The organism is Amycolatopsis kentuckyensis, assembly GCF_041679295.1.
Classification (GTDB): Bacteria; Actinomycetota; Actinomycetes; order Mycobacteriales; family Pseudonocardiaceae; genus Amycolatopsis; species Amycolatopsis kentuckyensis_A.
Genome location: NZ_JBGDMD010000016.1, coordinates 111,907 through 156,583 on the forward strand (window position 1 = coordinate 111,907; position 44,677 = coordinate 156,583).

Consider the following 44,677-nt stretch of genomic DNA (forward strand, 5'->3'; position numbering starts at 1 on the left):
GGACGACGGCGTCCTGCTGCTCGAACGGCTCGACGCCGGCCGCACGCTCGACGACCTCCCGCTGCGCTCGGCGATCCCGCTCATCGGCGGCTTGGCGCGGCGCTTGGCCGTCCCCGCGCCGGCGTCGATGCGACGGCACCTGCGTACCGAAGCCGCGGGGCTGGTCGAGGAGCTCCCCCGCCGCTGGGCCGAACTCGGCGAGCCGTTCGAGAAGCGGCTGGTCGACGCCGCCGTCGCGGTCTGCCGCGAGCTGGGGCCGTCGGCGGGCGAGCTGCTGGTGAACGAGGACCTGCACTTCCAGAACGTCCTGGCGGGCACGCGCGAGCCGTGGCTGGTCATCGACCCGAAGCCCCTCTCCGGTGACCTCGAGTGGGGCGTGATCCCGTTGTTCTGGAACCGCTTCACCGAGTCCACACTGGACGAACGGTTCGCGCTGATCGTCGCTTCGCACGGGCTCGACGCTTCGAAGGCCCGCGCGTGGACGCTCGTGCGAGCCGTGCAGAACTGGATCTGGATGATCGAGGAGCAGCTCGAATCCGGCGAGGAGAGCGACGACCCGGCGTTCGTCACAGTGGCGGAAATCGCTCCCTGGGCGGCCAGCCGATAGTGTCAGCGGCATGGCCGCGGTCAACAGGGTTTTCGCAGCTCAGCTGTCCGGGTTGCCCGTGTTCGGGCCGGACGGCGAGTCCATCGGCCGGGTCCGCGACCTGGTCGCCGGCCTGCGCCTCGACGCCCAGCCGCCGCGCATCCTCGGTCTCGTCGTCGAGCTGGCCACCCGGCGGCGGGTCTTCGTGCCGATGCTGCGCGTCACCGCGATCGAGCCGGGCGCCGTGACGCTCGCGACCGGCTCGGTCAACATGCGCCAGTTCAACCAGCGCCCCAACGAGGTCCTGGTGCTCGGCCAGCTGCTCGACGCGCACGCGACGCTCGCCGGGTCGGACACGCGGATCACCGTCGTCGACGCCGGGATGGAACCGACCCGCACCCGCGACTGGGTGCTCGCCAAGCTCGCCATCCGCGAGCGGCGCGTCGGGCTGGGCCGCCGGCGCGCGGCGATGCAGGTACTGCCCTGGTCGGAGGTGGCCGGGCTGGGCCTGGCCGACCTCGGCGCGCAGCCGCAGGGGGCGGGCCAGCTGCTCATGCTGTTCGACACGATGCGCCCGGCCGACATCGCCGCGACCGTGCGCGACCTGCCGCTCAAGCGCCGCCACGAGGTCGCCGACGCGATGGACGACGAGCGCCTCGCCGACGTCATCGAGGAGCTGCCGGACGACGACCAGAAGGAGCTGCTGGCCTACCTGGCCGAAGAGCGCGCGGCCGACGTCCTCGAGGCGATGAACCCCGACGACGCCGCCGACCTGCTGGCCGAGCTGGCCCCGGCCGAGCAGAGCCGGCTGCTGGAGCTGATGGAGCCGGAGGAGTCCGCACCGGTCAAGCGGCTGCTGGAGTACTCGTCGGACACCGCGGGCGGCCTGATGACGCCGGAGCCGGTGGTGCTGACCCCGGACACGACGATCGCCGAAGCGCTGGCCCACATCCGCAACGCCGAGCTGCCGCCCGCGCTGGCCAGCATGGTGTTCGTCTGCCGCCCGCCGACGGCGACACCGACCGGGCGGTACGTCGGCGTCGTCCACTTCCAGCGGCTGCTGCGGGAGCCGCCGGCCGAGCTGGTCGCCAGCGCCGTCGACACCGGGCTGCCGCCGCTGAAACCGGGGGCGTCGCTGGCCGAGGTCACGCGGTACTTCGCGGCCTACAACCTGACCTGCGGACCGGTCGTCGACACCGAGGACCACCTGATCGGCGCGGTGACCGTCGACGACGTCCTCGACCACCTGCTGCCGGAGGACTGGCGCGAGACCGGGCTGCACGACACCTTGGAGGAAGACCGTGCCTGAACCGACTTCGGGACGGCGGCTCGACCAGCCCCGCAGCCAAGCGCGGTTCCGGCTGAACATCGACCCGGACACCTTCGGCCGGTTCACCGAGCGGATCGCCCGGTTCCTGGGCACCGGCAAGTACCTGTTCTGGCAGACGCTGATCGTCATCGTCTGGATCGTGCTGAACCTCACAGCGCTGTCGCTGCAGTGGGACCCGTACCCGTTCATCCTGCTCAACCTGGCGTTTTCGACGCAGGCGGCGTACGCGGCGCCGCTGATCCTGCTGGCGCAGAACCGGCAGGACGACCGCGACCGCGTCTCCCTGGAGGAGGACCGGAACCGGGCTGCGCAGACGAAAGCGGACACGGAGTACCTGGCCCGCGAGCTGGCGGCGCTGCGGCTGGCGGTCGGCGAAGTCGCGACGCGCGACTACCTGCGCAGCGAGCTGGACCGGCTGCGGGAGGACCTGGACGTAAAGCCCAAGAAGTCCCGTACGCCTACCGGTACGTAACATGGATGGGGTGACCAGCACCCAGCAGCTCCCCAGCGTCGACGACGTCCGCAGCGCGCTGAAGAGCGTGCAAGACCCCGAGATCCGGAAATCCATCACGGACCTGGGGATGGTCAAGGACGTTTCGGTGGCTTCCGATGGTGTCGTCACCGTCGGGATCTACCTGACGGTGGCCGGCTGCCCGCTGAAGGCGACGCTGACGAACGACACTCGCGACGCGGTCTCGAAGCTGCCGGGCGTGGTGGACGTGCGCGTCGAGCTGGACGTGATGAGCGACGAGCAGCGCTCCGAGTTGCGGAAGTCCCTGCGCGGCGACGCGGCCGAGCCGGTGATCCCGTTCGCGCAGCCGGGCTCGATGACGCGGGTGTACTGCGTGGCGTCGGGCAAGGGCGGCGTGGGCAAGTCGTCGGTGACGGTGAACCTGGCGGCGGCGATGGCCGCGCGCGGGCTGTCGGTGGGCGTCGTGGACGCGGACATCTACGGCCACTCGATCCCCCGCATGCTGGGCGCGCGCGAGAAGCCGACCAAGGTCGACACGATGATCATGCCGCCGCAGTCCCACGGCGTGAAGGTGATCTCGATCGGCATGTTCACCCCGGGCAACACGCCGGTGGTGTGGCGCGGGCCGATGCTGCACCGGGCGTTGCAGCAGTTCCTGGCGGACGTCTTCTGGGGCGACCTGGACATCCTGCTGCTGGACCTCCCCCCGGGCACCGGCGACATCGCGATCTCGGTGGCCCAGCTGATCCCGAACGCGGAGATCCTGGTGGTCACGACCCCCCAGCAGGCGGCGGCCGAGGTGGCCGAGCGCGCGGGGGCGATCGCGTTGCAGACGCGTCAGCGGGTGGCCGGGGTCATCGAGAACATGTCGTGGCTGGAGACGCCTTCCGGGGAGCGCATGGAGCTCTTCGGCGCGGGCGGCGGCCAGACGGTGGCCGACTCGCTGACGAAGTCGATCGGGTCGGAGGTGCCGTTGCTGGGGCAGGTCCCGATGGACCCGCGCATGGTGGCCCAGGGCGACGCGGGCGAGCCGCTGGTGCTGACCGAGCCGGAGGCGCCGGCTTCGGTGGTGCTGAAGGAAGCGGCGAAGAAGCTGACGGTCAAGGCGCGCGGGTTGGCCGGGATGATGCTGAACGTGACCCCCGCGGGCCGCTGAGCCCGAACGACGAAGGCCACCTCCGCGCGGAGGTGGCCTTCGGTGTTCCTACGTGGCGTCCGGGTCGATCGGCGGGCGCTCCCCCGGCTTCAGCGGCTCGGGCTGCTTCGCTTGGCTCGCCGCATAGCCGTTCGAGCCGTTGGTTCCGTTCGTCCCATTGGAACCGTTGGTACCGCCCAGATTCGGGCTGCCGTTCGTGATGCCCTTGATGCCGAGCGGGTCCGCGTCGCCGTCGAACAGGTGCTGCGTCACCACTCGCTTCGGGTCGAAGTTGCGCAGCCCGCGCAGGTCTTCGAGGGGCTTGCGGAGCTGGTCGAACTCGGGGCCCATCTCCTCGCGAAGCTGTTCCCGCGCGCCGGTTGCGAAGTCGCGGACCTTCTTCACGCTCTTCGCCATCCAGGACGCCGCTTCGGGAAGCCGTTCCGGGCCGAGGATGAACAGACCGGCGATGATGAGGACGAGGATTTCCCCCCATCCGACACTGTCGAACACCCGTCTACCTCCGCTCGGAACCTACCCGCCCAGGGTACCCGCCCCGGCCCGCGCTCCGGCAGGCCGAACGCGGGAACTCAGTCGGAAGCCAGGGTTACGTCGACGACGAAGCTCGCGCCGTCCCGGACCAGCTGCACCGGCACGACCTGGCCGACGTCGTGGGCGCGCACCGCGACCGTCATCTCGGCCGAGTCGCGCACCAGGCGGCCGCCGATCTTCGTGATGACGTCGCCCTCCTTGATGCCGGCGTTCGCGGCCGGGCCTCCAGGCGCCACGTTCTTCACCTGGGCGCCCATGGTCGAGGAGCCGGCGACCGTCGACGACGCGTTGATGCCGATGTCGGCGTGCTGGACCTTGCCGTCCTTGATCAGCGCCTTCGCGATCTTGACCGCGTAGTCGCTCGGGATGGCGAAGCCGATGCCGATGCTGCCGCCGTCGGCGCCGGAGGAGCGGATCGAGGAGTTGATCCCGACGAGCGCACCGGTGGCGTCGACGAGCGCGCCGCCCGAGTTGCCGTGGTTGATGGCGGCGTCGGTCTGGATGGCTTCGTAGGTGACCGGCGGGGCGCCGTTGTCGCCGCCCGCGGTGATCGGGCGGTTGAGCGCGCTGACGATGCCGGCGGTCACGGAGTTCTGCAGCGCCAGCGGCGAGCCGATGGCCATCACGGTGTCGCCGACCTGCAGGTCCGCGGACTTGCCGATCTGCAGGACGGTCGGGTTGGTGACGTTGACCTTGACGACGGCGAGGTCGGTCTTCTGGTCGGAGCCGACGAGCTTGGCCTCGGTGCGGGTGCCGTCGATGAAGACGGCGGTGACCTTGACGCCCGGGTCGGCGCTCGCGGACGAGATGACGTGCTCGTTGGTGAGGATGTAGCCCTGCGGGTCGATCATGACGCCGGAGCCCTGCTCCCCGGAGTCGGCGCCGGGCTTGTAGACCTCGAGCGAGACGACGGCGGGCGCGACGCGCTTGGCGATTTCGGCGACGGAGCCGGCGGGGCGTTCCTTGGCGGCCTCGGCTTCGGAGATGGTGGCGGAGCCGGTGAGCTCGTTCCCGGTGTCGGCGACCCACCACCCGACGAGCCCCCCGACGGCCCCGACGAGCAGCGCGACGACACCGAGCAGCGCGAGCGCCTTCGGCTGCACGCGGCGGCCGAAGAGCACCTCGGGCAGGCTGAGCAGCGCGCCGGGTGGGCGTTTCGCGGGCTTTTCTTCGTCTTCGGCGGGCATCGCGGGCCCGGCGAGGACGGCTCCGGCGCCGGGATCGCGCCAGGGGTCGCTGGTGGTGTTCCAGAGGGGCGGATCGTGCGGTTTCGGTTCCGCCGTGGCTTCCCGCGGCCGTTCGAGCAGCACGCCTTCGGCCCCGGGCGGCCGCCGGAAGGCCTCGGCCAGCGACTCGGGTGCGGGCGGCGCGAGAGAGACGCCGTTGGGCTTCTGCGGGGTGTAGAGCTTGTCGAACGCACCGTCGACGCCGGTGGGCCTGCCGAAGACGGCGGCCTGAGCGGGATCGACGGCCGGGCGCGCGAGCGGCCGCGGCCCCAGCCGCTCGCCATCGCGCGCGCCGGGCTGCTCGGGATTCACGTTCGGCTCGGTCATCATTCCCCGGTGCAGAAGATCAGGTGGCTGGGCGTGACGATACCCAAGCCCAGTGCTCCGAGTCTGCCGGTCCGGCGGTGAAATGGCTGTTGCCCGAGTCTTGTCCGGCCGGCCGGCGCCACCGCGACCTCATGAAAGAGTCGTTCACCGCGCCTGACGACCTGAACGACCCTTTCATGACATTCGGGCCGCCGATCTCCGGGCATCGACTCCCACGCACCGAGAGGCGGCCCGCCGAACGTGTCGCGAAAGAGTCGTTCATGTCGTCGGACGCGGTGAACGAGTCGTTCACGACGCCTCGGCAGCCGCGCCGCGCTCCTCGAGCTGTGCCCGGCCCGGTCGCAAGCCGGAAGGCACTCCTGGGGACGGTCGGCTGACCCGCCGAGACCGGCCGCTGCCTGCGACGCACCCGCCCGGACATGCCGAAGGCCGCCACGAGGAATCCTCATGACGGCCTTCGTGGGAACAAGTCTCAGCGAATACCCGCCGGCACCGCGGCGGGCGTCGGGCTCACCGGGGTCGACGTCGGCACCACCGGCTGCGGCACCGCCATCTGGGCCGGCAGCAGGTTCGCCTGTTGCGGCGCCCCTCCCCCGGTCTCGGGCGCGCCGTCACCGCTGTCCGCCGTCGTCCCGACGAGGGCCAGCGCGCTCAGCACCAGGCCGGACACCACGACGCCGGCCCCCTGCGCGGCACGGCGCTTGAACCCGCCCACCACGTTCGGGGACTGGCCCAGCGGCGCCGATGATCCCAACGGCGCGACACCACCCAGCACGCCCGTGTCGCGCAGTCCCGCCACGCGGTCGGGGCGCTGGACCGCGACCAGCTGGCCGTCGGCCGTGATCGCCAGGTTGTCCGGCGTGCTCGGGAGCTCCGTGTGCTGCGGGATCGACTGCAGGCTCGCCAGGAACCCGGCCGACATAGACGGCGCCGACGCGCGCCGGATCGCCTCGACCGTCTGGCGCTGGGCGCGCACCTCGGCGGCGCACGCCGCGCAGCGCGTGATGTGCGACGCCGCGCGGTCGCGGGCGCCGTGCGAAAGCTCTCCGTCCACGAACGCCACCACGGCGTCCGGCATCAGGTGCGACTCGGGGAGTCCCCAGCCTCGCGGTGCTGTCATACCGTCACCTTCGCAGACTCCGGTGCGTAAGCGCGCCGGCGCTCGAGCGACGCCCGCAGCGCCTGGCGCCCGCGGTGGATCCGGCTGCGGACGGTGCCCAGCTTGACACCGAGCGTCGCGCCGATCTCCTCGTACGACAGCCCTTCGACGTCGCACAGCACGACGGCGGCGCGGAACTCCGGGGGCAGCTCGTCGAGCGCCGCCTGCAGGTCCGGGTCCAGGTGCGTGTCGGAGAAGACCTGCTCGGGGCTCGGGTCGTCGCCCACGATGCGGTCGGTGTCCTCGGGCAGGCCTTCCATCCGCACGCGAGAGCGGCGGCGGGCCATGTCGAGGAAGAGGTTCGTGGTGATCCGGTGCAGCCAGCCCTCGAACGTGCCGGGCTTGTAGGACGCCAACGACCGGAAGACCCGGATGAAGGTCTCCTGGGTGAGGTCCTCGGCGTCGTGCGTGTTGCCGGTAAGGCGGTAGGCGAGCCGGTAGACCCGGTCGCTGTGCTCGCGGACGACCTCGTCCCAGGACGGTGGCGTCCAAACCGCCTCGTCCAGGGACACGGGCTGAGCCGCGTCGGCGTCGTTTTCGGCAACGGCGTTCTGCATCGCGGGAGCAGGCACCTCCATCTGCGTAACTCCTGTCTGCTCCACCCAACGCGGGTCGTCGGCACGGTGTTCCCGTGTTCCTCACTGAGTCTGTCGGGACTCCTTATGGTTCTAGTGAGACTGGACTGAGAGCAGGCTGAGAACTTCTCCCCGGGTGCTTACCAGGGAGCCTGCGCGGATTTATCGACAACCAACGCTAACCTCCGTGCGTGAACACGCCCACCCCTGCGGCCGCACCGGCCGATTCCGGGTTCGTCGACGGGTACCTGCCCGACGACGAGGTGCTGTCCACGGCCCGGGCGCGGGCCGAGGACCTGGGCTGCACCCCGCTCAGCGCGGGTGCGGGCGCGACCTTGCGCTTCCTGGCCGCGACGCTGTGCGCGAAGGCGGTGGTCGAGGTCGGCACGGGGGCCGGGGTGAGCGGCCTGAGCCTGCTGCGCGGCATGGCCCCCGACGGCATCCTGACCTCGATCGACGTGGAACCGGAGTACCAGCGTGCGGCGCGCGCGACGTTCCGCGAGGCGGGCTACGCACCGGGCCGGACGCGGCTGATCATCGGGCGCGCGCTGGACGTGCTGCAGCGGCTGACGCCGGGTGGGTACGACCTGGTGTTCGTCGATTCCGCGCACATCGAGTACCCGGGGTGCTACGAGCTGGGTGTGTCGTTGCTGCGGCGGGGCGGGATCATCGCGTTCCACAACGTGTTGGCCGGTGGGAGGGTGATCGACCCGTCGCACCGGGATCCGGAGACGCTGGCTTTGCGCGAGGTCGCGCGGGCTTTCCGGGAGGACGAACGGCTGGTGCCGGCGCTGCTGCCGGTGGGTGGCGGGTTGCTGGTCGCGGCGGCTGTCTGAGCAGTTGCCCACAAGTCGCTCCGGCTGTGGACAACTGGGCTTCGGCGGGGTCTGTTGTCGGTGGGGACCGATAGACTGGAGCGGGGACGCCCCCCTGGGAGTGGCGGGGGCTCCGGCAAAGTCGGGTGGGGCGATGCTCCACCCGGCACCACCGCCCGCGGAACGCCGAGCCGAAGAGGCACTTCGGCGGGACGCCGAGCTTCGGCGGTCATCAACGACTCGTTCATCGCATCCGGCGAGGTAAACGACTCGTTCATGACGTTGCCGGCCACCGGACCGGCCGCACCGATCCGACTATGCCGGGACCCCGGCGTCGGACGCGACGAACGACCCGTTCATGCCACCGCCGCCTGAACGACTGCCCACCGCCTCGCCACGCCACGCCACAAAGGCCGACACCAAAGGCGAGAGGCCCTCGAGAACAGGCACCGACGAGGACCCAGGCTCCCCCGCACCCCGATCCGAAGCCAGAACACGGCCGGCGGCGCCGGGTCAAGGCATCTTTCCCGCCTTGACGCGGTGTTGCCGGGCGTAGTCACCATGACAGCTTCGGGGTGCCGGAAGGGCTTTGACAGGACAGCTGCCCCGCCCCCACCTCACGCGACCCGAATGCACGTTCCCCGAGCCCCGCCCCGCCCCAACGCCATGACCCATTCAAGTCACCTGACGCTAGGGCTCCAGCAAAGTCGGGCGGGGCGATGCTCCGCCCGGCACCACCGCCCGCGGAACGCCAGGCCGAAGAGGCGCTTCGGCGGGACGCCGAGCTTCGATAGTCATCAACGACTCGTTCATCGCATCCGGCGAGGTAAACGACCCGTTCATGACGTCACCGGCCCCCGGACCCGCCGCACCGATCCGACTTTGCCGGGACCCTGCCTGGGAGTGGCGGGGGCTGTCTGGTGGGGCTGGGGGCTTTGCGCAGTGGTCCCGGCCGCTTCGGCGGTGGACGTGTCGTCGCTGGGCCGTCCGCTGGCGGGACCCGGCAAACTCCGAGCCCGGCGGATTGCCGTGGGCGCAGGTCGGCGACCTCTTCAGCAGCTGTCTTGAATGAGTCATTCAGGGCGTGCGAGGTCCTGAATGACTCATTCAAGACGTTTGGCCAGGGCGCTACCCCGTCGTCCGGCGCCGGGAGAGTTGAGCCGGGCGACTTGGCGGGGACCCTGTCCGGTCGAGCTGAGGCGACTCAGGCAGCGTTCACCAGCTCGCGCCGCCCTTCGTGGACTCGCGTGCCAACGCCGACCGCGGCCGCCGCCAGCAGCAGCCACACCGCCACCAGCGCGATCAGCCACAGCCAGCCCACGTGCCCGTAAACCCACGCTCCCGCCGCCCCTCCGACGCTGCTCCCCAGGTAGTACGTCGCCGTGTACATGCCGCCCACCTGCCCGCGCGCGTTCTCCGGGGCGTCCGCCGCCGCCCAGCCGTTCGCCACCGCGTGCGCTGCGAAGAACGCGCACGTCAGGACCAAGAAACCCGCGATCACCAGCGGCAACGAGTCCGGCAACGTCAGCGCCGCACCCAAGGCCGTCAGCAGCAGCGCGCCGATCAACGCGCGACGGCGGCCGACGCGTGCCACCAGTCGCCCGGCCGCCGCAGACGACACCGAGCCCGTCGCGTACGCCAGGAACACCAGGGACGCGATCGCCGGCGACAGGTCCAGCGGGTCGCCCGTCAGCCGGAAACCGGCCGCGTTGTAGAGCGCGACGAACGAGCCCATCGCCAGCAGCGCGACCGCGTACTGCGCCAGCAGGACCGGCTTGCTCAACGCCGTGAGCAGGCCTTTCGCGACGGCGCGGAGCTGCGCGTCGCCGCGGGGGCGGGTGCCCGGCGGCAGCGTCACGACGGTAATCGCCGAGCAGATCGCACCCACGCCCGCGACGACGTACAGCGCGCCGCGCCAGCCCAGCGGGCCGGCGGTGAACCCGCTGGCCAGCCGGCCGAGCATGCCGCCGATGGTGTTGCCCGCGATCATCGCCCCGACGGCCGCCGCGACGCCCGCGCGGCCGAGCCGTTCGGCCAGGTACGCCGCCGCGACGCCGGGGAATCCCGCGATGGCGACGCCCTGAACAGCGCGAAGGACGAGCAGCGCCGGGTACGTCGGCATCAGCGGCAGCAGCAGGCCGAAGACGACGGACGCGATCACCGACGTCAGGATCACCGGCCGCCGGCCGACGACCTCGGACAGCGCCGCGATCGGCAGGACGGCGATGGCGAGCGCGCCGGTCGCAACGCTGACCGCCAGCGCCGCGCCGCCGGGGTCGAGGTGGTACTGCGCGGCGAGCTGGGGCAGCACCGGCTGCGGCGCGTAGAGCAGGGCGAAGGAGGAGATCCCGGCCGCAGCTACGGCGGTCTTGACTCGGCGCGTGGAAGTCACCACCTGAAAGTAAGCAGGCCTAACCAATACGTCTAATGCACTTGACTGGCAGAATCGATGCGGTGACGTATGACTCGCTGTCGGCGCAGGTGGCGCCGCACCTGCCGCTGCTGGCCGCCCTGCGGGAGACGAGGAACATCACACGCGCGGCCGAGCTGCTGGGCGTGCCGCAGCCGACGGTGAGCCGCCGGCTCGCGGCACTGGCCGACGCACTGGGGGCGCCGCTGACGGTCCCGGACGGCCGCGGCATCCGCCTCACGCGCGCGGCGGAACTGCTGGCGGAAGCGGCTGAACGCGGTCTGGCGGCGGTGGAGAGCGGGGTCCGGCTGGCGCGCGAGGAGGTGGCGCCGGAGTCGGGACACGTGGTGCTGGGGTTCCTGCACCTGCTCGGGCGGTCGCTGGTGCCTTCGCTGCTGCGCGGGTACCGGGCGCGGTTCCCGGGGGTGCGGTTCACGCTGGTCCAGGGTTCGCGGCAGGACATGGTCGACCGGCTGGCGGACGGCGAGCTGGACCTGGCGCTGGTGGCGCCGCTGCCATCGGTGCCGTCACTGGCGTCGGCGGGACTGGTGGACGAGGAGATCCTGCTATCGGTCCCGGCAGGCCACCACCTGGCGGGGCGGCGCTCGGTGCGGGTAGCGGAGCTGGAGCCGGAGGAGTTCGTGCTGCTGGAGCAGGGGTACGGGGTCCGGACGCTGACGGACGAACTGTGCGCGGCGGCGGGGTTCACACCGCGGATCGCTTTCGAGGGCCAGGAGTCGGACACGGTGCGGGGCCTGGTGGCGGCGGGGTTGGGAGTGGCGCTGCTGCCACGGTTCGGGCCGGGGACGCCGGCAGGGGTGGCAGAGGTGCCGCTGGAGCCGCGGCCGTACCGGACGATTGGGCTGGTGTGGCGGGCGGAGGAGCCGATGACCCCGGCGGTGGCGGGCTTTCGCGACCACGTGCTGACGACGGCTGCCGGAGGTTGAAGCCAGCAGGGCCGCCGCCGGACAGGCCCCCGCCCAACCCTGGCAGGGTCCCGGCAAAGTCGGATCGGTGCGGCCGGTCCGGTGGCCGGTGACGTCATGAACGGGTCGTTTACCTCGCCGGATGCGATGAACGAGTCGTTGATAACCACCGAAGCTCGGCATTCTGCCGAAGCGTCTCTTCGGTCCAGCGTTCCGCGGGCGGTGGTGCTCGCCCCGCCCGGCTGGTGGAGCCCTGGCGTCAGGTGACTGGAATGGGTCATGGCGTGTGGGGCGGGGCGGGGCGGGGCTTGGGGACGTGCATTCGGGTCGCGTGAGGTGGGGTGGGGGCAGCTGTCCTGCCAAAGCGCCTTCCGGCACCCCGAAGCTGTCATGGTGACTACGGCCGGCAACACCGCGTCAAGGCGGGAAAGATGCCTTGACCCGGCGCTGCCGGCCGTGTTGTGGCTTCGGATCGGGGTGCGGGGGAGTCTGGGTTCTCGTCGGTGCCTGTTCTCGGGGGGCCTCTTGCCTTTGGTGTCGGCTTTTGGGGCGAGGCGAGGCGCTGGGCAGTCGTTCAGGCGGCGGCTGGCATGCACGAGTCGTTCACCTCGCCGGATGCGATGAACGAGTCGTTCATGACCGCCGAAGCTCGGCATCCTGCCGAAGCGCCTCTCCGGCCCGGCGCCCCGCGGGCGGTGGTGCCGGGCGGAGCACCGCCCCACCCGACTTCGCCGGAGCCCCGCCCGTCCCTGGGGGGCGATCCCGAGTCCAGTCTATCGGCCCCCACCGACAACACCGGCCCCGAACAGCGGGTTGTCCACAGCCCAACCGACCTGTGGACGACCCCTCAGCCCAGCGAAGCCGCCAGCTCCACCAACGTCCGCGCCGCGAAGCCCGTCGCGCCCGGGACCACCTCGTCGTAGTTCTTCTCGGACCGCGCCGGCCCCGCGATGTCCATGTGCGCCCACGGCAGGCCCTCCGTGAACTCCCGCAAGAACAACGCCGCCGTGATGCTTCCCGGGCCCGCCGGGGTCTGGCGCACGTCGCCGAACTCGCCGCGGACGTTCTCCGCGTAGTCCTCCACCAGCGGCATTCGCCACCACGCCTCGCCGACCCGCGCGCCCGCCGCCACTACCGAGGCGGCCAGCGCTGTGTCCGAGGTGAAGAACCCGCCCGTTCGCAGACCCAACGACACCTTCATCGCGCCCGTCAGCGTGGCCGCGTCGATCACCGTGTCCGGGCTGAAGCGGCGGATTCCGTACGCCAGCGCGTCGGCCAGGACCATGCGGCCCTCCGCGTCCGTGTTGCCGACCTCGGTCGTCTTGCCGCCGTAGTGCCGCACGATGTCGCCCGGCCGGTACGACGACCCCGACACGTGGTTCTCCGCGCACGGGACCAGCGCCGTCACCCGGACCGGGAGCCCCAGCTCCGCGATCGCGCGCGTGGCCGCGATCACCGCCGCGCCGCCCGCCATGTCCGTGCGCATCAAGTGCATCCCGTCGGCCGGCTTGATCGACAGGCCGCCCGTGTCGAACGTGATGCCCTTGCCCACCAGCAGCAAGTGCCGGGACGCCCCCGACGGCTTGTACGCCATCTCGATCAGCCGCGGCGGCCGCGACGACCCGCCGCCGACCGCCAGGACGCCGCCGAAACCCTGGGTCGCCAGCCACTTCTCGTCGCGGACCGACACCTCGACGCGGGGGCCGGCCACGCGGGCCGCCGTGTCCGCCAGCCACGCCGGCGTCTTCACGTTGGACGGTGTGTTCGCCAGGTCCCGGGTCAGCGCCGTCGCCGCGGCGAGCACCGACGCCCGGGAAACCAGCTCGCCGACACCCGGATCGGACGTCACCAGCCGGACCGTCCGCACGGACGGCGCGGGATCGGAACCGGTCACCTTGAACTTGTAGCCGCCGAGCAGCAGGCCCAGCGCCAGCTCGGTGACGTGCTCACCGGACGCCTCCTCCGGCAGCTCCAGCTGCACCGCGCGGAACGCCTTGCCGCCGTGGTCGACGTCGTCGGCCAAAGCCGCGTTGACCGCGCGGACCAGCGCCGCGCCCGCCTTCCGGTACTGCTTCGGCTCGCCGTCGCCCAGGCCCGCCACCCACCGGGGACCGTCGGCCGGGACCGTCTGCACGTCGCCCGCCTTGCCGGTGATCCGGACGCCGCCGATCTCCAGCGGCTCGGACTCGACGTCGTCGGCCGGCGCCGTCACCAGCCGGGCCGTCGGGGCGCCGCGACGCAGGTCGCCCGCGACCTCGATCTCGAGCAGGTTGGTCGGAACGGGGGGTAGCGGATTACGCACAGTGAGCAACCTTCGGGCGCAGAGGAACCGCGACCCCGGCCTCCGAAGGGAGACCGGGGTGCGACGGAAGGACGGTTCGGGGGGATCGGCTAGCCGGTGACCTCCGCCAAAGCGGCGCCGAGGTCCTTCGCTTCTTCCGCGGAGAGTTCGACGACGAGTCGCCCACCACCCTCGAGCGGTACGCGCATCACGAGGCCCCGCCCCTCCTTAGTCACTTCGAGGGGACCATCTCCGGTCCGGGGCTTCATGGCCGCCATAGCGTGCTCCCTCCGTCTCAACCGGCGCGCCCGGGTCGCGCTCGCGTGAAAGCCAGCCGGGTCTGGTGTCCATTGTCCCTCATCAGCGGCCGGGCGCATCAGCGGACCGATCTTTTGCCGCTGTATCGGTGCTGGTATGCGGCTCGCACCGGATGAAAGACTGTCGGACGACCGACGTTTCCGCGCAAGGAGAAGACGTGACCACATCCGACGTCCTGTTGACCGCCGACGCCGACGGGGTACGCACCCTGACCCTCAACCGGCCGCAGGCGTACAACTCGCTGACCGTCGAGCTGAAGGAAGCACTGCTCGCGGCGCTGCGCGAGGCGTCCGGCGACGAAACCGTCCGCGCGGTCGTGCTGACCGGTTCCGGCAAGGCGTTCTGCGCCGGCCAGGATCTGAAGGAGCACGTGGGCCTGCTCCAGGCGGGTGACCCCGCTCCGCTACACACGGTGAAGGAGCACTACAACCCGATCGTCAAGGCGATCGTGTCGATGGAGAAGCCGGTGATCGCGGCGATCAACGGCACGGCCGCCGGTGCCGGGGCCGCCTTCGCCTACGCCAGCGACCTTCGGATCGCCGCCGAGTCGTCGTCGTTCCTGATGGCCTTCGCCAACGTCGGCCTCGGCCCGGACTCGGGCGCGTCGTGGACGCTGCAGCGGCTGGTCGGCTACGGCCGCGCCGCCGAGCTGATGCTGCTCGCCCGGACCGTCGACGCGGCGGAGGCACTGCGCCTAGGCCTGGTCGGCGAGGTCGTGCCGGACGAAGAACTGCCGGCCCGCGCCCAGAAGGTCGCGGCGAAGCTGGCGAACGGGCCGACGGTCGCCTACGCGAAGATCAAGAGCGTGCTCAACCTGGCCGCGCAGTCGACGTTCGAGGAAGCCCTCGACGCCGAGGACGCCGCCCAGACCGCGCTCGGCGCGACCGCCGACCACACCGAGGCCGTCGAGGCCTTCGTCGGCAAGCGCAAGCCGAACTTCCAGGGCAAGTAGCCGCCGGCTGCTTCCGGGTCAGGCGGCCCGGAAGCAGCCGGAGACGTGGTCGTCGACCATGCCGGTGGCCTGCATCAGCGCGTAGCACGTGGTCGGGCCGAGGAAGACGAACCCGCGCTTCTTCAGCTCCTTCGCCATCGCCTTGGACTCGTCGGTGATGGCCGGGACGTCGGCCATCGTCGCGGGACGCTGGTGCGAGGAAGGCGCGAACGACCACAGCAGGTCGTCCAGCGGCGTGTCCAGCGAAGCGATCGCCTGCGCGTTCTTGATCGCCGCCAGGATCTTCGCCCGGTTCCGCACGATCGACGCGTCCTGCATCAGCCGCTCGACGTCGGCGTCGCCGAACTTCGCCACCTTCGCCGGCTTGAAGTGCTTGAACGCCTTCCGGAAGCCCTCCCGCTTGCGCAGGATCGTGATCCACGACAGCCCCGACTGGAACGACTCGAGGCACAGCCGCTCGTACAGCTCGTCCTGGCCGTGGAGCGGGACGCCCCACTCCTCGTCGTGGTAGGCGACGTAGTCCGGCGTCGAATTGCCCCAGCTGCACCGCGCGACGCCGTCGGCGCCGACAAGCTCACTCATCCCCACCCACCGAATAGTCCTCCGCGAACCGCGCGAACCGCCGCAGCGACAGGCGCACCCCCAGCGCGAACGCCGGCCGCACGACCGGCCAGCCCAGCCGGCCCAGCGGCCCGAACGGCAGCCGCAGGTGCTCGGCCCAGACGAACGTCGAACGCGTCGCGCCCTTCGGCACCACCTGGAACACGCCCGTGCCCTGCACGACGCTGCCGAGGTGCCGGACGCCGCACCGCACCGGCGGCTCCCAGCTGGTGATCTCCATCGTGTCCGTGAACCCGAGGCCGGCCAGCCCGGTGAACGCCGCGATCCGCGAGCCGACGCTGCGCCCGTTGCCCTCGACGACCTCGACCTCGGTGCCGAGCATCCACTCGCCCTGGCGCGTCCAGTCCGTCAGCGCGAGCCAGGTCGTCCCGGCCGGCGCGCGGACGTCGACCGACAGGATCAGATCCGTCACTGGGCGCCTTCGGGCGAGCTCTCCCGCTCGCGTTCACGCTGCTCCAGCTCGGCGACGCGGGTGCGCAGCTCGTCGAGCTCGACGCCGAGGCGGCGCATCACCCAGTCCACTTCGGACATCTTGTAGCCGCGCAGCACCAGCTGGAACCGGACCTCGGTCAGGTCCTCGCCGGTGATGTCCTCGGCGGGCAGCCGCGTCGGCGAACTGCCCGGGGGCAGCGGGGCGAGCTCCTCACCCCGGCCGAACACGACCGCGGCGAGCAGGAACACCACGGCGGCCACCAGCAGCATGACTACGAGGTAGATCAGCGCGGTCGTCACGCGACGATCGTGGCATACCCGCCCCACGATCGTCTCGCGAGCACGACGAGCCGCAGCGAAAGCAGCACCCAGGCGACCATCAACAGGACGCACGGGACGCTCAAGAACAGCCTCGAGACGTCGACCAGGCCGGTCGAGCCGATGACCAGCCCGACCGAGGCGAGGTTGATGCCGACGGCCAGCGCGATCAGGACGCCGCAGAACCGGGCGAGCCGGACGGCGTCGAGGCGGCGGCTGAGCCAGCGGGTGCCCAGCAGGGCGATCAGGCCGATCACCGGCACCACGAAGACGGCGCCGTGGGTGGTGTGGGCGACCACCTTGTACCACTCCGGCGTGGGCGTCGACAGCTTCGTCCACTCGCCGAAGGTGAGGATCCGGGCGTAGTCCCAGGACGCCTGCATCAGCGGGACGCCGATGACGAGCTTCCACAGCGTCCGGACACCGCTGAGCATGCCGAGCTCGGCCTGGTAGTCGCGGGCGACGACCGCCGCCGGGCCGAAGTCGGCGACCGCGCGGCGCTCGGCGTCCTCGTCGCTCCAGCCGCCCGCGCGGTAGGCGTCCGCGGCGTCGTGCAGCCCGTCGCGGGCTTCGTCCAGCAGGTCGGCCTTGAACCGGCCGCAGCCGTGCAGCCTGCGGTCCAAGTCGCCCAGGTATTCGTCGATCATGTCCCCAGCACTCCCCCGATGACCGTGGTGAACTCCCGCCACTCGGCGCGTTCGGCGGCCAGGGCCTGGTGCCCCGAGCGGGTGAGGCGGTAGGTCCGGCGCTTGCGGCCGGACACGACGTCCCACTCGCTGGCCAGCCAGCCGGCCCGCTCGAGCCGGCGCAGCGCCGGGTAGACGGTGCCGGTGGGCAGGTCGAGCGCGCCGTCGCTGCGCAGCTGGAGCGCCTCGATGATCGCGTAGCCGTGCAGCTTGCGGCCGTCGAGCACGGCCAGCAGCAGCGCGTCGAGGTGACCGCGCAAGGTGTCCGCCTTCATAGGTACGTAGTCTACGCATGCCCACCCCGGCACGCTATTACCGGGACACTCCGGACACACCGGGGTATTTCCCGGAGATGACCCGGATCTCATGGATTTGGCAGCTACATGTAGCCAGGCTACGTATATAGTCGCTCGGCATGGACGCACTCCCGGTCGCGAGACTCCAGTTCGCGACGACGACCTCGTTCCACTTCCTGTTCGTGCTGCTCACACTGGGGTTGGTCACGCTGGTGGCCGTGATGCAGACGCGCTGGACGCTCGGCAGCAAGCCGGAGCTGCTGCGGATGACCCGCTTCTGGGGCCGTCTGTACGTGATCAATTACGCGCTGGGGATCGTCACCGGAATCGTGATGGAATTCCAGTTCGGGCTGACCTGGACCGGGCTTTCCGCATTCGCCGGCGACGTCTTCGGCGCGCCACTGGCCATCGAAACGCTGGTCGCCTTCTTCCTGGAGTCGACGTTCCTGGGCCTGTGGATCTTCGGCTTCGGGCGCCTGAACAAGTGGCTGCACCTGACGCTGATCTGGCTGGTGACGCTGACCGCGTACGCGTCGGCGCTGTTCATCATGCTGGCCAACTCGTTCCTGCAGAACCCGGTCGGCAGCCGGCTCGAAGGCGGCACGCTGCACCTCGACGACTTCGGCGCGCTGTTCTCGAACCCGGCGCTGGCCGCGTCGCTGCCGCACGTGCTCAGCGCGGCGCTGGTGACCGGCGGGTTCTTCGTGGTCGGCGTCAGCGCGTGGCACTTCCTCAAGCGCACGGCCGAGGTCGAGTTCTTCCGCCGCTCGATGCGGATCGGCGTGGTCGCCGCGCTCGTCGGCTCGATCTTCGTCGTCAACCAGGGCTTCGCGCAGTTCGGCCAGCTCAAGATGTACCAGCCGGACAAGCTGGGCGAGGCCGCGGTGGGCGCGCCGCTCGGGGCGATGATCATGCTCGGGTTCCTGATGTTCCTCTGCGCGCTCCTCGGCACGCTGCTGCTGGTCAGGAACTGGATCACCAAGGCCCGGTTCCTGCACTACCTGATGGTCGCGGCGATCCCGTTGCCGTTCGTCGCCGCGATCATGGGCTGGCTGGTGCGCGAGCTCGGCCGCCAGCCGTGGCTGGTCTGGGGGAAGCTGCGCACCGCGGACGCGATCGCGGGCGTCCCCGCCGGCCAGATCCTGTTCTCCTTCATCGCCTTTTCCGTGCTGTTCGCCGCGCTCGCGGTGGCCGACTGGGTGCTCATGGCGCGCGTCGCCAAGCGCGGCCCGGACCCGGTCGACGAGCCCGCCGAACTGCCCGTCCTGAGCGGAGTCTGATCGATGGCGACTTTCTGGTGGTGCGTGCTCGGCCTGCTGACCTGCGGGTACTTCGCGCTGGCGGGCTACGACTACGGCGTCGGCATGCTGCTGCCCGCGTTCGAGGCCGACGAACGGAAGCGGCGGCGGACGCTCGGCGCGCTCGGGCCGTTCTTCCTGGCCAACGAGGTGTGGCTGGTGGCGGCGGTCGGCCTGCTCTTCGGCGCGTTCCCGCACCTGGAGGGCAAGGTGTTTTCCGGGGCGTACGTCCTGGTCGTGACGCTGCTGCTCGGCCTGGTCACGTTCACGGCGTCGATGCAGCTGCGCAGCCGCCGCCCGGACGCGCGGCGCGGCGCCTGGACGGCCGGCATCGTCGGCGGCGCGCTGGTGACGGCGCTGTCGTGGGGCCTGTTCCTCGGCAACCTGGTGCTCGGGCTGCCGCCGATCGCCGACGTGCTCGCGTTCTTCAACCCGTTCGCGGCACTGTGGGCGCTCGGGTTCGTCGCGTTGTTCTGCTTGCAGGGCGCGACGTTCCTCGCGGTCCGCGCACCGGCGGAGCTGACCGGCCGCGCGGTGCGGCTGGCGCGCTCGTTCGTGCCGCCGGTGTTCGCGTTCCTGGTGATCGCGACGGGCTGGGGGTTCTTCACGCTGGACGGCGTGACGGCGCTCGGCGCGGCCGTGGCCGTGCTGGCTTTCGCGGCTCTCGCCGTGGCCTGGCTCGGTTTGCGGACCCGGCGGTACCGCGTGGCGCTCGTCGGGTCGATGGTGCTGGCGGCGTGCCCGGCGCTGCTGGCCGGGACGCTGCGGTTCCCGACCGTGCTGCTGTCTTCCGGATCCGCGCTGACCGTCGGCGACGCGGCGACGACGTCCGGGACGTTCACGATCCTGGGCTGGTTCGCCGCGCCGGCACTGGTCGTGCTGCTGGTGGTGCAGTGGCTGACCTGGCGCGCGCACCGCCACCCCGTCGACCAGCGCTCGCTGCTGCACTTCTAGGAGTTCCCGTGCCTGCTCTGCCTGGACTCCGGCGGTACCTGTCCGCGCTGGCCCTGTTCGCGGTGCTCTCCGCGGCGGCGGTGCTGCTCCAAGCCGAGGGGCTGGCCACGCTGCTCACGGGCGGCGGGGTCTCCCTGTTCCTGGTCGCCGCTGTTGCCGGCCGGATCGCGCTCACGTGGGGCCAGGGTGTCCTCAGTGGACGGTTTGCGGCGAAGGTGCGCGGTGGGCTCCGGCGGCGGCTGCTCGGCTCGTCGCCGGAGCACGCCGGCGTCGTCGCGACGCAGGTCACGCGGGGTGTCGACGCGACGGACAGCTATCTGACGGGCTACCTGCCGTCGCTGGTCGTCTCGGTGGTGGTGCCGATCGCGGTGGTCGTGCGGCTGTTCACCACGGACGTCGTGTCGGCGCTGGTCGTGACGGCGACGCTGCCGCTGATCCCGGTGTTCGCGATCCTCGTCGGCAAGCACACGGCCGCGCGGACTTCGCGGCAGTGGGCGTTGCTCCTGAAGCTGGGCGGGCACTTCCTCGACGTCGTGCGCGGGCTCGGGACGCTTCGCGTTTTCGGAAGGGCGTCCGCACAGGCGGCGACGGTCCGGTCGATGGCGGCCGCCCACGCCGACGCGACGCTGAAGACGCTGCGGGTGGCGTTCCTGTCGTCGCTGGTGCTGGAGCTGGTCGCGACGCTGTCGGTCGCCTTGGTCGCCGTGCCGATCGGGTTCCGGCTGCTGGCGGGCGAACTCGACGCCCGGACGGCGTTGCTGATCCTGGTGCTGGCACCGGAGGCGTACCTGCCGCTGCGGGCGGCGGGCGCGAAGTTCCACGCGGCGGCGGAGGGGTTGACGGCGTTGCGGGAGGCGCTCGCGGTGCCGGTGGTTTCGCCGCGCTCGGCCGCTCTCACTCGACGTCGAGGTGCGCCTTCGATCGTCTTCGAGCGGGTGTCGGTTTCCTACGACGGCGTTCCGGCTTTGTCCGAAGTGGACCTTTCGCTGCCCGCCGGTTCGCGGGTGGCTCTCGTCGGGCCCAGTGGGTCGGGGAAGAGCACGGTGCTGGCCGTCCTGCTGGGATTCGTGACGCCTGCTTCGGGACGGGTGCTCGTGGACGGCGTCGACCTGCGTTCCTTGTCCCCTTCGGATTGGCTGGCCGACGTGGCCTGGGTTCCGCAACGGCCGACGCTGTTCCGGGGTTCCCTGGCGTCGAACATCTCCCTCGGCTCGACGGCGGACGTTCCCGCGGCGGCCCGGGCGGCCGCGCTGGACTCGGTGGCCGCGGGGTTGCCCGCCGGGTTCGACACGCCGATCGGCGAGCTGGGTGAGGTCCTGTCGGCGGGACAGCGTCAGCGCGTCGGACTGGCACGCGCGTTGGCACGGACTTCGGCGGGGCTGGTGCTGCTCGACGAGCCGACGGCCCGGCTGGATTCCCGCACGGAGTCCGCGGTCCTGTCCGCGACCCGGCGGCTGCTGCCCGGCCGCACGGCGGTGCTGGTCGCGCACCGGCCGGCGATGGTCTCGCTGGCGGACCGGGTGATCGAACTGCGCGACGGCCGGGTGCGCGCGGAGGTGGCGGCATGAACATCCGGGCCCTGTCCACAAAGGACGTCTTCAGGCTTCTTCGCGCCGCTCTCCTCGGGGCCGGAGCCGAACTCGCCGCCCTCGCGCTCATGGCCACCGCCGCGTGGCTGCTCCTCCGCGCCGCCGAACAGCCGCCGCTCGGCGCCCTGACCGTGGCCATCGTCGGCGTCCGGACCCTCGCCCTGCTCCGCGGCGGTCTCCGGTACGCCGAACGGCTCGCCGGGCACGAAGTCGTCCTGCGCTGGCTCGGCGCCCTGCGGACCCGCGTCTACCAGGCGCTCGTGCCCGGGTCGCGGTTCTCCGGCGGCGACCTCGTCACGCGGCTCGTGTCCGATGTGGACGCTCTGCAGGACGCCGTCCTGCGGTGGCTGCTGCCCGCGGGTGTCGCCGCGCTCGTCGGGACGACCGCCGTTGCGGTCACGCTTACCGCGTCCGGGTCCGCGGCCGCCGTGCTCGGCGCCGGACTGCTCGTCGCCGGAGTCCTGCTGCCGTGGCTGGTCATCCGGATCACCCGGCGAGCCGCTCGGGAAGACGCTCCGAAACGGGCCGAACTCGCCGAGCGCGCGGTCGAACTCGTCACCGGGCACCGGGAACTCATCGCCGCCGGCGCACTCGACGACCACCGGGACCGGGCGACCGCGGTCGTCGACCACCTCGCCCGCAACGAACGGGCCGTTTCGGCCAGAACCGCCGCGGCGACCGCCGCCGGGACGCTCGTCCAGCTGGTCACCACCGTCGCCGTCGCGCTGCTCTGCCATGCCTCGGCCCCGTGGACCGCGGCCCTCACCCTCGCCGCCTTGACGAGCTTCGAGGTCGTCCTCCCGCTGATCGGCGCCGCCCGGCGCGTGCCGGAGATCCGGGCGTCGGCCGCCCGTGTGAAAGCCGTCCTCACCGCGCCCGCCACTCCGGAAGGCACCCGGAAAGTCCAAAAAGGACGCTTCACGCTCCGGGACGCCGGCGTCCGGTACCCGGGTCGCGCGCCCGCGTTGCAGCACGTCGACCTGGATCTGCCGCCCGGCAAGCGGGTCGGGATCCTCGGCCCCAGCGGCGCCGGGAAGACGACCCTCCTGCGGCTGCTCCTCGGCAGCGAAACCCCGACCGACGGTCAGGTGCTCCTCGACGGCCACCCGCTCGCCGAGTACGCCGACCTGCCGCGGATCATCTCGGGCGCCGAAGCCGACGCGCACGTCTTCCACACGACCGTCCGCGAAAACCTGCTGCTCGCCAAGCCGGACGCGACCGACGACGAGCTGGCGGCGGCCTGCGCGACCGCCGGGTTCGACCTCGGCCTGGACCGCGACACCGGCCCGGACGGCGACGCGCTCTCCGGTGGCCAGCGCCAGCGGCTGATCCTCGCCCGGGCCGTCCTGGCGGACCCGCAGGTCCTGGTCCTCGACGAGCCGGTCGAAGGCCTCGACCCCGCCCACGGCGACGCCGTCCTCGCGAAGGTCCTGGCGAAGGCGAGCGGCAGCGTCGTGCTCGTCACCCACCGGCCCGAGCACCTGGCCGGGTTCGACGAGGTCGTCACCCTCGAGGACGGGCGAGCACTTCCCGCATCGGCGGCCGGTCGGCGACCCGGACGTCCTTGACGTCGGGCAGCCACTCCTCGTCGACCTGCACGAACTGCGTGAACGGCGCGTCCGCGGCCGGGACGCCGCAGCGGTCCAGGGCCGTACCCAGGATCTGCCGGGACATCGCGCCCAGCTGCAGCAGCGACCGGTTGCGGTGCTTGCGGACACCGAGGTTGACCTGCGCGAGCCCGTCGAGGCCGTAGCGCGCCTCGGCGTCGAGCAGCAGCCCGATCTCGACGCCGTAGCCGGCCGCGAACGGCACCGATTCGAGGAACTCGCGCGTGCCCGCGTACTCGCCGCCGAGGGGCTGGACCAGCCCGCCGAGCGCCGGGCGCAGCGCCGAGAGCACCGGCCGGGCCAGCAGCTCCGTGACGCGGCCGCCGCCGGTGCTCTCCAGCCGCAGCGGTCGGCGGTAGAAGCCCTTGACCAGGTGGACGCCGCTTTCGGTGAGCAGCGGGCCGAGCAGCGACGGCACGAACGCCGGGTCCGGGTCGACCAGGTCGGAGTCGAGGAAGACGACGATGTCGCCGCTGGTCGCGGCCAGCGACCGCCACAGCACCTCGCCCTTGCCGGGCACCGGCGGCAGGTCCGGCAGGACGTCCTCGCGGCGCACCACCCGCGCGCCGGCGGCTTCGGCCGTTTCGACGGTGGCGTCCGTGGAACCCGAGTCCATGACGATCAGTTCGTCGACGACACTCCCCAGGTGGGGGCGCACCGACGCGACGACGTCACCCACGGTCCGCTCTTCGTCCAGTGCCGGTAGCACGACCGAAACCGTCCGGTCACCCTTCGCGGTCACGATGTCCCCGGGCGCCCAACCGGGCTCCTGCCACGTACGCCGCTCGAACCAACTCACGGGTAACGATCGTGCCATGCTGGTGGCACCGCACCCGAGGAGGAGGACCACTTGATCGCGCTGCTTGTCCGGTTCGTGCTGGGCCCGCTGGCCAGGGCGGTGTACCGGCCCGAGGTGCACGGCGTGGAGAACGTGCCCGCCGACGGCCCGGTGTTGCTGGCGGCCAACCACCGCGCCGCGCTCGACACCGGCGTGATCACGTTCGCGACCCCGCGGCAGGTCAAGTTCCTCGGCAAGGCGGAGTACTTCACCGGCAAGGGCCTGAAGGGCAAGCTGATGGCCGGGTTCGTGGGCGGGCTCGGCTACATCCCGGTCGAGCGCGGCAACGCCCAGGCCGGCCTGGCCGCCCTGGAGGCGGCGCGCAAGGTGCTCGACGCGGGCGGCGTGTTCGCGATCTACCCGGAGGGCACGCGCTCGCTGGACGGCCGGCTGCACCGCGGCCACACGGGCGTCGCCGCGTTGGCCTTGGCGACGGGCGCGAAGGTGGTGCCGGTGGCGTTGACGGGCACGGAGGGCCTCCAGCCGGGCGGAGCCCGCATCCCGCGGCGCGCCAAGATCGGCATCACGTTCGGCAAGCCGCTCGACTTTTCGCGGTACGAGGGACAGGACTACTCGCCGGCGATCCGCCGGTCCGTGACCGACGAGGTCATGTACGCGATCTTGGAGCTCTCGGGCCAGGAGTACGTGGACACCTACCACAAGCGGCCGAGCGAAGGAGTCGCTTAGTTGGGGATCCAGATCAGCGAGCTGGTGATCTTCGCGAAGTCGTACTTCGGTGCCAGCGGACCGCGCCAGTCGCGGCCGATGACCAGCTTGCGACCCGCCTGGTAGTAGTTGTAGCCGATGTTCTCGTACAGGGTCCAGAGGTTGTTCGTGCGGTTGTACGCGTACTGGAACTTGTCGTTGAACACGTAGCCGTTGATCGCCTTGGTCAGGTCGGACGAACCGTCCTGGAAGCGGGCCCAGTGCCCGGTGGCGTCGGCGTTCTCCCAGGCGCAGAACCACCCCGCCGGGCAGTCTTGCCAGGAGCTGGTGGTCGCATAACCGCTGGTCGCGGCCGCAGCGGGTGCCGCGGCCAGTGCCAGGGCGGCCAGCGGTGCCAGCACGACGGCCGCCACTCGGCGAAGTGCGCGCTTCGGCTGGGCCATGTGGGTTCCTCCCCCATCGGCGGACGGTTGTCGCCGTCACCACGCGCGGACCGCGGCGGCGGTTTAGGGCGTCACCAGGGCACCGGGCCCTCGTCGTCGACGAAGGTGCCGGTCGGGCCGTCCGCTCCGATCGTCGCCATGCGGACCGCCGAGACCGCGCCCTGCGCCGGTGTCCGGAACCCCGAGTGGCCGTTCAGGTCCGTGGCGCAGTAGCCCGGGCAGACGGCGTTGACCAGGATGCCGTCGCCGCGCAGCTCCCTCGCGTACTGCAGGGTCAACGACGTCAGCGCGGTCTTCGACGGGGTGTAGCCCGCCGAAATCGGCAGCTGCGTGGCGGGATCGGCGTTCCGGGCCAGGGAGGCGCCGCTGCTGGAGACGTTGACGATCCGCGGCGCGGCCGACCGGCGCAGCAGCGGCAGCAGCGCGTTCGTCACGGTGATGACGCCGAAGTAGTTCGTCTCGAAGATCGTGCGCAGGGTGCCCAGGTCGGCCGTGCTCGGGCTCTGCTGCGCCAGGTCGGTGCCCGGCGGGCGGGCGATGGCGGCGTTGTTGACCAGCACGTCGAGACGGCCGTAGCGCTCTTCGAGAGCGGAAGCGGCCGCGGCGACCGAAGCGGGGTCGGTGACGTCGAGGACCACCGAATCCGCGCCCAGCTCCGCGGCCGCCTTCTCGCCCGCTTCCGCGCTGCGGGCGCCGATGACGACCGTGTGCCCGAGGGCGGCGAGCTGCGCGGCGATCTCGCGGCCGATGCCCTTGTTCGCGCCGGTGACCAGAGTGATTTCGTCCATGGCTCCAGCACACCAGCGAGCCGCCCGCGCGAGCCAACACCGATGCCGCATCGGCCGATACTCTGGCGGTATGGAGACGCGGGAGCTCGCGTATTTCGTGGCCGTCGCCGAGGAACTGCACTTCGGCCGCGCCGCGCAGCGCCTCGGGATGGCGCAGCCGCCGCTGTCGCGCGCCATCCAGCAGCTCGAACGCCGCATGGGCGTGCCGCTGCTGAACCGCACGAGCCGCGGCGCGAGCCTGACCCCGGCGGGCGAGGTTTTCCTTGCGGAGAGCCGGAAAGCGCTCGACGCGGTGGAGGCCGCGGTGCGCCGGGCGCAGCGCGCGGGCCAGGAGGAGCCGAAGCTGCTCGTGGCGATGAAGCCCGACGGCGACGCCGGCCTGCTCGCCCGGATCCTCCCCGGCTACCGGGCCGACCCGGACGCGATCGAGGTCGAGGTCGTCGTGTGCGGGATCGGCGAGCAGTCCCGCATGCTGCGCGACGGCCGCGTCGACCTGGCGTTCCTGCACGGCCCGCACGACGACTCCGTCGGGTTCGACACCGAGCTGCTCCTGGAGCAGGACCAGGTGGCGATGCTCGCGCGCGGGCACCGCCTGGCCGACCGGGCGGCGCTGGTCATGGCCGACCTCGAGGGCGAGCCGTTCCCCCGCTGGCCCGGCAGCGACGTGCGCGGGCCGGAGGTGCGGGACGCGGGACAGCTGCTCCAGCTCGTGGCCCTGGGTCAGGTGGTCGCGGTGGTCCCGGAGTCGGCCCGCCGCCACGTGCGCGCGGACGTCGTGTGCCTGCCGGTGCTCGACGCGCCCCGGACGTCGGTGCTGCTGGCGTGGCCCGACCGGACGCGCTCGCGGGCGGTGGCCGCGTTCGTCCGGGCGAGCACCGACGTCAGATCCCCGGCGGTTCCTTAGCCCACTTCGGCGGCGCCGGCGGAACGTAGGTCTCGAACGCGTCCAGCAGCGCTGCCGGGTCGGCGTCCGCCATCAGCAGCTTGCGGTAGCCCTCCTTGACGAACCCCTCGGTCACCATGTGGTCGGCGAACGCCAGCAGCGGCCCGTAGTAGCCGTCGACGTCGACCAGGCCGATCGGCTTGCCGTGCAGGCCGAGCTGGGCCCACGTCCAGACCTCGAACAGCTCCTCCAGGGTGCCCGCGCCGCCCGGCAGGGCCAGGAAGCCGTCGGACAGGGCCGCCATCTTGGCCTTGCGCTCGTGCATGTCCGCCACCACGTGCAGCTCCGACAGGCCGGCGTGGGCGATCTCGACCGACGACAGCGCCTCCGGGATCACGCCGATCACCTCGCCGCCCGCCGCCAGGGCCGCGTCCGCGACCACGCCCATCGTGCCGACGCTCGCGCCGCCGTACACCAGGCCGATGCCGCGCTGGGCCAGGAGTTTGCCCAGCGCCGCCGCCTGCTCGGCGTAGCGCGGGGAGAACCCCATCGACGAACCGCAGAACACGCAGATCCGGCTCATCAGTGGGTGTCCTCCCAGGCCTGGTAGGACTCCTGCACCACGCGGACGGCGTCGTCGATGTCGTCGGTGACGTGCAGCAGGTCCAGGTCGTGCGGGCTGATCTTGCCCTCGGCCAGTACCGAGTTCTTGATCCACTCGTACAGCCCGCCCCAGTAGGCGCTGCCGAACAGCACGACCGGGAACTTCGTGACCTTCTTGGTCTGCACCAGCGTCAGCGCCTCGAACAGCTCGTCGAGCGTGCCGAAGCCGCCGGGCAGGCAGATGAAGGCCTGCGAATACTTGATGAACATCGTCTTGCGGGCGAAGAAGTACCGGAAGTTGACGCCGAGGTCGACCCACGGGTTCAGGCCCTGCTCGAACGGCAGCTCGATGCCGAGCCCGACGGAGAAGCCGCCGGCCTCGGCCGCGCCGCGGTTGACCGCCTCCATCGCGCCCGGGCCGCCGCCGGTCATCACGGCGAAGCCGGCGTTGGCCAGCGCGCCGCCGATCTTGCGGCCGAGCTCGTACTCCGGGTTGTCGCGCTTGGTGCGCGCCGAGCCGAACACCGTGACCGCGCGCGGGACCTCGGCGAGCGCGCCGAAGCCCTCGACGAACTCGGCCTGGATCCGCAGGACGCGCCACGGGTCGGTGTGCACCCAGTCGCTCGGGCCGCGCGAGTCCAGCAGCCGCTGGTCGGTGGTGCTGCCCTGGTCGCGGCGGTCGCGGCGCAGCACGACCGGGCCCTTGTGCCGCTCCACCGGGCGTTCGGGGTACTGGCCGTCCGGCCATTCAGACTGTTCGCTCACTACGCCATGCTACGGCCTCGCCGCCAGCGAAAATGCGAGCAGCGCCGTGGAGGTGAAGTCGATGGCCGGCTCGTTGCTGGGCCATGAACTGAGGTCGTCGGCGTAGCGGCTTCCCTGGCCGTCGAAGGATTCATACGGACGGGTGCATTCCCTCGCGCCCGCCGGGAACGGCAGATCGGCGAAGCTGTCCGCGCCGTTGGGGCCGTTGACGACCGCGCCGTACAGCACTTTGGAAGGTCCGGCGAGGTTCGCGGCCTGGTGGTGCGGGCACTGCGGCGACGTCGTGCCGACGCCGACCACGAGCGACACGCCCCAGGCGTTCGCGCCGAGGGTGAAGTTCCGCTGTTGCGCGCCGAAGGCCGCGTACCGGGTGTCGCCGGTGACGCGCTGGTACAGCCGGGCGGTGGCGGCGAAGCCGAAGCTCTTGCTGGCGGCGTCGAAGTCGGTGACGTCGACCGCGGTCCGGAATGGACTCTTCTTCGCCTGTTCGACGCCCGCGTCCAGCTGACGGCGGAGGTCCGCGGCCAGCTCGCGAACGCCGAGCGCGGCACCGGGGACGCCGGTGCGCAGCAGCCCGGCGAGGTCGGCGTGGGCGAGCGCGCTGGTGTCGTAGAGGTTCAACGTGCTCGTGTCGTCGCTGGTGAGGTACGCCTTCGCCCACTTGGCCGCGTCGCGGGCCCAGCCGGTCGCGCGGGGGTCGTTCAGCTTGCGTCCCGCGAGCGCGAGCTGCGTCGCGCCGAGTTCCAGGTCGTCCTCCCAGGACGACTCCGGGTAGTAGGCGTGCGGGAACGCGCTGACGAGCTCGCCGACGCCGGTCGTCTTGGCCTGCGCGAACACCGCGGCGGCTTCGGCGAGGTAGTGCCGGGCCAGCTTCGGGTCGCGGTGGGCCTGCACCTGCGCGCCGAGCGCGAAGGCGGCGGCGACGCGGCCGGCGAGGTTGGGCGACAGCGGCGCGCCCGCCGGGGCGGCCGGGAACACCGGGCGGTACTTGACGAAGTACGCGGTGTCACCGGGCTTGACGTCGAGGGCGTCGTCGTCCTGGGGGTTGCGCCAGACGTCGTGGTCGCCGAGGAAGCCGAACTCCTCGCTGCCGGTGCCGATGCCGACCTGGGCGTAGAGCGTCCTGGTCCGGCCGTCCCACATCTTGTCGAGCCAGTCGAGCCCGAACCGGACTTCCTTCGCCAGCACCGGATCGGGGTCCTCCCGCAGCACGAAACCGAGTTCGGCCAGCGAGTACGCGGTGTTGGAGGTGAACTTGACGAAGTCCCCGGCGTCGACCCAGCCGCCTTCGACGTCGACCGGACCGCCCTGCGGCTTCAGCGGTTCGACGATTTCGTCGCCCCCCTCGCCGGCGAACTTCGGCTCGGCGTAGACGGTGGCCTTCGTGTCCGCGAGGTGCGACGGCTTGCGGTCGAGGCGGCCGGGGATGACGTCGTGGCCGTCGCGCTGCGCCTGGAAGAACTCGGTCGTGGCGCGCACGAGCGGGCGGAACAGGCGGCTCGCGGTGTCGATCCGGAACGGCGGCGACGTCGCTCCCGCGGCCTTGACGCGGTAGGTGCCCGGACGGTCCAGAGTGGACAGATCGAGGTCGAAGACGTTCGGGTAGCGCGGGTTCCAGGCGCCGAGGCTCGCGCCGGTGCGGCCCTCCCGGACGGTGCGGCCGCGCTCGTCGACGACGGTGAACTTCCCCGACGCGCCGCCGAGCAGGTATGCGTGCTTCGCCTCGCCCAGCGCGTAGCCGACTTGGTCGACGCGCACCACGGCCGCGGTCGCGGCTTCGGCCGGGGTGGCAGCGAGGGGCACGGCGAGCGCGGCCGCCGTCGCGAGGGGAAGCAGGCGCATGATCGGCCTCCGCTTTGTTAGGAAAGTTTCCTATTTAACGCTAGCCTGCGCGCGGGCGGGGCGTCAATATGTCCGTTTCCTCGACTTCACCGGCGATGACCTACCGTGGGGAGATGACCGAACCGCTCGGCGCGCGGATCCGGCGGTTGCGCACCGACCGGGGGTGGACCCAGCGCGAGCTGGCCGAGCCGGGTTACGACCGGGGTTTCCTCGCGAAGGTCGAGACGGGCAGCCGTCCGCCGTCGGAGGAGATGCTGGCCTACCTGGCGCGCCGGCTCGGGCTGACCGTCGACGAGCTGCGGTTCGGCCGCCCGCGTGGCATCGCCGAGGAGCTGCGCGCGGCCCTCGACGAGGGGTACCGCGACCTCGAGCAGGGCCGGGTCGCCGTGGCGGAAGAGCGGTTCGCGACGGTGGCGCAGCAGGCCGCGGGCTACCGCCTCGACGACGTCGAGTGCTACGCGCGGTTCTGCCGGGCCGAGGTGAAGTGGCAGCTGTTCGACGTCGCGGGAGCGCAGAAGGAGCTGGAGCACGCGGCGGAACTGGAAGAGGCGGCGGCGCCGTGGCTGCGGGCGATGATCGTGCACCGCTGGTCGGGCTGCCGGTACCTGAGCGGCGACGCGGGCACGGCGATCGCGCGCGTCGAAGAGGCGTTGGCTTCCCCCGGCCTCGATCCCGACGCCGAGCTGTGCCTGCTCAGCGCGTTGATCCACCCGTTGATGGAGATGGGCGGGCTGCACCGGGCCGAGCGCGCGGCACACGACGGCGTCCGGCTGACGCGGGTGGCTTCGCGGCCGGACTTCGTTGCGCGGTTCCACCGGCAGGCGTCGCAGGTGTGGCAGGCGATCGGGCAGCCGGAGCGGGCCGAGCAGGATTTGATCGAGGCGTGCCGGTTGCTCGCTTCGGTGGGGTTCGACCGCGATGCGGCCCGTTGCCGCTGGGCGCGCGGGTATCTGCTGCGACGGCTGGGGCGTTTGGAGGAGGCGCGCGCGGAGCTGACGGCGGCGCGCGACCAGCTGGCGGAGATCGGCTCGGAGGAGGGCGTCGCGGGGGCGACGGTCGAGTTGGCCGAGGTCCGGCTCCGCCAAGGGGCGCCCGCGGAGGCGGCTTCGCTGGTTTCGGAGGTGTGGCCGCTGTTGGCGCACGATGTGGAGGGACTGGGGGAAGCGACGGGGTTGCGCGGGCAGATCGCGCAGGCCGAGGGGGATTTGGAGACGGCTACGCGGCTGTTGCGCGAGGCGGCGGAGATCCAGACGGGGGCATCGCTGCACGGGGCGGCGGTTTCGACGGCGTTGAGACTGGGTGACGTGCTCCGACAACGTGGTCATGTCGAGGAGGCCATCGAGGCGTACCGGCGGGGACTCGACTCGGCGGCGGGCACCGAGGGATAGCGGCGGCAGGCGACCCGGCAGCGGCTCCGACCTGCGACTGAGTTCCGGTCGCGGGCGCGACTCCCGGTCCGACTCCGTCTCCGGCCGCAGCCGCGGCCTCCACCCCGCCGCGGCGGACCACTGGGCTCACTGGTCCGAACCAAACCAACTCCCTACCAAAGTCGGTGAATTGGTTCAGACCAGTCGCCAACCCCGCCATTTCCTGCGGTTTCGCCCACCAGGCCGTGATCTTCCCAGGAACCCGCTAGGCCATTCGGCCCATTGACCGGCGCACGACCGGAACCTTTACTCGGACGCGTCCGGCGGAATAACAGCAGTTATTTCGCCGGTCACACTCCCCGCGTTCCCCGGAAAGGTGCCCCATGAGATCCCCACGAGGGCTGGCGGCGATCGCCGGCCTGGCCCTGACCTTCGCTGCGGTGCCGGCGATCCCGGCCGCCGCCGTCCCAGCCGGACCACAAGCCGCTCCTCCCGAAGCGCTCGCCGCCCGGGCTGCCGACCAGGCCGCGCTCAACGGTGTCGACCGGCTTGCCAAGGGCCCCGGCGAAACCTTCGTCCGCACCGGCGTCACCCCCGGTGGCGGTGGCCTCTACTACGCCTCCTACCAGCGCACCTACCACGGCCTGCCGGTCGTCGGCGGGGATGCCGTCGTCGTCGCCGACGGGGCCGGCCGGGTCCGTGGTACCGAAGCCGCCCGCACCGCGCCCATCACCGTCAAGACCCAAGCCGCGCTCAGCGCCGATCAAGCGGCCAGGATCGCCGGATCCAAGGTGTCCACAGTGGACAGCGCCACCGCACCGAAGCTCGTCGTGCTCGCCGGGGACACCCCCAAGCTCGCCTACGAGGTCGTCGTCTCCGGGCACACCGATGCCCACCCGACCAGGCTGCACGTCTTCGTCGACAGCGCGACCGGCCAGGTCCTCGACACCCGCGACGACGTCCGCGAAGCCGGCACCGGCAACTCCTACTACGGCGGCACCGTCTCGATCGACACGTCCGGCTCCGGCAGCTCCTACTCGATGACCGACCCCGGCCGCCGCGGCATCGCCTGCGGTCGCGAAGGCGGCTCGATCTTCACCAAGAGCAGCAACACCTGGGGCAACGGCTCCGGCACCGACCTGGAAACCGCCTGCGTCGACGCGCTCTACAGCGTCCAGACCGAGTGGAAGATGCTCGGCGACTGGCTGGGCCGCAACGGCATCGACGGTGCCGGCGGCGGCTTCCGCGCCAGCGTCGGCCTCAACGACGTCAACGCCTACTGGGACGGCTCCTCGACCCACTTCGGGCACTCGCAGGACAACCGCCGCCAGGCGACGCCGATGGACGTCGTCGGGCACGAGTTCGGGCACGCCATCTTCCAGACCACCCCCGGCGGAGCCGGCTCCGGCAACGAGAACGGCGGGCTCAACGAGTCCACCGGCGACATCTTCGGCGCGCTGACCGAGTTCTACGCGAACAACCCGAAGGACACCCCGGACTTCACGGTCGGCGAGGGCGTCAACCTCGTCGGCCAGGGCCCGATCCGCTACATGGACAACCCGTCGAAGGTCGGCGACCCGAACTGCTACTCGTCGTCGATCCCGAGCACCGAGGTGCACGCCGCCGCCGGCCCGCAGAACCACTGGTTCTACCTGCTCTCCCAGGGCAGCGGCGCCAGCCCGACGTGCAACAACTCGACCGTCACCGGCATCGGCATCCAGAAGGCCGGCAAGATCTTCTACAACGGACTGCTGAAGAAGACGTCGTCGTGGAACCACCGCGCGGCCCGCAAGGCCACGCTCGAGGCCGCGATCGCGCTCTTCCCGGGCAGCTGCACCGAGTTCACCGCCACGAAGGCCGCGTGGGACGCCGTGAGCGTCGCGGCCGTCAGCGGTGAGCCGACCTGCAGCGGCCAGCCGCCCGCGGGCAACGACTACTCGCTGACGCTCTCGCCGACGTCCGCGTCCATCCAACCCGGACAGACCGCGACGACGACCATCACCACGCGGGTCACCTCGGGCAACGCCCAGACCGTCCAGCTGCTCGCCACCGGCCTGCCCGAGGGCGCGAAGGCGACGATCAGCCCGGCGAGCGTCCAGTCCGGCGGCAGCGCGACGCTGACCATCACCACCTCGGCGACCACGCCGCAGGGCACCAGCCAGGTGACGGTCACCGGTGACGGCACCGACGCCGACCACACCGCGCAGTTCTCGCTCACCGTCGGCACCGGCACCCCGCCGACCGGCTGCGACGGCCTCGCCGAGTGGGACTCCGCGAAGGCGTACGTCCCCAACGACGTCGTCGGCCACAACGGTCACAAGTGGACGTCCACCTGGTACTCGACCGGTGCCGAGCCCGGCGCGCCCGGCTCGTGGGCCGTGTGGAGCGACGCCGGCGCCTGCTGATCCTCCCCGTGCGGCGGCGGGCGACTCCCCCGCCGCCGCGCGGCCTACCCTGAACCGGTGGAAGGGCGACCCGAGTGAGCGAGAGCGTCGGCGAACGCCTGCGTGAGCTGCGCACCGAGCGCGGGCTCACCCAGCGCGAACTGGCCGGACCGCAGTACTCGGCGGCGTACGTGTCGTCGGTCGAGACCGGCGCGCGGACGCCGTCGGGCGACGCGCTGCGGTTCTTCGCCCAGCAGCTGGGCATCGAGCCGGACGAGCTGCTCGGCGGCAGCTCGCCGCGCGAACTGCTCGAGCTCGACCTCGAGCTGATCGAGACGGCGGAACGGTTCCTGGCCGGCGACGCCCGCCGCGCGGTCCCGCGGATGCAGCGGATCCGGCGTCAGGCCGAACGCCTGGACCGGCCGCGGCAGGCGGGGATCGCGCTGCTGTGGCTGGCCGGGTACTCGACCGGCGACGTCCGCACGAAGTACGTCGCGGAGGCCGAAACGGCGTTGTCGGGCGAGCCGCCGCCGGTGCGCGCGATGGTCGTGCCGCTGCGGGCGGCGGTGCTGTCCGGCTGGGGCGAGGCGCAGTATTCCTTGCACCTGCTGGAAACCTGCCACGCAGAGCTGTTGCGTGACGGGTACCCGCAGCCGTCGATGCTGCTGACCCTGCGGGCCTGCCTGGCCGAGCGGCACCTGCGTCAGGGCGACCTGGAACGGGCCGCGGAGTACGCCGAGTCGGCGCTGCGGCTCGCCCGGGGCGGCCCGGCGGTGCTGGCCGAGCTGACCCGCAGCCACCTCGAGGTGTGCCGCAGCCACCTGGCGGCGGACCGGTTCGCCGACGCGGCCGCGTCCGTCTCCGCGGCCTACGACCTGATGCAGGAGCGGGCGCTGCACCCGGCGATGGCGCACTGCCTGCTGGCCAGGGCCCGGGTCCGCGGCCGCGCGGGCGACGTCGAGGGCGCGCTGGCCGACCTCGGCGCGGCGCGGGAGACGGCGTGGCCGGACGACGTCCCGGCGATCACCGTCGAGCTGGCGGCCGAGTACCTGGCGGCGGGCCGGCTGCAGACGGCGTCGGCGCTGCTCGACCAGGTCCGCCCGGCCGTCGTCGCGGGCACGCCGCTGGCGGCGGAACTGCGGCTGCAGCTGGGGTCGCTGGCCCGGGCGCGCGGCGACGCGCGCGGCGCGGCGGAGTACCTGCGGGCGGCGGTCGAGCTCGCCACCGGGCTCGGGGCGCGCGGGGTGCTGGTGCGCGCTTTGCGGCCGTTGAGCGAGCTGCTGGGCGAAACCGGAAAGCAGGAGGAGGCCGCGAACGTGCTGCGGAACGGGCTGATCGCGTTGGGCGCCGAAGCCGACTGAATCGTTTTCCTAAGCTGTGCTGAGGATTCCCGATGATCGAGATCGTCCGGCGTTCGGATGGTGTCCGGGACAGTCCCTACGAAAGTCGTTCCGGTGCGGAATGCCGGGCGAATCCCCTGCACCGGCGGGGTTTGTACGAATTGACCGGTGAATCCGTAACGCGGTGTTGGTCCGTTCGGCGCATTGACGCCCGGAACCGCTGATCCTTTACTCGGATGCGTCCGGACGCATACCTCCTGTTACTCCCCGGGACACGTCCCCTTTTCCTTAGCGCACCCCATCCTTCGTGGAAGGAAGACCTCGATGACCCATCGTGGGTTCAGAACGGGCTTGGCGGCCGCCGCCGGGCTCGCCATGTCGCTCGCGCTGCCGGTGACCCCGGCGAGCGCGACCCCGGCGGCCCAGCCCGCCGCCCCGGACGTCGCCGCCGCCCGCGCCGCCGACCAAGCGGCCGCCAGCGGCCTCGACGCGCTCAAGCGCGGCCCCGCCGAAGCCTTCCAGCGCGTCGGCCTGACGGCCGGCGGTGGCGGGCTGTTCTACGGCGCCTACCAGCGCACCTACCAGGGCCTGCGGGTCGTGGGCGGGGACGCCGTCGTCGTCGCCGACGGGGCCGGGCGCGTGCGCGGCACGAGTGCCGCCGAGACCGCCCCGATCAGCGTCGGGACGCAGGCGCTCGTCGACGCCGCGAAGGCCGCGGCCACCGCGCGCGCTCAACTGCCCACTGTGGACAGTGTGAGCACGCCGGAGAAGGTCGTGCTCGCCGGGTCGAGCCCGAAGCTGGCCTACGAGGTCGTCGTCGCCGGGCGCACCGCGACCGCGCCGAGCAACCTGCACGTGTTCGTCGACGCGGCGACCGGCGCGGTGCTCGACAAGCGGGACGACGTCCGGGTGTTCGCCTCCGGGGCGAAGGGCCAGGCCCAGCCGGCCACGGTCAACGTCGTGGGCACCGGCAACAGCTACTACGTCGGCACCGTCTCCATCGACACCACGCAGTCCGGCAGCACATACACGCTGCGCGACCCCGCCCGCACCGGCCTCAGCTGCGGCCGCGAAGGCGGATCCGTCTACAGTGGACCGGACAACAACTGGGGCAACGGCTCCGGCACCGACCTGGAAACCGCCTGCGTCGACACGCTGTTCGGCTCCCAGACCGAGTGGAAGATGCTCGGCGACTGGCTGGGCCGCAACGGCATCAACGGCAACGGCGGCGGCTACCCGGCCTCGGTGGGCCTGTCCGACGTCAACGCCTACTGGAACGGTTCGTCGACGCACTTCGGCCACTCGCAGGACAACCAGCGCCAGGCCACCTCGATCGACGTCGTCGCCCACGAGTACGGGCACGCCATCTTCCAGACCACCCCGGGTGGCGCGGGGTCCGGCAACGAGAACGGCGGCCTCAACGAGTCCACCGGCGACATCTTCGGCGCGCTGACCGAAGCGTACGCGAACAACGCCAAGGACACCCCGGACTACGAGGTCGGCGAGGGTGTCAACCTGGTCGGCCAGGGCCCGATCCGCTACATGTACCAGCCGTCCAAGGTCGGCGACCCGAACTGCTACTCGTCGTCGATCCCGAGCACCGAGGTGCACGCGGCGGCCGGCCCGCAGAACCACTGGTTCTACCTGCTGGCCGAGGGCTCGAACCCGGGTGGTGGCAAGCCGGCCAGCCCGACCTGCAACAACTCGACCGTCACCGGCATCGGCATCCAGAAGGCCGGCAAGATCTTCTACAACGGCCTGCTGAAGAAGACCTCGTCGTGGAACCACAAGGCCGCCCGCAAGGCGACCCTCGAAGCCGCGATCGCGCTCTTCCCCGGCAGCTGCACCGAGTACAACGCCACCAAGGCCGCGTGGGACGCCATCTCCGTCACCGCGGCGACCGGTGAGCCGACGTCGTGCAGCGGCGGCGGGCCGGACTTCTCCGTCGCGCTGAACCCGGCTTCGGGTTCGGTGCAGCCGGGCGCCTCGGCGACCACCACGATCAGCACCGCGATCACCTCCGGCGCGGCGCAGTCGATCACGCTGTCGGCGTCCGGTCTCCCGGCCGGCGCGACCGCGACGTTCAACCCGGCGACGATCCAGTCCGGCGGCTCCTCGACGCTGACCATCGCGACGACGTCGTCGACCCCGACCGGCAGCTTCCCCATCACCATCACGGCCGACGGCGCGAGCACCGACCACACCGCTCAGTACACCCTGAGCGTAGGGACCACGGGCTCGTGCGCCCCGGTGACCAACTCGACCCGCCTGAACATCCCGGACTACCCGGCGAGCGCGGTCAGCAGCACCAGCACCGTCAGCGGCTGCGCGCGCAACGCGTCCGGCACCACGAAGGTCGAGGTGCACATCACCCACACCTACCGCGGCGACCTGGTCCTCGACCTGGTCGCGCCGGACGGCACCGCCTACCGGCTGAAGAACTCCAGCAGCGACTCCACTCCCAACATCGACACCACCTACACCGTGAACGCTTCTTCGGAAGCCGCGAACGGCGCGTGGCAGCTCCGCATCCGAGACGTCGGCCCCGCCGACACCGGTTACCTGTCCTCCTGGACGTTGACCGTGTAGCAGTCCCCACCCCGTGAAGGCCGCACCAGCCCGGTGCGGCCTTCACGGCCGTTCTCCCCAACCCCCACCGAAGGAACTCACCGCCATGAAGTGGAAGACCAGATTCGGAGCCGGGGTCACCGCCCTGGCCGCCGTTTTGGGCGTCGTGTCCGTGCCCGCGGCAACCGCCGCGCCCGTCACCGCGCTCGCCGCGCCGGACATCTCGCTGGCCAACATCAAGACCCACCTCAACCAGCTGCAGACCATCGCCAACAACAACGGCGGCACGCGTTCGCCGCGCGGCGGCGGCTACGCGGCCTCGGTGTCCTATGTGGAAAACCTGCTCAAGAACGCCGGGTACACGACGACCCGCCAGACGTGCACCAGCTGCATCGGGCAGTCGCAGAACCTGATCGCCGAGTGGCCGCAGGGTGACGCGAGCCAGGTCATCATGCTCGGCGCGCACCTCGACTCCGTCAGCGCCGGCCCGGGCATCAACGACAACGGCTCCGGCAGCGCCTCGATCCTCGAGGTCGCGCTGACGCTGGCCCGCACAAACCCGGCGATGGCCAAGCGCGTCCGGTTCGGCTGGTGGGCCGACGAGGAGTCCGGGCTGGTCGGCTCCAAGTACTACGTCAACAACCTGCCGAGCTCCGAGCGCACGAAGATCAAGACCTACCTCAACTTCGACATGATCGGCTCGAAGAACTGGGGCTACTTCGTCTACGACGACGTCGCTTCGGTCAAGGCGATCTTCGACGAGTACTTCTCCTCCATCGGCATCCAGACCGAGGGCGACAGCGAAGGCGACGGCCGCTCCGACCACGCGTCCTTCAAGAGCGCGGGCATCCCGGTCGGCGGTCTCGCGACCGGCGCCGGCGACATCAAGAGCTCGGCGCAGGCGCAGAAGTGGGGCGGCACCGCGGGTTCGCCGTTCGACAACTGCTACCACCGCGCGTGCGACACGACGGCCAACATCCCGGACCCGCCGCTGGAGAAGAACTCCGACGCCATCGGGTACGCGCTCTGGAAGCTCGCCGTCGCGACGACGACGGGCAACGACTACTCCGTCGCGCTCAACCCCACCGCCGGGACCGTCCAACCGGGACAGTCGCTGCAGGTCGCGGTGAACACCACGACGACGTCCGGCAGCGCGCAGTCGATCTCGCTGTCGGCGTCCGGCCTGCCCGCGGGCGCGACGGCGTCGTTCAGCCCGGCGACGATCTCCTCCGGCGGTTCCTCGACCTTGACCATCTCGACGTCGTCGTCGACGCCGACCGGCACGTTCCCGGTCACCGTGACGGCCGACGGCGCGAACGTCGACCACACGGCGTCGTTCTCGCTCGGCGTCGGGACGTCGTCGTGCGCGCCGGTGACCAACTCGACGCGCCTCGACATCCCGGACTACCCGGCCGCCGCGGTGAACAGCACCGCGACCGTGGCCGGCTGCGCGCGCAACGCGTCCGGCACCACCAAGGCCGAGGTGCACATCACCCACACCTACCGCGGTGACCTGGTCATCGACCTCGTCGCCCCGGACGGCACGGCGTACCGGCTGAAGAACTCGAGCAGCGACTCGACGCCGAACCTCGACACCACCTACACCGTCAACGCCTCCTCGGAGGCCGCGAACGGGGCGTGGCAGCTGCGGATCCGGGACGTCGGCCCGGCCGACACCGGGTACCTGTCCTCCTGGACGCTGACCGTCTGACCCGTCGCCGGGGTGCCTTCGCCGCGAAGGCACCCCGGCCCGAAATTTGTCTAGACCACCACCCGATCGTAGGTAGTCAACGCTTCCCGCCGCCCCATATCGTGATCGGACACGCCGCGTTCGCCCTCAACGACGATGGGAATCGGTATGTCCGGTCGCAGAAACCGCCTGTTCGGAACCCTTCTGGCAGCGGCCTTGGCCGTCCCGCTGCTCGTGTCGGCCCCCGCGCAGGGGGCGGTGCAGGCCGACACGTGCGCGGTGAAACCGCGGCCCGCCGGCAAGGTCCTCCAGGGCTACTGGGAGAACTGGGACGGCGCCGCCAACGGCGTCCACCCCGGCATGGGGTGGGTGCCGATCACCGACAGCCGCATGGCCCAGCACGGCTACAACGTCATCAACGCCGCCTTCCCGGTAATCCGGTCCGACGGGACCGTGTTGTGGGAGAACGGGATGGACGCCGGAGTCAAGGTGTCCACGCCCGCCGAGATGTGCGCGGCGAAGGCCGCGGGCGCGACGATCCTGCTGTCGATCGGCGGCGCGGCCGCCGGGATAGACCTGTCGTCGTCGACGGTGGCGGACCGGTTCGTCGCCACGGTGGTCCCGATCCTGAAGCAGTACAACTTCGACGGGATCGACATCGACATCGAGACCGGCCTGACCGGCAGCGGCAACATCAAGACGCTCTCGGCGTCGCAGTCGAACCTGATCCGGATCATCGACGGCGTGCTCGCGCAGATGCCGGCGGGCTTCGGGCTGACGATGGCGCCGGAGACCGCGTACGTGACCGGCGGCAGCATCACGTACGGCTCGATCTGGGGCGCGTACCTGCCGATCGTCAAGAAGTACGCGGACAACGGCCGGCTGTGGTGGCTGAACATGCAGTACTACAACGGATCCATGTACGGCTGCTCCGGCGATTCGTACCAGGCCGGGACCGTACAGGGCTTCACCGTCCAGACGCAGTGCCTGAACAACGGACTGGTCGTCCAGGGCACGACGATCCGGGTGCCCTACGACAAGCAGGTCCCGGGCCTGCCGGCGCAGCCCGGCGCGGGCGGCGGGTACATGTCGCCGAGCCTGGTTTCCCAGGCGTGGCGGTCGGTTCCGGGCCTGAAGGGCCTGATGGACTGGTCCATCAACTGGGACGGCTCGAAGGGCTGGACGTTCGGCGACAACGTGAAGTCCTTGCAGGGCCGCTAGGAGTCGCCGGCCGGGATCGGGTCGTCGTACTCGCCGGACGGGCCGGCGTAGGACTTGCCGTCCGGGAACGGCCACGGGTTCGGGACGCAGCCGTGCAGCCCGAGCGTCTGCTGCTCCATCACCGGCGCCGGCAGGCCCGCGCCCGGGCACAGCTCGTGGCCGTGGCCGAGCCGGTGCCCGGTCTCGTGGGTGACCATGTACTGGCGGTAGACGTCGAGCGGCGCGCCGTAGTTCGGCACGGCGTTGGCCCAGCGGGCGACGTTCAGCACGACGTTGCTGCCGTTGCGGCAGGAGGTGTAGCCATCCGCCGTGCCCCCGCACAGCTTGTCGCGGCTGGCGGGGGTGGCCAGGTAGATGGTGAAGTCGGCGTCGTCGTCCGGGCCGACCTGCTGCAGCCGCCACTCGCCGCCGCCGGTCCAGCCGCGCGGGTCGCCGAGGATGCCGCGGATCTGCTTCGCGAAGGCGGCGGGGCCGACGCCGTCGATGTCGGTTTCCAGGGCGATCCGGTACCGCATGAGCTTGCCGCGCGTGCCCGCGACCTCGTCGCTGCCCGGGGTGAACATCCACTGGCCCGAGCCGGTGCGCGGGAAGCTGATGGCGACCTCGACGGGAGCCGCTTGGGTGACGGGCGCGGCTTCGGCGGGCGGCGGCGGAACGGAGGTGGCCTCCCCGATGGCCATGACAACGGGCCCGGCCGCGGGCGCGGCAACGGGCTGCTGTTCACAGGCGGTGAGCACCCCGGCCAACGCGAGCACGGCGACGGCCGCGGCCCGTCTCGCGGTTTTGGGCATGACTCCTCCAGGAAGCGGCTTCACCGGGGGATACGGCCGGGGACCCGGAAAAGTTGCGGTGACGCCTGGTGGCGGAGCGTCACCGCAGCTCAGGACCCGTCAGTGTGACGACCGCCACTCAGGACAGGAACTTGCGCAGGACCTCGGCGACCTGCCGGATCTCCGCCGTCCGGACGTTCTCCTGCTTCGTGTGCGCCAGTGTCGGGTTGCCCGGGCCGAAGTTGACCGCCGGCATGCCCAGCGCCGCGAAGCGCGCCACGTCCGTCCAGCCCAGCTTGGCCGCCGCGCGGCCGCCCGCCGCCGTCACCAGCTCGGCCGCCGCCGGGGCCGACAAGCCCGGCAGTGCGCCCGGGGACATGTCCACAACGGACAGTTCGTACCCGTCGAACACCTCGCGTACGTGGCGTTCCGCCGCTTCCGGTGTGCGGTCGGGTGCGAAGCGGAAGTTGACCGTCAGCACCGCCGAATCCGGGACGACGTTGCCGGCGACCCCACCCCCGATCGCAGTCGCCTGCAGGCCTTCGCGGTAGGTCAGCCCGTCGATGTCGACGATCCGCGGCGTGTACTCCGCCAGCCGCCGCAGGGGCTCGGCCAGCGCGTGGATCGCGTTCTCCCCCATCCACGCCCGCGCGGTGTGCGCGCGCTTGCCGGCGAGACTCAGCTCGACCCGCATGGTGCCCTGGCAGCCGGCCTCGATCACGCCGTTCGACGGCTCGCCCACGATCGCCAGGTCACCCGCCAGCCACTCCGGCAGCTCGCGCTCGATCCGGCCGAGGCCGTTCTTGACCGCTTCGACCTCTTCGTTGTCGTAGAAGATGAACGTGACGTCGTGCTTGGGCTCGGGCAGCGTCGCCGCGAGGTGCAGGAAGACCGCGTCGCCGCCCTTCATGTCGACCGTGCCCAGGCCGTGCAGGACCTCGTCGTCGCCGGTGCCTTCGCGCCGCGAAGGCAGGTTGCCGTTCTCCGGCACGGTGTCCAGGTGCCCGGCGAGCACGATCCGCGACGCGCGGCCGAGGTTCGTGCGCGCGAGGACGGCGTCGCCGTTGCGGACCACTTCGAGGTGGGCTGCCTGCTCCTGGAGCGCTTTCTGCACCGCCGCCGCGATCTCGGCCTCCGCGCCCGACACGCTGAAGGTGTCCACGAGCGCGGCGGTCAGGTCGACGGGGTCGGCGTGCAGGTCGAGGCTCATGCCCGGCACGCTACCGTGAGGGTGTGCGTAGGTTCGGAGTCGCCGTGGGCGGCGCGTTGCTGGTCCTGGTCCTGTCCGGCTGCGGCAACGAAGCGGGCCCGACGCCCAAGCAGGGCGGCGAGCCGGGCCCGGACGCGCTCCCGACGAAGCTGGACGCGCTGACCGTCGACCAGTGCTACGCGAGCCCGCGCACCCAGCTGCCGAAGGGCTGTGAGAAGTACGTCACGGAGGTCGGCAACGTCCCCGGCTCGGCCCGCAAGCGCGGGGACGACCGCGACCCGCAGCTGGTCGCCGAAGCGGACAAGCTCGACACCGCCGTGAAGGCCTTCCGGAGCGCGGGCTGCACGACCGTGCCCGATCCGGGCGGCCCCTGCACCCAGGCGCTCGTCGACATCGCCGGCGCGCTCGGGGACCTGAAGAAGCAGGTAGCGGCCCGGCCCACGAGTGGTTGATCCGCGTCACTCGACTACCGTGTCGGGCGTGAGCGAGCAGAGCCCGAACCCCGAAACGACCGGCGCCAGCGGCGTCGGGCTGGCCACCGTCGCGACCGACGGGACGGTCCTCGACACCTGGTACCCGCACCCGAAGCTGATCGAGAACGACACTGCCGGCACCAAAGGCACCGAGCGCCTGAGCGCGGAGGAGGCCACCGAGCTGCTCGGCGAAGCCGCCGCGGCGCTGCTCGGCCCGGACACCGACCGCGGGGTCGAGGTCGTCGCCGTCCGCACCACGATCGGCAAGCTGGCCGACGCTCCCGCGGACACCCACGACATGTACCTGCGGCTGCACCTGCTCTCGCACCGGCTGGTCCGCCCGCACGGCCAGAACCTCGACGGCATGTTCGGCCTGCTGGCCAACGTCGTGTGGACCAACCACGGCCCGTGCCCGGTCGAGGGCTTCGAGACGACCCGGCTGCGGCTGCGCTCGCGCGGCGCCGTGACCGTCTACAGCGTCGACAAGTTCCCACGGATGGTCGACTACGTGCTGCCGTCCGGCGTCCGGATCGGCGACGCGGACCGCGTCCGGCTCGGTGCGCACCTGGCGTCCGGCACGACCGTGATGCACGAGGGCTTCGTGAACTTCAACGCCGGCACGCTCGGCGCGTCGATGGTCGAGGGCCGGATCTCGGCCGGCGTGGTCGTCGGCGACGGCTCGGACGTCGGCGGCGGCGCGTCGATCATGGGCACGCTTTCCGGCGGCGGCAAGGAGACGATCTCGCTGGGCGAGCGCTGCCTGATCGGCGCGAACGGCGGCGTCGGGATCTCGCTGGGCGACGACGCGGTCGTCGAGGCCGGCCTGTACGTCACGGCGGGGACGAAGGTCGTCGTCGAGGGCAAGGTCGTCAAGGCCCGCGAGCTCAACGGCATCTCGGGCGCGGTCTTCCGCCGCAACTCGGCGACCGGCGCGGTCGAGGTCGTGCCGCGGACGGGCTCCGGCGTCGAGCTGAACTCGATGCTGCACGCGAACGACTGAGGCTGGTTGTTCACTTAGTATTCATGAGGTGACCACCGAATCGTTGCCTCGTACGCCGGCGGAGCTGGGTCTGCCGGAGCTCCCGGTCGAGGTGGGCCCGGCGGATCCGGCGGTCCACCACGTGCGCGCCAAGCTCGACCGGGAGATCCGCGCCCTGCTCGCGCACGAAGCCGGGACGCGCTCCGGCGCCGACCCCGAAGACCTGCACCAGATGCGCGTCGCCCTGCGGCGGATGCGCAGCGTGCTGAAGCTGTCGGGCCGGCTGGTCGGCGACGGCGCCGAGCCGGTGCGCGCGGAGCTGGGCTGGCTCGGGCAGTCGCTCGGCGAGGTGCGCGACCACGACGTCCTGATCGGGCACCTGCGCGAGGTCATCGCCGACTTCGAGGTCCGCGACCAGCCGGCCGGCCGCCGGCTGGTGTCCCGCTTCGTCACCGAGCGCGCGGCGGCGAAGCGGCGGCTGACGCGGGCGCTGTCGAGCGCCCGCTACTCGACGTTGCTGCGGGAGGTCAGCCTGCTGACCCGGTCGTCCGGTGAGGCGCCCGGCGAGCCGCACGACCTGGTGACCGGGCTGGCGAAACCGCACCGCAAGCTGGCCAAGGCGGTCCGCGCGCTGCCGGCCGACCCGCCGGACGACGACCTGCACGCCCTGCGCATCCACGGCAAGAAGCTGCGGTACGCGGCCGAGCTGGCCCAGACGTCGGCGAAGAAGAAGCGCGCGAAGCGGATCAAGAAGCTGATCAAGGCGACGAGGGACTTCCAGACCGTGCTGGGCGACCACCAGGACGCGGTGATCGCGGCCGAGCGGATGCGCACGGTCCTGGCGACGGCGGACGGCGAGCTGGGGTTCGTCGCGGGCCGGATCGCCGAGCGCGAGCTGGCCCGCCGCGCCGAGGCCCGCGCGACCTGGCGAGCCGCGTGGGCGGCCGTCGACGACGCCGCCAAGGCCCTCCACGCCTGACCA

General features: G+C 71.6%; 42 protein-coding genes (1 of these 42 cut by a window edge). 22 read left to right on the forward strand and 20 right to left on the reverse strand.

Annotated features, from left to right (window positions below):
• The 4 genes in view from ACERZO_RS45705 to ACERZO_RS45720 are tightly spaced (at most 10 nt apart) and all read left to right on the forward strand, a layout consistent with a single transcriptional unit that may run on beyond the window.
• A protein-coding gene (locus ACERZO_RS45705) for an aminoglycoside phosphotransferase family protein (protein ID WP_372672251.1) crosses the window boundary here: on the forward strand, window positions 1–607 show its 3' portion. The gene continues 305 nt to the left of window position 1, outside the view; only the last 607 of its 912 coding nucleotides appear in the window; the start codon falls outside the window, past its left edge; its stop codon occupies window positions 605–607.
• 10 nt (window positions 608–617) lie between these two features.
• Window positions 618–1,895: a magnesium transporter MgtE N-terminal domain-containing protein gene (locus tag ACERZO_RS45710; RefSeq protein WP_372672252.1), complete on the forward strand. Its 1,278-nt coding sequence runs from the start codon at window positions 618–620 to the stop codon at window positions 1,893–1,895.
• Window positions 1,888–2,388, forward strand: coding sequence for a DUF1003 domain-containing protein (locus tag ACERZO_RS45715; protein WP_372672253.1), 501 nt, complete (start codon window positions 1,888–1,890; stop codon window positions 2,386–2,388). Before ACERZO_RS45710 ends, ACERZO_RS45715 begins: the two co-directional genes overlap by 8 nt.
• A 10-nt stretch (window positions 2,389–2,398) precedes the next feature.
• On the forward strand, window positions 2,399–3,544 hold the full coding sequence (locus ACERZO_RS45720) for an Mrp/NBP35 family ATP-binding protein (RefSeq protein ID WP_372672254.1): 1,146 nt from the start codon (window positions 2,399–2,401) through the stop codon (window positions 3,542–3,544).
• A 48-nt stretch (window positions 3,545–3,592) separates the two neighbouring features.
• Here ACERZO_RS45720 and tatB read toward each other — a convergent pair whose 3' ends face one another.
• The 4 genes from tatB to sigE form a co-directional block, all read right to left on the reverse strand.
• Window positions 3,593–4,036, reverse strand: coding sequence for a Sec-independent protein translocase protein TatB (tatB, locus tag ACERZO_RS45725; protein ID WP_372672255.1), 444 nt, complete (start codon window positions 4,034–4,036; stop codon window positions 3,593–3,595).
• Window positions 4,037–4,113: 77 nt separating this feature from the next.
• The gene (locus ACERZO_RS45730) at window positions 4,114–5,631 is read right to left on the reverse strand and encodes a trypsin-like peptidase domain-containing protein (protein WP_372672256.1); all 1,518 of its coding nucleotides are present in this window, start codon (window positions 5,629–5,631) and stop codon (window positions 4,114–4,116) included.
• A gap of 469 nt (window positions 5,632–6,100) precedes the next feature.
• Window positions 6,101–6,748 (reverse strand): anti-sigma factor family protein, encoded by a 648-nt coding sequence (locus ACERZO_RS45735; RefSeq protein ID WP_372672257.1) that lies wholly within the window; start codon window positions 6,746–6,748, stop codon window positions 6,101–6,103.
• Window positions 6,745–7,344 (reverse strand): RNA polymerase sigma factor SigE, encoded by a 600-nt coding sequence (gene sigE, locus ACERZO_RS45740; RefSeq protein ID WP_372672293.1) that lies wholly within the window; start codon window positions 7,342–7,344, stop codon window positions 6,745–6,747. The genes ACERZO_RS45735 and sigE overlap by 4 nt, the downstream gene beginning before the upstream one ends.
• A 209-nt stretch (window positions 7,345–7,553) precedes the next feature.
• Between sigE and ACERZO_RS45745 the strand changes: the two genes are divergently transcribed.
• Window positions 7,554–8,198: an O-methyltransferase gene (locus ACERZO_RS45745; RefSeq protein ID WP_372672258.1), complete on the forward strand. Its 645-nt coding sequence runs from the start codon at window positions 7,554–7,556 to the stop codon at window positions 8,196–8,198.
• 1,183 nt (window positions 8,199–9,381) lie between these two features.
• Here the strand turns inward: ACERZO_RS45745 and ACERZO_RS45750 are convergent.
• Window positions 9,382–10,569 carry an MFS transporter gene (locus ACERZO_RS45750; RefSeq protein ID WP_372672259.1) on the reverse strand — a complete coding sequence of 396 codons (1,188 nt, stop codon included), beginning with the start codon at window positions 10,567–10,569 and terminating at the stop codon, window positions 9,382–9,384.
• A 62-nt stretch (window positions 10,570–10,631) separates the two neighbouring features.
• Between ACERZO_RS45750 and ACERZO_RS45755 the strand changes: the two genes are divergently transcribed.
• A complete protein-coding gene (locus ACERZO_RS45755; protein ID WP_444843246.1) occupies window positions 10,632–11,534 on the forward strand; it encodes a LysR family transcriptional regulator in 903 nt (300 codons plus the stop codon).
• Between the two features lie 826 nt (window positions 11,535–12,360).
• Here the strand turns inward: ACERZO_RS45755 and ACERZO_RS45760 are convergent.
• Window positions 12,361–13,815 carry a leucyl aminopeptidase family protein gene (locus tag ACERZO_RS45760; RefSeq protein WP_372672261.1) on the reverse strand — a complete coding sequence of 485 codons (1,455 nt, stop codon included), beginning with the start codon at window positions 13,813–13,815 and terminating at the stop codon, window positions 12,361–12,363.
• Window positions 13,816–13,904: 89 nt separating this feature from the next.
• Window positions 13,905–14,072 carry a DUF3117 domain-containing protein gene (locus ACERZO_RS45765; RefSeq protein WP_013222969.1) on the reverse strand — a complete coding sequence of 56 codons (168 nt, stop codon included), beginning with the start codon at window positions 14,070–14,072 and terminating at the stop codon, window positions 13,905–13,907.
• A 197-nt stretch (window positions 14,073–14,269) separates the two neighbouring features.
• On the opposite strand from ACERZO_RS45765, the gene ACERZO_RS45770 reads away from it, so the two are divergent.
• The gene (locus ACERZO_RS45770) at window positions 14,270–15,064 is read left to right on the forward strand and encodes an enoyl-CoA hydratase-related protein (RefSeq protein ID WP_372672262.1); all 795 of its coding nucleotides are present in this window, start codon (window positions 14,270–14,272) and stop codon (window positions 15,062–15,064) included.
• Between the two features lie 18 nt (window positions 15,065–15,082).
• On the opposite strand, the gene ACERZO_RS45775 is transcribed toward ACERZO_RS45770, so the two are convergent.
• The 5 genes from ACERZO_RS45775 to ACERZO_RS45795 are packed head-to-tail and all read right to left on the reverse strand — an operon-like array spanning window position 15,083 to window position 17,396.
• Window positions 15,083–15,646, reverse strand: coding sequence for a DNA-3-methyladenine glycosylase I (locus tag ACERZO_RS45775; protein ID WP_372672263.1), 564 nt, complete (start codon window positions 15,644–15,646; stop codon window positions 15,083–15,085).
• Window positions 15,639–16,097 carry an SRPBCC family protein gene (locus ACERZO_RS45780; protein WP_372672264.1) on the reverse strand — a complete coding sequence of 153 codons (459 nt, stop codon included), beginning with the start codon at window positions 16,095–16,097 and terminating at the stop codon, window positions 15,639–15,641. The genes ACERZO_RS45775 and ACERZO_RS45780 overlap by 8 nt, the downstream gene beginning before the upstream one ends.
• Window positions 16,094–16,417, reverse strand: coding sequence for a DivIVA domain-containing protein (locus ACERZO_RS45785; RefSeq protein WP_086681665.1), 324 nt, complete (start codon window positions 16,415–16,417; stop codon window positions 16,094–16,096). The genes ACERZO_RS45780 and ACERZO_RS45785 overlap by 4 nt, the downstream gene beginning before the upstream one ends.
• The gene (locus tag ACERZO_RS45790; protein WP_086681662.1) at window positions 16,414–17,082 is read right to left on the reverse strand and encodes a permease prefix domain 1-containing protein; all 669 of its coding nucleotides are present in this window, start codon (window positions 17,080–17,082) and stop codon (window positions 16,414–16,416) included. Before ACERZO_RS45790 ends, ACERZO_RS45785 begins: the two co-directional genes overlap by 4 nt.
• Complete coding sequence (locus ACERZO_RS45795; RefSeq protein WP_372672265.1) at window positions 17,079–17,396, reverse strand: helix-turn-helix transcriptional regulator; 318 nt, start codon at window positions 17,394–17,396, stop codon at window positions 17,079–17,081. Before ACERZO_RS45795 ends, ACERZO_RS45790 begins: the two co-directional genes overlap by 4 nt.
• A gap of 140 nt (window positions 17,397–17,536) precedes the next feature.
• Here ACERZO_RS45795 and ACERZO_RS45800 point away from each other — a divergent pair, with 140 nt between their 5' ends.
• Genes ACERZO_RS45800 through cydC form a run of 4 tightly spaced genes read left to right on the forward strand, consistent with a single transcriptional unit; the run spans window position 17,537 to window position 22,826 of the window.
• Window positions 17,537–18,697, forward strand: a complete 1,161-nt coding sequence (locus ACERZO_RS45800; RefSeq protein ID WP_372672266.1) for a cytochrome ubiquinol oxidase subunit I — start codon at window positions 17,537–17,539, stop codon at window positions 18,695–18,697.
• A 3-nt stretch (window positions 18,698–18,700) separates the two neighbouring features.
• Window positions 18,701–19,669 (forward strand): cytochrome d ubiquinol oxidase subunit II, encoded by a 969-nt coding sequence (locus ACERZO_RS45805; protein WP_372672267.1) that lies wholly within the window; start codon window positions 18,701–18,703, stop codon window positions 19,667–19,669.
• Between the two features lie 8 nt (window positions 19,670–19,677).
• Window positions 19,678–21,237 carry a thiol reductant ABC exporter subunit CydD gene (gene cydD / locus ACERZO_RS45810; RefSeq protein WP_372672268.1) on the forward strand — a complete coding sequence of 520 codons (1,560 nt, stop codon included), beginning with the start codon at window positions 19,678–19,680 and terminating at the stop codon, window positions 21,235–21,237.
• Complete coding sequence (gene cydC / locus ACERZO_RS45815) at window positions 21,234–22,826, forward strand: thiol reductant ABC exporter subunit CydC (protein ID WP_372672269.1); 1,593 nt, start codon at window positions 21,234–21,236, stop codon at window positions 22,824–22,826. The genes cydD and cydC overlap by 4 nt, the downstream gene beginning before the upstream one ends.
• Here cydC and ACERZO_RS45820 read toward each other — a convergent pair.
• Window positions 22,762–23,664, reverse strand: coding sequence for a glucosyl-3-phosphoglycerate synthase (locus ACERZO_RS45820; RefSeq protein ID WP_372672270.1), 903 nt, complete (start codon window positions 23,662–23,664; stop codon window positions 22,762–22,764). The two genes, cydC and ACERZO_RS45820, sit on opposite strands and share 65 nt — an antisense overlap.
• Before the next feature lie 51 nt (window positions 23,665–23,715).
• On the opposite strand from ACERZO_RS45820, the gene ACERZO_RS45825 reads away from it, so the two are divergent.
• Window positions 23,716–24,390, forward strand: coding sequence for a lysophospholipid acyltransferase family protein (locus ACERZO_RS45825; protein WP_372672271.1), 675 nt, complete (start codon window positions 23,716–23,718; stop codon window positions 24,388–24,390).
• On the opposite strand, the gene ACERZO_RS45830 is transcribed toward ACERZO_RS45825, so the two are convergent.
• Window positions 24,387–24,812 (reverse strand): peptidase inhibitor family I36 protein, encoded by a 426-nt coding sequence (locus tag ACERZO_RS45830; RefSeq protein WP_372672272.1) that lies wholly within the window; start codon window positions 24,810–24,812, stop codon window positions 24,387–24,389. The two genes, ACERZO_RS45825 and ACERZO_RS45830, sit on opposite strands and share 4 nt — an antisense overlap.
• A 71-nt stretch (window positions 24,813–24,883) precedes the next feature.
• Window positions 24,884–25,600, reverse strand: coding sequence for an SDR family NAD(P)-dependent oxidoreductase (locus ACERZO_RS45835; RefSeq protein WP_372672273.1), 717 nt, complete (start codon window positions 25,598–25,600; stop codon window positions 24,884–24,886).
• A gap of 70 nt (window positions 25,601–25,670) precedes the next feature.
• Between ACERZO_RS45835 and ACERZO_RS45840 the strand changes: the two genes are divergently transcribed.
• Complete coding sequence (locus ACERZO_RS45840; protein WP_372672274.1) at window positions 25,671–26,504, forward strand: LysR family transcriptional regulator; 834 nt, start codon at window positions 25,671–25,673, stop codon at window positions 26,502–26,504.
• Here the strand turns inward: ACERZO_RS45840 and ACERZO_RS45845 are convergent.
• The 3 genes from ACERZO_RS45845 to ACERZO_RS45855 are packed head-to-tail and all read right to left on the reverse strand — an operon-like array spanning window position 26,482 to window position 29,693.
• On the reverse strand, window positions 26,482–27,066 hold the full coding sequence (locus ACERZO_RS45845; protein WP_372672275.1) for an LOG family protein: 585 nt from the start codon (window positions 27,064–27,066) through the stop codon (window positions 26,482–26,484). The genes ACERZO_RS45840 and ACERZO_RS45845 overlap by 23 nt on opposite strands.
• Window positions 27,066–27,851, reverse strand: coding sequence for an LOG family protein (locus ACERZO_RS45850; protein ID WP_372672276.1), 786 nt, complete (start codon window positions 27,849–27,851; stop codon window positions 27,066–27,068). Before ACERZO_RS45850 ends, ACERZO_RS45845 begins: the two co-directional genes overlap by 1 nt.
• A gap of 9 nt (window positions 27,852–27,860) precedes the next feature.
• The gene (locus ACERZO_RS45855) at window positions 27,861–29,693 is read right to left on the reverse strand and encodes a glycoside hydrolase family 9 protein (RefSeq protein ID WP_372672277.1); all 1,833 of its coding nucleotides are present in this window, start codon (window positions 29,691–29,693) and stop codon (window positions 27,861–27,863) included.
• 113 nt (window positions 29,694–29,806) lie between these two features.
• On the opposite strand from ACERZO_RS45855, the gene ACERZO_RS45860 reads away from it, so the two are divergent.
• The 6 genes from ACERZO_RS45860 (at window position 29,807) to ACERZO_RS45885 (ending at window position 40,263) form a co-directional block, all read left to right on the forward strand.
• The gene (locus ACERZO_RS45860) at window positions 29,807–31,081 is read left to right on the forward strand and encodes a helix-turn-helix domain-containing protein (protein ID WP_372672278.1); all 1,275 of its coding nucleotides are present in this window, start codon (window positions 29,807–29,809) and stop codon (window positions 31,079–31,081) included.
• Window positions 31,082–31,443: 362 nt separating this feature from the next.
• Window positions 31,444–33,465 carry a M4 family metallopeptidase gene (locus tag ACERZO_RS45865; RefSeq protein WP_372672279.1) on the forward strand — a complete coding sequence of 674 codons (2,022 nt, stop codon included), beginning with the start codon at window positions 31,444–31,446 and terminating at the stop codon, window positions 33,463–33,465.
• 74 nt (window positions 33,466–33,539) lie between these two features.
• A complete protein-coding gene (locus tag ACERZO_RS45870) occupies window positions 33,540–34,805 on the forward strand; it encodes a helix-turn-helix domain-containing protein (RefSeq protein WP_372672280.1) in 1,266 nt (421 codons plus the stop codon).
• Between the two features lie 303 nt (window positions 34,806–35,108).
• Window positions 35,109–37,373, forward strand: a complete 2,265-nt coding sequence (locus tag ACERZO_RS45875; RefSeq protein ID WP_372672281.1) for a M4 family metallopeptidase — start codon at window positions 35,109–35,111, stop codon at window positions 37,371–37,373.
• Between the two features lie 85 nt (window positions 37,374–37,458).
• Complete coding sequence (locus ACERZO_RS45880; RefSeq protein ID WP_372672282.1) at window positions 37,459–39,063, forward strand: M28 family metallopeptidase; 1,605 nt, start codon at window positions 37,459–37,461, stop codon at window positions 39,061–39,063.
• 147 nt (window positions 39,064–39,210) lie between these two features.
• On the forward strand, window positions 39,211–40,263 hold the full coding sequence (locus tag ACERZO_RS45885) for a chitinase (RefSeq protein ID WP_372672283.1): 1,053 nt from the start codon (window positions 39,211–39,213) through the stop codon (window positions 40,261–40,263).
• Here the strand turns inward: ACERZO_RS45885 and ACERZO_RS45890 are convergent.
• Together ACERZO_RS45890 and dapE are read right to left on the reverse strand one after the other, a co-directional pair.
• Window positions 40,260–41,054: a DUF3152 domain-containing protein gene (locus tag ACERZO_RS45890; protein WP_372672284.1), complete on the reverse strand. Its 795-nt coding sequence runs from the start codon at window positions 41,052–41,054 to the stop codon at window positions 40,260–40,262. The genes ACERZO_RS45885 and ACERZO_RS45890 overlap by 4 nt on opposite strands.
• 118 nt (window positions 41,055–41,172) lie before the next feature.
• A complete protein-coding gene (dapE, locus tag ACERZO_RS45895; protein ID WP_372672285.1) occupies window positions 41,173–42,243 on the reverse strand; it encodes a succinyl-diaminopimelate desuccinylase in 1,071 nt (356 codons plus the stop codon).
• 44 nt (window positions 42,244–42,287) lie between these two features.
• On the opposite strand from dapE, the gene ACERZO_RS45900 reads away from it, so the two are divergent.
• From ACERZO_RS45900 to ACERZO_RS45910, 3 genes are read left to right on the forward strand one after another with little or no spacing between them, the layout of a single operon-like run.
• The gene (locus ACERZO_RS45900) at window positions 42,288–42,695 is read left to right on the forward strand and encodes a hypothetical protein (RefSeq protein ID WP_372672294.1); all 408 of its coding nucleotides are present in this window, start codon (window positions 42,288–42,290) and stop codon (window positions 42,693–42,695) included.
• Window positions 42,696–42,723: 28 nt separating this feature from the next.
• Window positions 42,724–43,716: a 2,3,4,5-tetrahydropyridine-2,6-dicarboxylate N-succinyltransferase gene (gene dapD / locus ACERZO_RS45905; RefSeq protein ID WP_372672286.1), complete on the forward strand. Its 993-nt coding sequence runs from the start codon at window positions 42,724–42,726 to the stop codon at window positions 43,714–43,716.
• A 28-nt stretch (window positions 43,717–43,744) separates the two neighbouring features.
• A complete protein-coding gene (locus ACERZO_RS45910; protein ID WP_372672287.1) occupies window positions 43,745–44,674 on the forward strand; it encodes a CHAD domain-containing protein in 930 nt (309 codons plus the stop codon).
• Window positions 44,675–44,677 lie beyond the last annotated feature (3 nt).

Excerpts from the sequence above, each read along its gene's own strand:
- ACERZO_RS45830 (WP_372672272.1), bottom strand. The coding sequence starts at position 24,812 with ATGGCCCAGCCGAAGCGCGCACTTCGCCGAGTGGCGGCCGTCGTGCTG.
- ACERZO_RS45890 (WP_372672284.1), bottom strand. The coding sequence starts at position 41,054 with ATGCCCAAAACCGCGAGACGGGCCGCGGCCGTCGCCGTGCTCGCGTTG.
- ACERZO_RS45840 (WP_372672274.1), top strand. The coding sequence starts at position 25,671 with ATGGAGACGCGGGAGCTCGCGTATTTCGTGGCCGTCGCCGAGGAACTG.
- ACERZO_RS45710 (WP_372672252.1), top strand. The coding sequence starts at position 618 with ATGGCCGCGGTCAACAGGGTTTTCGCAGCTCAGCTGTCCGGGTTGCCC.
- ACERZO_RS45775 (WP_372672263.1), bottom strand. The coding sequence starts at position 15,646 with ATGAGTGAGCTTGTCGGCGCCGACGGCGTCGCGCGGTGCAGCTGGGGC.
- ACERZO_RS45805 (WP_372672267.1), top strand. The coding sequence starts at position 18,701 with ATGGCGACTTTCTGGTGGTGCGTGCTCGGCCTGCTGACCTGCGGGTAC.
- ACERZO_RS45835 (WP_372672273.1), bottom strand. The coding sequence starts at position 25,600 with ATGGACGAAATCACTCTGGTCACCGGCGCGAACAAGGGCATCGGCCGC.
- cydC (WP_372672269.1), top strand. The coding sequence starts at position 21,234 with ATGAACATCCGGGCCCTGTCCACAAAGGACGTCTTCAGGCTTCTTCGC.
- ACERZO_RS45730 (WP_372672256.1), bottom strand. The coding sequence starts at position 5,631 with ATGATGACCGAGCCGAACGTGAATCCCGAGCAGCCCGGCGCGCGCGAT.
- ACERZO_RS45885 (WP_372672283.1), top strand. The coding sequence starts at position 39,211 with ATGTCCGGTCGCAGAAACCGCCTGTTCGGAACCCTTCTGGCAGCGGCC.
- ACERZO_RS45865 (WP_372672279.1), top strand. The coding sequence starts at position 31,444 with ATGAGATCCCCACGAGGGCTGGCGGCGATCGCCGGCCTGGCCCTGACC.
- ACERZO_RS45880 (WP_372672282.1), top strand. The coding sequence starts at position 37,459 with ATGAAGTGGAAGACCAGATTCGGAGCCGGGGTCACCGCCCTGGCCGCC.
- ACERZO_RS45845 (WP_372672275.1), bottom strand. The coding sequence starts at position 27,066 with ATGAGCCGGATCTGCGTGTTCTGCGGTTCGTCGATGGGGTTCTCCCCG.
- ACERZO_RS45860 (WP_372672278.1), top strand. The coding sequence starts at position 29,807 with ATGACCGAACCGCTCGGCGCGCGGATCCGGCGGTTGCGCACCGACCGG.
- ACERZO_RS45855 (WP_372672277.1), bottom strand. The coding sequence starts at position 29,693 with ATGCGCCTGCTTCCCCTCGCGACGGCGGCCGCGCTCGCCGTGCCCCTC.
- sigE (WP_372672293.1), bottom strand. The coding sequence starts at position 7,344 with ATGCAGAACGCCGTTGCCGAAAACGACGCCGACGCGGCTCAGCCCGTG.
- ACERZO_RS45735 (WP_372672257.1), bottom strand. The coding sequence starts at position 6,748 with ATGACAGCACCGCGAGGCTGGGGACTCCCCGAGTCGCACCTGATGCCG.
- ACERZO_RS45795 (WP_372672265.1), bottom strand. The coding sequence starts at position 17,396 with ATGAAGGCGGACACCTTGCGCGGTCACCTCGACGCGCTGCTGCTGGCC.
- ACERZO_RS45875 (WP_372672281.1), top strand. The coding sequence starts at position 35,109 with ATGACCCATCGTGGGTTCAGAACGGGCTTGGCGGCCGCCGCCGGGCTC.
- ACERZO_RS45800 (WP_372672266.1), top strand. The coding sequence starts at position 17,537 with ATGGACGCACTCCCGGTCGCGAGACTCCAGTTCGCGACGACGACCTCG.
- ACERZO_RS45765 (WP_013222969.1), bottom strand. The coding sequence starts at position 14,072 with ATGGCGGCCATGAAGCCCCGGACCGGAGATGGTCCCCTCGAAGTGACT.
- ACERZO_RS45790 (WP_086681662.1), bottom strand. The coding sequence starts at position 17,082 with ATGATCGACGAATACCTGGGCGACTTGGACCGCAGGCTGCACGGCTGC.
- dapE (WP_372672285.1), bottom strand. The coding sequence starts at position 42,243 with ATGAGCCTCGACCTGCACGCCGACCCCGTCGACCTGACCGCCGCGCTC.